The sequence below is a fragment of the Streptomyces sp. NPDC002958 genome, from assembly GCF_055563255.1.
On the sequence record NZ_JBVHDS010000003.1, the window covers coordinates 268,025 to 324,217 of the forward strand.

Annotated in this window: 54 protein-coding genes, 2 pseudogenes and 2 riboswitches (1 of these 58 running past the window's edge); of the genes and pseudogenes, 36 read left to right on the forward strand and 20 right to left on the reverse strand. The window is 69.8% G+C overall.

Annotated features, from left to right (window positions below):
• Window positions 1-298: 298 nt before the first annotated feature.
• Window positions 299-1,681: an aminotransferase class V-fold PLP-dependent enzyme gene (locus tag ACZ3IC_RS07560; protein WP_467413572.1), complete on the reverse strand. Its 1,383-nt coding sequence runs from the start codon at window positions 1,679-1,681 to the stop codon at window positions 299-301.
• 471 nt (window positions 1,682-2,152) lie between these two features.
• On the opposite strand from ACZ3IC_RS07560, the gene ctaC reads away from it, so the two are divergent.
• From ctaC to ACZ3IC_RS07580, 4 genes are all read left to right on the forward strand, one after another.
• A complete protein-coding gene (gene ctaC, locus ACZ3IC_RS07565) occupies window positions 2,153-3,115 on the forward strand; it encodes an aa3-type cytochrome oxidase subunit II (RefSeq protein ID WP_467413574.1) in 963 nt (320 codons plus the stop codon).
• On the forward strand, window positions 3,112-4,848 hold the full coding sequence (gene ctaD, locus ACZ3IC_RS07570) for an aa3-type cytochrome oxidase subunit I (RefSeq protein ID WP_467413575.1): 1,737 nt from the start codon (window positions 3,112-3,114) through the stop codon (window positions 4,846-4,848). Before ctaC ends, ctaD begins: the two co-directional genes overlap by 4 nt.
• On the forward strand, window positions 4,845-5,243 hold the full coding sequence (locus ACZ3IC_RS07575; protein WP_467413577.1) for a cytochrome c oxidase subunit 4: 399 nt from the start codon (window positions 4,845-4,847) through the stop codon (window positions 5,241-5,243). Before ctaD ends, ACZ3IC_RS07575 begins: the two co-directional genes overlap by 4 nt.
• A 119-nt stretch (window positions 5,244-5,362) precedes the next feature.
• Window positions 5,363-6,625, forward strand: a complete 1,263-nt coding sequence (locus ACZ3IC_RS07580; RefSeq protein ID WP_467413579.1) for a L,D-transpeptidase — start codon at window positions 5,363-5,365, stop codon at window positions 6,623-6,625.
• 69 nt (window positions 6,626-6,694) lie between these two features.
• On the opposite strand, the gene ACZ3IC_RS07585 is transcribed toward ACZ3IC_RS07580, so the two are convergent.
• The gene (locus ACZ3IC_RS07585; protein WP_467413581.1) at window positions 6,695-7,096 is read right to left on the reverse strand and encodes a hypothetical protein; all 402 of its coding nucleotides are present in this window, start codon (window positions 7,094-7,096) and stop codon (window positions 6,695-6,697) included.
• 187 nt (window positions 7,097-7,283) lie between these two features.
• Between ACZ3IC_RS07585 and ctaE the strand changes: the two genes are divergently transcribed.
• From ctaE to ACZ3IC_RS07615, 6 genes are all read left to right on the forward strand, one after another.
• Window positions 7,284-7,904 carry an aa3-type cytochrome oxidase subunit III gene (gene ctaE / locus ACZ3IC_RS07590; protein ID WP_467413583.1) on the forward strand — a complete coding sequence of 207 codons (621 nt, stop codon included), beginning with the start codon at window positions 7,284-7,286 and terminating at the stop codon, window positions 7,902-7,904.
• A gap of 62 nt (window positions 7,905-7,966) precedes the next feature.
• Entirely contained in the window at window positions 7,967-8,776 is an 810-nt protein-coding gene (qcrC, locus tag ACZ3IC_RS07595; protein ID WP_467413585.1) for a cytochrome bc1 complex diheme cytochrome c subunit, read from the forward strand.
• Complete coding sequence (gene qcrA, locus ACZ3IC_RS07600) at window positions 8,773-9,825, forward strand: cytochrome bc1 complex Rieske iron-sulfur subunit (protein WP_467413587.1); 1,053 nt, start codon at window positions 8,773-8,775, stop codon at window positions 9,823-9,825. The genes qcrC and qcrA overlap by 4 nt, the downstream gene beginning before the upstream one ends.
• Window positions 9,822-11,471, forward strand: coding sequence for a cytochrome bc1 complex cytochrome b subunit (gene qcrB, locus ACZ3IC_RS07605; protein ID WP_467413589.1), 1,650 nt, complete (start codon window positions 9,822-9,824; stop codon window positions 11,469-11,471). The genes qcrA and qcrB overlap by 4 nt, the downstream gene beginning before the upstream one ends.
• A gap of 124 nt (window positions 11,472-11,595) precedes the next feature.
• On the forward strand, window positions 11,596-12,660 hold the full coding sequence (gene trpD / locus ACZ3IC_RS07610; RefSeq protein WP_467413591.1) for an anthranilate phosphoribosyltransferase: 1,065 nt from the start codon (window positions 11,596-11,598) through the stop codon (window positions 12,658-12,660).
• 83 nt (window positions 12,661-12,743) lie between these two features.
• Window positions 12,744-12,861, forward strand: a riboswitch (SAM riboswitch).
• Between the two features lie 174 nt (window positions 12,862-13,035).
• On the forward strand, window positions 13,036-14,466 hold the full coding sequence (locus tag ACZ3IC_RS07615) for an aminotransferase class V-fold PLP-dependent enzyme (protein ID WP_467413593.1): 1,431 nt from the start codon (window positions 13,036-13,038) through the stop codon (window positions 14,464-14,466).
• 99 nt (window positions 14,467-14,565) lie between these two features.
• On the opposite strand, the gene ACZ3IC_RS07620 is transcribed toward ACZ3IC_RS07615, so the two are convergent.
• On the reverse strand, window positions 14,566-14,847 hold the full coding sequence (locus ACZ3IC_RS07620; RefSeq protein WP_467413594.1) for an Lrp/AsnC family transcriptional regulator: 282 nt from the start codon (window positions 14,845-14,847) through the stop codon (window positions 14,566-14,568).
• Complete coding sequence (locus ACZ3IC_RS07625; protein WP_467413597.1) at window positions 14,844-15,599, reverse strand: rhomboid family intramembrane serine protease; 756 nt, start codon at window positions 15,597-15,599, stop codon at window positions 14,844-14,846. The genes ACZ3IC_RS07620 and ACZ3IC_RS07625 overlap by 4 nt, the downstream gene beginning before the upstream one ends.
• A gap of 162 nt (window positions 15,600-15,761) precedes the next feature.
• On the opposite strand from ACZ3IC_RS07625, the gene ACZ3IC_RS07630 reads away from it, so the two are divergent.
• The 5 genes from ACZ3IC_RS07630 to ACZ3IC_RS07650 all read left to right on the forward strand — a co-directional run bounded on the left by ACZ3IC_RS07630 (window position 15,762) and on the right by ACZ3IC_RS07650 (window position 21,351).
• Complete coding sequence (locus ACZ3IC_RS07630) at window positions 15,762-16,004, forward strand: hypothetical protein (protein ID WP_327366941.1); 243 nt, start codon at window positions 15,762-15,764, stop codon at window positions 16,002-16,004.
• 37 nt (window positions 16,005-16,041) lie between these two features.
• A complete protein-coding gene (locus ACZ3IC_RS07635; RefSeq protein ID WP_467414027.1) occupies window positions 16,042-17,403 on the forward strand; it encodes an NYN domain-containing protein in 1,362 nt (453 codons plus the stop codon).
• Window positions 17,404-17,688: 285 nt separating this feature from the next.
• Window positions 17,689-18,717 (forward strand): C40 family peptidase, encoded by a 1,029-nt coding sequence (locus ACZ3IC_RS07640; protein WP_467413599.1) that lies wholly within the window; start codon window positions 17,689-17,691, stop codon window positions 18,715-18,717.
• A 237-nt stretch (window positions 18,718-18,954) separates the two neighbouring features.
• On the forward strand, window positions 18,955-19,986 hold the full coding sequence (locus ACZ3IC_RS07645) for a C40 family peptidase (RefSeq protein ID WP_467413602.1): 1,032 nt from the start codon (window positions 18,955-18,957) through the stop codon (window positions 19,984-19,986).
• A 108-nt stretch (window positions 19,987-20,094) separates the two neighbouring features.
• Window positions 20,095-21,351, forward strand: coding sequence for a hypothetical protein (locus tag ACZ3IC_RS07650; protein ID WP_467414030.1), 1,257 nt, complete (start codon window positions 20,095-20,097; stop codon window positions 21,349-21,351).
• Window positions 21,352-21,370: 19 nt separating this feature from the next.
• Here ACZ3IC_RS07650 and ACZ3IC_RS07655 read toward each other — a convergent pair whose 3' ends face one another.
• Entirely contained in the window at window positions 21,371-22,621 is a 1,251-nt protein-coding gene (locus ACZ3IC_RS07655) for a glycosyltransferase 87 family protein (RefSeq protein WP_467413603.1), read from the reverse strand.
• A gap of 114 nt (window positions 22,622-22,735) precedes the next feature.
• Here ACZ3IC_RS07655 and ACZ3IC_RS07660 point away from each other — a divergent pair, with 114 nt between their 5' ends.
• Window positions 22,736-23,878 carry a glycosyltransferase family 4 protein gene (locus ACZ3IC_RS07660; RefSeq protein WP_467413605.1) on the forward strand — a complete coding sequence of 381 codons (1,143 nt, stop codon included), beginning with the start codon at window positions 22,736-22,738 and terminating at the stop codon, window positions 23,876-23,878.
• Window positions 23,879-23,942: 64 nt separating this feature from the next.
• Here the strand turns inward: ACZ3IC_RS07660 and ACZ3IC_RS07665 are convergent, their stop codons facing one another.
• On the reverse strand, window positions 23,943-25,739 hold the full coding sequence (locus tag ACZ3IC_RS07665; RefSeq protein WP_467413606.1) for an AMP-dependent synthetase/ligase: 1,797 nt from the start codon (window positions 25,737-25,739) through the stop codon (window positions 23,943-23,945).
• A 280-nt stretch (window positions 25,740-26,019) separates the two neighbouring features.
• Here ACZ3IC_RS07665 and ACZ3IC_RS07670 point away from each other — a divergent pair, with 280 nt between their 5' ends.
• The 6 genes from ACZ3IC_RS07670 to ACZ3IC_RS07695 all read left to right on the forward strand — a co-directional run bounded on the left by ACZ3IC_RS07670 (window position 26,020) and on the right by ACZ3IC_RS07695 (window position 31,107).
• Window positions 26,020-26,826, forward strand: a complete 807-nt coding sequence (locus tag ACZ3IC_RS07670; RefSeq protein WP_467413608.1) for a metallophosphoesterase family protein — start codon at window positions 26,020-26,022, stop codon at window positions 26,824-26,826.
• A gap of 106 nt (window positions 26,827-26,932) precedes the next feature.
• Complete coding sequence (locus ACZ3IC_RS07675) at window positions 26,933-27,382, forward strand: SRPBCC family protein (protein WP_363021337.1); 450 nt, start codon at window positions 26,933-26,935, stop codon at window positions 27,380-27,382.
• A 4-nt stretch (window positions 27,383-27,386) separates the two neighbouring features.
• Window positions 27,387-28,712, forward strand: a complete 1,326-nt coding sequence (locus tag ACZ3IC_RS07680; RefSeq protein ID WP_467413611.1) for an ArsA family ATPase — start codon at window positions 27,387-27,389, stop codon at window positions 28,710-28,712.
• 83 nt (window positions 28,713-28,795) lie between these two features.
• Complete coding sequence (locus ACZ3IC_RS07685) at window positions 28,796-29,254, forward strand: DUF5304 domain-containing protein (RefSeq protein WP_467413612.1); 459 nt, start codon at window positions 28,796-28,798, stop codon at window positions 29,252-29,254.
• A gap of 74 nt (window positions 29,255-29,328) precedes the next feature.
• Window positions 29,329-30,270 (forward strand): ROK family glucokinase, encoded by a 942-nt coding sequence (locus ACZ3IC_RS07690; protein WP_467413614.1) that lies wholly within the window; start codon window positions 29,329-29,331, stop codon window positions 30,268-30,270.
• A 78-nt stretch (window positions 30,271-30,348) separates the two neighbouring features.
• Window positions 30,349-31,107, forward strand: a complete 759-nt coding sequence (locus ACZ3IC_RS07695; protein WP_467413616.1) for an endonuclease/exonuclease/phosphatase family protein — start codon at window positions 30,349-30,351, stop codon at window positions 31,105-31,107.
• A 62-nt stretch (window positions 31,108-31,169) separates the two neighbouring features.
• Here the strand turns inward: ACZ3IC_RS07695 and ACZ3IC_RS07700 are convergent, their stop codons facing one another.
• On the reverse strand, window positions 31,170-31,892 hold the full coding sequence (locus ACZ3IC_RS07700; protein WP_467413618.1) for a hypothetical protein: 723 nt from the start codon (window positions 31,890-31,892) through the stop codon (window positions 31,170-31,172).
• Window positions 31,885-32,664, reverse strand: a complete 780-nt coding sequence (locus ACZ3IC_RS07705) for an alpha/beta hydrolase (RefSeq protein WP_467413620.1) — start codon at window positions 32,662-32,664, stop codon at window positions 31,885-31,887. Before ACZ3IC_RS07705 ends, ACZ3IC_RS07700 begins: the two co-directional genes overlap by 8 nt.
• A 193-nt stretch (window positions 32,665-32,857) precedes the next feature.
• On the opposite strand from ACZ3IC_RS07705, the gene ACZ3IC_RS07710 reads away from it, so the two are divergent.
• The 5 genes and pseudogenes from ACZ3IC_RS07710 to ACZ3IC_RS07730 all read left to right on the forward strand — a co-directional run.
• Entirely contained in the window at window positions 32,858-33,601 is a 744-nt protein-coding gene (locus ACZ3IC_RS07710) for a lysophospholipid acyltransferase family protein (RefSeq protein ID WP_467413621.1), read from the forward strand.
• 50 nt (window positions 33,602-33,651) lie between these two features.
• Window positions 33,652-34,884 (forward strand): MacS family sensor histidine kinase, encoded by a 1,233-nt coding sequence (gene macS / locus ACZ3IC_RS07715; protein ID WP_467413624.1) that lies wholly within the window; start codon window positions 33,652-33,654, stop codon window positions 34,882-34,884.
• The gene (locus ACZ3IC_RS07720) at window positions 34,881-35,573 is read left to right on the forward strand and encodes a response regulator (RefSeq protein ID WP_467413626.1); all 693 of its coding nucleotides are present in this window, start codon (window positions 34,881-34,883) and stop codon (window positions 35,571-35,573) included. The genes macS and ACZ3IC_RS07720 overlap by 4 nt, the downstream gene beginning before the upstream one ends.
• A gap of 125 nt (window positions 35,574-35,698) precedes the next feature.
• A complete protein-coding gene (locus ACZ3IC_RS07725) occupies window positions 35,699-36,727 on the forward strand; it encodes a 6-phosphofructokinase (RefSeq protein WP_467413628.1) in 1,029 nt (342 codons plus the stop codon).
• A gap of 77 nt (window positions 36,728-36,804) precedes the next feature.
• A pseudogene (locus ACZ3IC_RS07730) lies at window positions 36,805-36,932 on the forward strand (2-hydroxyacid dehydrogenase); the annotation flags it as partial.
• Window positions 36,933-37,077: 145 nt separating this feature from the next.
• Here the strand turns inward: ACZ3IC_RS07730 and ACZ3IC_RS07735 are convergent.
• The gene (locus tag ACZ3IC_RS07735; RefSeq protein WP_467413629.1) at window positions 37,078-38,970 is read right to left on the reverse strand and encodes an anthranilate synthase family protein; all 1,893 of its coding nucleotides are present in this window, start codon (window positions 38,968-38,970) and stop codon (window positions 37,078-37,080) included.
• Window positions 38,971-39,064: 94 nt separating this feature from the next.
• On the reverse strand, window positions 39,065-39,151 hold the full coding sequence (locus tag ACZ3IC_RS07740) for a trp operon leader peptide (RefSeq protein ID WP_467414033.1): 87 nt from the start codon (window positions 39,149-39,151) through the stop codon (window positions 39,065-39,067).
• A gap of 73 nt (window positions 39,152-39,224) precedes the next feature.
• Here ACZ3IC_RS07740 and ACZ3IC_RS07745 point away from each other — a divergent pair, with 73 nt between their 5' ends.
• Together ACZ3IC_RS07745 and ACZ3IC_RS07750 are read left to right on the forward strand one after the other, a co-directional pair.
• The gene (locus ACZ3IC_RS07745) at window positions 39,225-40,571 is read left to right on the forward strand and encodes a class II 3-deoxy-7-phosphoheptulonate synthase (RefSeq protein WP_467414035.1); all 1,347 of its coding nucleotides are present in this window, start codon (window positions 39,225-39,227) and stop codon (window positions 40,569-40,571) included.
• A 170-nt stretch (window positions 40,572-40,741) separates the two neighbouring features.
• Complete coding sequence (locus ACZ3IC_RS07750; protein WP_467413632.1) at window positions 40,742-41,050, forward strand: (2Fe-2S)-binding protein; 309 nt, start codon at window positions 40,742-40,744, stop codon at window positions 41,048-41,050.
• Between the two features lie 14 nt (window positions 41,051-41,064).
• Here ACZ3IC_RS07750 and bfr read toward each other — a convergent pair whose 3' ends face one another.
• Complete coding sequence (gene bfr / locus ACZ3IC_RS07755) at window positions 41,065-41,544, reverse strand: bacterioferritin (RefSeq protein WP_404167778.1); 480 nt, start codon at window positions 41,542-41,544, stop codon at window positions 41,065-41,067.
• Window positions 41,545-41,698: 154 nt separating this feature from the next.
• Between bfr and ACZ3IC_RS07760 the strand changes: the two genes are divergently transcribed.
• Window positions 41,699-42,331, forward strand: coding sequence for a sulfite oxidase-like oxidoreductase (locus ACZ3IC_RS07760; protein WP_467413634.1), 633 nt, complete (start codon window positions 41,699-41,701; stop codon window positions 42,329-42,331).
• 112 nt (window positions 42,332-42,443) lie between these two features.
• Here the strand turns inward: ACZ3IC_RS07760 and ACZ3IC_RS07765 are convergent, their stop codons facing one another.
• From ACZ3IC_RS07765 to thiO, 5 genes are all read right to left on the reverse strand, one after another.
• Window positions 42,444-43,301, reverse strand: a complete 858-nt coding sequence (locus ACZ3IC_RS07765; RefSeq protein ID WP_467413635.1) for a deoxyribonuclease IV — start codon at window positions 43,299-43,301, stop codon at window positions 42,444-42,446.
• Window positions 43,302-43,307: 6 nt separating this feature from the next.
• Window positions 43,308-45,224 (reverse strand): Stk1 family PASTA domain-containing Ser/Thr kinase, encoded by a 1,917-nt coding sequence (gene pknB / locus ACZ3IC_RS07770; protein ID WP_467413636.1) that lies wholly within the window; start codon window positions 45,222-45,224, stop codon window positions 43,308-43,310.
• A 121-nt stretch (window positions 45,225-45,345) separates the two neighbouring features.
• A complete protein-coding gene (locus ACZ3IC_RS07775) occupies window positions 45,346-46,140 on the reverse strand; it encodes a thiazole synthase (RefSeq protein WP_467413638.1) in 795 nt (264 codons plus the stop codon).
• 2 nt (window positions 46,141-46,142) lie between these two features.
• Window positions 46,143-46,361, reverse strand: coding sequence for a sulfur carrier protein ThiS (thiS, locus tag ACZ3IC_RS07780; protein WP_467413639.1), 219 nt, complete (start codon window positions 46,359-46,361; stop codon window positions 46,143-46,145).
• Complete coding sequence (gene thiO / locus ACZ3IC_RS07785) at window positions 46,358-47,542, reverse strand: glycine oxidase ThiO (protein WP_467413641.1); 1,185 nt, start codon at window positions 47,540-47,542, stop codon at window positions 46,358-46,360. Before thiO ends, thiS begins: the two co-directional genes overlap by 4 nt.
• A riboswitch (TPP riboswitch) is annotated at window positions 47,540-47,652 on the reverse strand. Its footprint overlaps the gene before it by 3 nt.
• Before the next feature lie 50 nt (window positions 47,653-47,702).
• On the opposite strand from thiO, the pseudogene ACZ3IC_RS07790 reads away from it, so the two are divergent.
• From ACZ3IC_RS07790 to ACZ3IC_RS07815, 6 genes and pseudogenes are all read left to right on the forward strand, one after another.
• A pseudogene (locus ACZ3IC_RS07790) lies at window positions 47,703-48,074 on the forward strand (avidin-fold protein).
• Window positions 48,075-48,083: 9 nt separating this feature from the next.
• Complete coding sequence (locus tag ACZ3IC_RS07795) at window positions 48,084-49,355, forward strand: NAD(P)/FAD-dependent oxidoreductase (protein WP_467413643.1); 1,272 nt, start codon at window positions 48,084-48,086, stop codon at window positions 49,353-49,355.
• 71 nt (window positions 49,356-49,426) lie between these two features.
• Complete coding sequence (locus ACZ3IC_RS07800) at window positions 49,427-49,792, forward strand: Rv2175c family DNA-binding protein (RefSeq protein WP_114244089.1); 366 nt, start codon at window positions 49,427-49,429, stop codon at window positions 49,790-49,792.
• Window positions 49,793-49,899: 107 nt separating this feature from the next.
• Complete coding sequence (gene thiE / locus ACZ3IC_RS07805; RefSeq protein WP_467413644.1) at window positions 49,900-50,553, forward strand: thiamine phosphate synthase; 654 nt, start codon at window positions 49,900-49,902, stop codon at window positions 50,551-50,553.
• Between the two features lie 99 nt (window positions 50,554-50,652).
• Complete coding sequence (gene metF, locus ACZ3IC_RS07810; protein WP_467413646.1) at window positions 50,653-51,570, forward strand: methylenetetrahydrofolate reductase [NAD(P)H]; 918 nt, start codon at window positions 50,653-50,655, stop codon at window positions 51,568-51,570.
• Between the two features lie 47 nt (window positions 51,571-51,617).
• Window positions 51,618-52,544 (forward strand): hypothetical protein, encoded by a 927-nt coding sequence (locus ACZ3IC_RS07815; RefSeq protein ID WP_467413648.1) that lies wholly within the window; start codon window positions 51,618-51,620, stop codon window positions 52,542-52,544.
• Window positions 52,545-52,648: 104 nt separating this feature from the next.
• Here the strand turns inward: ACZ3IC_RS07815 and ACZ3IC_RS07820 are convergent, their stop codons facing one another.
• From ACZ3IC_RS07820 to ACZ3IC_RS07835, 4 genes are all read right to left on the reverse strand, one after another.
• Window positions 52,649-54,160, reverse strand: a complete 1,512-nt coding sequence (locus ACZ3IC_RS07820) for a phytoene desaturase family protein (protein ID WP_467413650.1) — start codon at window positions 54,158-54,160, stop codon at window positions 52,649-52,651.
• A gap of 30 nt (window positions 54,161-54,190) precedes the next feature.
• On the reverse strand, window positions 54,191-54,808 hold the full coding sequence (locus ACZ3IC_RS07825) for a DUF4126 domain-containing protein (protein ID WP_467413651.1): 618 nt from the start codon (window positions 54,806-54,808) through the stop codon (window positions 54,191-54,193).
• A 363-nt stretch (window positions 54,809-55,171) separates the two neighbouring features.
• Window positions 55,172-55,783 carry a TetR/AcrR family transcriptional regulator gene (locus ACZ3IC_RS07830; protein ID WP_467413652.1) on the reverse strand — a complete coding sequence of 204 codons (612 nt, stop codon included), beginning with the start codon at window positions 55,781-55,783 and terminating at the stop codon, window positions 55,172-55,174.
• A 29-nt stretch (window positions 55,784-55,812) separates the two neighbouring features.
• A protein-coding gene (locus ACZ3IC_RS07835) for a YhgE/Pip family protein (protein ID WP_467413655.1) crosses the window boundary here: on the reverse strand, window positions 55,813-56,193 show its 3' end. 1,707 nt of this gene lie beyond the right edge of the window; 381 of the gene's 2,088 nt are visible here — the last part of the coding sequence; the start codon falls outside the window, past its right edge; the stop codon is at window positions 55,813-55,815.

Sequence of the window (56,193 nt, forward strand, 5' to 3'; positions counted from 1 at the left end):
GCCGCCGCCGAGGTCCGTACGCATCTGGGCTGATCCCCGGGAGCGGCCGCAGTCGGGTCAGTCGGCGGACCACGTAGGCCGAGCCGAGGTCCGCCGGCTCCCCGCGCACGTGCGTACGGCCACGCCGCCGCCGAGGTCCGTACGCATCTGGGCTGATCCCCGGGAGCGGCCGCAGTCGGGTCAGTCGGCGGACCACGTAGGCCGAGCCGAGGTCCGCCGGTTCCCCGCGCACGTGCGTACGGCCACGCCGCCGCCGAGGTCCGTACGCATCTGGGCTGATCCCCGGGAGCGGCCGCAGTCAGGTCAGTCGGCGGACCACATAGGCCGAGCCGAGGTCCGCCGGCTCCTCGCCCACATACTCCTGCTCGCGCATCGCGCACCAGGCCGGGATGTCCAGGCGTGCCGCCTCGTCGTCGGAGAGGACGGTCACGGTTCCGCCCGGCGGGACCTCCCCGATCACCTTTGCGAGCTCGATCACCGGGATCGGGCACCGCTTCCCGAGGGCGTCGACCACCAGGGACGTGGTCGCGGCGGGGGAGGGGGCCGCCGAAACGGGCGCACCCAGCCTCTCCCGTACCTCTGCCACCACTCTCGGCAGCACGTCCAGGAATCGGTCGACGTCCCCGTCCGCGGTGCCGGTCGGCAGTGACACCCGTACGTTCCCCTCCGACAGCACCCCCATCGCCCTGAGCACATGGCTCGGTGTCAGCGTGCTGCTTGTGCAGGACGAACCAGATGATACGGAGAATCCGGCCCGGTCCAGTTCATGGAGCAATGTCTCGCCGTCGACATAGAGACAGGAGAAGGTCACCAGATGCGGCAGCCGCCGCGCCGGATCACCGACCACCTCCACATCGGGCACCAGCTGTGGCACCCGGGCCCTGATGCGGTCCACCAGGGCCCGCAGTCGTACGGACTCGGCGGCCGCCTCCGCCCGCACCGCCCGCAGCGAAGCCGCCGCGGCCACGATCGCCGGAAGGTTCTCGAACCCCGCGGCCCGCCCCGACTCCCGTTCGTCGGCCGGTCCCTGAGCCGCGAACCGCACCCCCTTGCGTATCGCCAGCAGCCCGACCCCCGAGGGGCCGCCCCACTTGTGCGCGCTGGCCACCAGCAGCGACCAGCCGTCCGGCACCGGCGCCCAGCCCAGCGACTGCGCGGCGTCCACCAGCAGCGGCACCTCCGCCGCCCGGCAGACCTCCGCGACCTCGGCCACCGGCTGTTCGGTGCCGACCTCGTGATTGGCAGACTGCAGACAGGCCAGCGCGGTGTCCTCGCGCAGCACCTGCGCGTACGCCGCCGCACTCACCGCCCCCGAACGGTCCACCGCGACCTCGGAGACCGACCCGCCCTCCGTCTCATGGGCGGCGGCCGAGTGCAGCACCGACGAGTGTTCGACCGCGGAGACGACCAGATGGCGGCCGACACGCCGACGCCCCGCGAGAGCCCCGGAAATTCCGGAGTGCACCGCCCGCGTCCCCGAAGGAGTGAAGATGAGCTCGTCCGGACGGCACCCGACGGCCTCCGCGGTGGCCTCCCGGGCCGCGTCCAGTAGCATCCGGGCCCGCCGACCCTCGCGGTAGAGCCTGGCCGGGTCGGCCCATCCCTCGTCCAGCGCGGCAAGCAGCGCCTGGCGGGCGACGGGGTGCAGGGGGGCGGAGGATGCGGCGTCGAAGTAGGGCACATGTCCACGCTAGTGCCCCTCCCGGCAGGCTTCGCCCCGTCGCGCCGCCCAGCACGCACGCTCCGGGCGTCGGCCAAAGGCCCTGGTAGCTCCTTCCCCCAGCTCTCAACTTCGTTCGAGCAGGGGAGAGCCCCCATCCAAGGACTTCCGGCCGCCCTGCGATCGCCCGCCTGGACGACGCTCCTTCCGGGCAAACACTGCCGGTCACGGGACTGGCCGCGCAGGGCCGCGTCCGGGGACGGGCCGCCCGCACAGCCAGGAGAGGGGGCGTCAGATGGTGGTCGGAGGCGCGAATTCCACCCCTTCGGGGAGTCGGACGGCGCGTTGGGCACCCTCCCCGCGCGACCCCAAATAGCGTCCAGTAGGGTTTGGTCCGCATAAACATCCAAACCCCTGCCCGCGTCAGGGCGGCGACCGACCAGAAAGACGGCCGCGCCGACCGCGCGGGCGAGACTCTCGGGAAGGCGCTACGTGAGTCCCAACGGCTCCGACCGCTCGTCGCGGCGCCCGATGCGGCGGAAGCTGCCGCAGGTGCTGACTGCGGGCCTGATCCTGCTGACCGCCACCGGTTGCACATACGAGGACTTCCCCCGCCTTGGTATGCCCACGCCGGTAACGGAAGAGGCACCACGGATCCTTTCCCTCTGGCAGGGCTCGTGGGCGGCAGCGCTCGCCACGGGCGTGCTGGTCTGGGGCCTGATCCTGTGGAGCGTCATCTTCCACCGGCGCAGCCGCACCAAGGTCGAGGTTCCTCCGCAGACCAGGTACAACATGCCCATCGAGGCGCTGTACACCGTGGTCCCTCTGATCATCGTCTCGGTGTTCTTCTACTTCACCGCGCGCGATGAATCGAAGCTCCTTTCGCTCTCCCCGGAGCCCGCCCACACCATCAACGTGGTCGGCTACCAGTGGAGCTGGGGCTTCAACTACATCGAGAACGTGGACGGCTCGACCGCCACGGGCAACGAGATCCCCAAGGAACTCGACGCCATCCCGGACAAGTACCGGAAGGACTTCCCCAAGGGTGCGGAGGGCGTCTACGACGTCGGCGTTCCGGGCACCCGGAACCCGCAGAACGGCAACCCGGGTCCGACCCTGTGGCTGCCGAAGGGTGAGAAGGTCCGGTTCGTTCTGACTTCGCGTGACGTCATCCACTCCTTCTGGGTGGTGCCGTTCCTCATGAAGCAGGACGTCATTCCGGGCCACACCAACGCCTTTGAGGTGACTCCCAACCAGGAGGGCACCTTCATGGGCAAGTGCGCCGAGCTCTGCGGCGTCGACCACTCCCGGATGCTCTTCAACGTCAAGGTCGTCTCCCCGGAGCGCTACCAGGCGCACCTCGAGGAGCTGGCGGAGAAGGGCCAGACGGGCTACGTGCCGGCCGGTATCGAGCAGACTGACCCGGCCAGGAATGCGGAGACGAACAAACTGTGAGCATCCTCAACGAACCTCAGGGTGCCGCGGCAGCAGACGACTCGTACGAGGACGAGCTGCCGGTCCGGCGCAAGCAGCCGGGAAACGTCGTCGTCAAGTGGCTGACCACCACTGACCACAAGACGATTGGCACGCTCTACCTGGTCACGTCGTTCGCGTTCTTCTGCATCGGCGGTCTGATGGCGCTCTTCATGCGCGCCGAACTGGCCCGTCCCGGCACGCAGATCATGTCGAACGAGCAGTTCAACCAGGCGTTCACGATGCACGGCACGATCATGCTGCTGATGTTCGCGACGCCGCTGTTCGCCGGATTCGCGAACTGGATCATGCCGCTGCAGATCGGCGCGCCCGACGTGGCGTTCCCGCGGCTGAACATGTTCGCGTACTGGCTGTACCTCTTCGGCTCGCTCATCGCGGTGGCCGGCTTCCTCACCCCGCAGGGTGCGGCCGACTTCGGCTGGTTCGCCTACTCCCCGCTCTCGGACGCGGTCCGTTCACCGGGTATCGGCGCCGACATGTGGATCATGGGTCTGGCCTTCTCCGGATTCGGCACGATCCTCGGTTCGGTCAACTTCATCACCACGATCATCTGCATGCGCGCCCCTGGCATGACGATGTTCCGCATGCCGATCTTCGTGTGGAACGTGCTGCTGACCGGTGTGCTGGTCCTGCTGGCCTTCCCGGTCCTCGCCGCCGCGCTCTTCGCGCTGGAGGCGGACCGTAAATTCGGTGCACACATCTTCGACGCGGCCAATGGCGGCGCATTGCTCTGGCAGCACCTCTTCTGGTTCTTCGGCCATCCAGAGGTGTACATCATCGCTCTGCCATTCTTCGGAATCATTTCCGAAGTGATTCCGGTGTTCAGTCGCAAGCCGATGTTCGGCTACATCGGTCTGATCAGCGCCACGATCGCCATCGCAGGCCTCTCCGTGACCGTGTGGGCGCACCACATGTACGTCACCGGCGGTGTGCTGTTGCCATTCTTCTCGTTCATGACCTTCCTCATCGCGGTGCCAACCGGTGTGAAGTTCTTCAACTGGATCGGCACGATGTGGAAGGGATCGTTGTCCTTCGAGACACCGATGCTCTGGGCCATCGGCTTCCTGATCACCTTCACCTTCGGTGGTCTGACCGGCGTGATCCTGGCATCGCCCCCGCTGGACTTCCACGTCTCGGACTCGTACTTCGTCGTCGCGCACTTCCACTACGTCATCTTCGGCACCGTGGTCTTCGCGATGTTCTCCGGATTCCACTTCTGGTGGCCGAAGTTCACCGGCAAGATGCTGGACGAGCGGCTCGGCAAGATCACCTTCTGGACGCTGTTCGTGGGCTTCCACGGCACGTTCCTGGTGCAGCACTGGCTGGGTGCCGAGGGCATGCCGCGTCGTTACGCGGACTACCTCGCCGCAGACGGGTTCACCGCGCTGAACACGATCTCGACGATCTCCTCGTTCCTGCTCGGCCTGTCGATGCTGCCGTTCTTCTACAACGTGTGGAAGACCGCCAAGTACGGCAAGAAGATCGAGGTCGACGACCCGTGGGGCTACGGCCGTTCGCTGGAGTGGGCGACCTCCTGCCCGCCGCCGCGGCACAACTTCCTCACCCTGCCGCGGATCCGTTCCGAATCCCCGGCGTTCGACCTGCATCACCCGGAGATCGCGGCGCTCGAGCAGCTGGAGCACCACTCCGAGGACGACAAGGCCCTCGCTGGTGGTAAGGAGGCCGGCAAGTGAAGATCCAGGGCAAGATGTTCCTCTGGCTGAGCGTCTTCATGCTCGCCATGGCCGTCACGTACGGCGTGTGGTCGAAGGAGCCGGTCGGTACCACCGCGCTCGTCCTGGCCTTCGGTCTGACCGTCATGATCGGCTTCTACCTGGCCTTCACGGCGCAGCGGGTCGACGCCATGGCTCAGGACAACAAGGAAGCCGATGTGGCGGACGAGGCCGGCGAGGTGGGGTTCTTCTCCCCGCACAGCTGGCAGCCGCTCTCGCTGGCCATCGGTGGTGCCCTTGCCTTCATGGGCGTCATCTTCGGCTGGTGGCTGCTCTACTTCTCGATCCCGGTGATCCTGATCGGCCTGTTCGGCTGGGTCTTCGAGTACTACCGCGGTGAGAACCGCACCCAGTGACACCGAGTCACCGCTCCACCTGACGGGGGGCCCGTACTTCTTCCACCAAAAGAAGTACGGGTCCCCCGTTTGCAGTCACAATGCGCGCTTAAAGGGATGAATCTCCATAGCGTGTGTTCATGAACCAGACGCCGCGCATCCGCCCCGAAGTGAGCTGCACTCTGCTGGTCGTGACCCTGGTCGCAGGTGTGACCGCCTGTGGCGGGTCCGACGGCCACCCGCTCGCGGCGAAACCGTACGACGCGGTGGACGAGATCTCCGTCAACGCCCCCGAGGGCGACGAGAAGGCCGACCCCGACAAGCCCCTCGAAGTCACCGTCAAGGGTGACGACGGCCGGATCACGGACGTGACGGCCGTGGACACGACCGAACGCCATCTGGCGGGCGAGCTGGACGCCGACGGGAAGCGCTGGCACTCCACCTCCCCGCTGGCCGCCGGCACCCGCTACACGGTCCGGGTCAGCATGGAGGACGACGACGGCGCCCCGGGCAGTCGCACGCTCTCCTTCGAGACCGCGTCCGCCAGAACCAAGAAGCTCCTGAATGTCACCTTCGGCCCCCAGGCGGGCACCTACGGTGTCGGACAGCCCGTCACGGCGGAACTCAGTGCTCCGGTCAAGGACAAGGCGTCCAGGGCCATCGTGGAGCGCGCCCTGCGGGTCCGTTCCGCGCCCGCCGTGACCGGCTCCTGGTACTGGGTCGACGACAAGATCCTGCACTACCGCCCCAAGGACTACTGGCCCGCCAACGCCACCATCGACGTCACCAGCGGCCTGGCCGGCATCAAGGTGACCGACACCATGTCCGGAGCCCCCACGAAGGCGCTGAAACTCACCACGGGCGACCGTATCGAGGCCATCACCGACGCCGCCGCGCACACTCTGACGGTCAAGCGCAACGGGAAAGTGATCAACACCATTCCGGTGACCACCGGCAAGCCCGGCTTCGCCACCCGAAACGGCATCAAGGTCGTGCTGAGCAAGGAGCGCTCCGTGCGCATGCGCGGTGAGACGATCGGCATCTCGGAGGACTCGTCCGACTCGTACGACATGCTGGTCTACTACGCGGCCCGCGTCACCTGGAGCGGTGAGTACGTGCACGCGGCTCCCTGGTCCACCGGCTCGCAGGGGCTCGCGAACGTCAGCCACGGCTGTACGGGCATGGCCACCAGCATGGCCGAGTGGTTCTACAACACCGTGCGCACGGGAGACATCGTCGAGGTCGTCGGCAGCGAGGGCGAGATGATGACGCCGTTCGACAACGGCTACGGCGACTGGAACCTGTCCTGGGACAAATGGCAGGAGGGCAGCGCCCTGCAGAAGAACGACACGCCGGAGCGCACGGACACGATCCAGGCGGCACGACTGCGCCCCGAGGTCTGACCGGCCCGGACAGTGCGCTGCCCCTCAGCTGGACCGCAGACGGAGCTGCGGCAGGCCTCCGAGAGGCTCTCAGGCGTCCAAGCAGAGCCTGCTGCGCAGCAGGGCGGCCAGGGCGTCCGCGAACTCGACCGGCTCGACCGGCAGGGTCACCGCGGCGTCCGCACGGCTCCAGGTGGCCAGCCAGGCGTCCTGCGGGCGCCCGATCAGCAGCAGTACGGGCGGGCAGTGGAAGATCTCGTCCTTGATCTGCCGGCAGACGCCCATGCCGCCCGCGGGTGCCGTTTCGCCGTCCAGCACACAGACGTCGATGCCGCCCTTGTCCAGCGCCTCCAGGACGGCGGGCAGGGTGGCGCACTCCAGGAACTCCACCGGTGGAACATCGGCCGCGGGCCTGCGCCCGGCTGCCAGCCTCACCTGCTCACGGGTGTTGGCGTCGTCGCTGTAGACCAGGACCGTGGCGGTCGGCTGCATTGTTCCTCCGTGACGTCTGTGTCTTCGGGGCTTTCCGGGCATGAACCGATGCGCGGATCGTACTCCGCCCGATGGCCTGTCAGCACCGCTTGGGACAGCGGATTCATGGGCCGTTCGGGGAAGGCACACCCTGTTGACACACCGAACGGCACCCCCCGGAGTGAGGGCGGGATAAGGGACCGACATAATGTCGGTCGTGGCGACAGCAACGACAGTAGAAACCGGGCACGCGCACCCGTCGGTCAATCGACCGAACCTCACCAGCGTCGGAACCATCATCTGGTTGAGTTCCGAGCTGATGTTCTTCGCGGCCCTCTTCGCGATGTACTTCACCCTGCGATCGGTGATGGGGCCGGAACACTGGGAGGAAATGGCTTCGGCCCTGAACTTCCCGTTCTCGGCGACGAACACCACGATCCTGGTGCTCTCCTCACTCACCTGCCAGCTCGGCGTCTTCGCCGCGGAGCGGGGCGACGTGAAGAAGCTCCGTACCTGGTTCGTGATCACTTTCGTGATGGGTGCGATCTTCATCGGAGGCCAGATCTTCGAGTACACCGAGCTGGTGAAGGAGGAGGGCCTCTCGCTTTCCTCCGACCCGTACGGCTCGGTGTTCTACCTGACGACCGGCTTCCACGGGCTGCACGTGACAGGCGGTCTCATCGCCTTCCTGCTCGTTCTGGGCAGGACATACGCAGCCAAGAGGTTCACCCACGAACAGGCGACCGCCGCCATCGTCGTGTCCTATTACTGGCACTTCGTCGATGTCGTGTGGATCGGCCTCTTCGCCACGATCTACATGATCAAGTAACCGGGCTCGAACCCGAACCACATCCAGCATCGACGCAGAAGATCCTGACACCGGGGTAATCCGTGAAAAAGCTCTCCGCACGACGACGCCATCCGTTGGCGGCGGTCGTCGTCCTACTCCTCGCGCTGGCGGCCACTGGGGGGCTGTACGCCGCGTTTGCGCCCGCGAGTAAGGCGCAGGCCGACGAAACCGCCCAGTCCCTCGCCATCGATGAGGGCAAGAAGCTGTACTCCGTCGGTTGCGCCAGCTGCCACGGAACCGGCGGTCAGGGCACCACCGACGGGCCGAGCCTGGTCGGCGTGGGCTCCGCCGCCGTGGACTTCCAGGTCGGTACGGGCCGTATGCCGGCGCAACAGCCGGGTGCCCAGGTACCGAAGAAGAAGGTCATCTACAGCCAGGCCGAGATCGACCAGCTGGCGGCGTACATCGCGTCGCTCGGCGCGGGCCCGATCGTTCCGACCGAGAACCAGGTCAGCCCTGAGGGTGCGGACATCGCCAAGGGTGGCGATCTGTTCCGTACCAACTGCGCGCAGTGCCACAACTTCACCGGTGAGGGTGGTGCGCTGTCGAACGGCAAGTACGCGCCCGGCCTCAAGGACGTGGACCCGAAGCACATCTACGAGGCCATGCAGACCGGCCCGCAGAGCATGCCGTCCTTCCCGGACACGACGATGCCCGAGCAGGAGAAGCGGGACATCATCGCGTACATCCAGACCGTGAACGGTGCCCAGACGGAGAACCCGGGTGGTCTCAAGCTGGGTGGCCTGGGGCCGGTCAGTGAGGGCTTGTTCGCCTGGGTCTTCGGGCTCGGCGCACTGATCGCACTCGCCATTTGGGTCGCGGCCCACACCGCTAAGGCCAAGAAGTCATGAGTAGCCAAGAGATTCCAGACGAGAACCTGCCCGCTGAGCAGGACACCGCGCACGGCGCGGTAAAGGTCGCGGACGACCCGTTCGCCGACCCAGGGCTGCCGGCCCACAAGCCGCGCATCCAGGACATCGACGAACGGGCCGCGAAGCGCTCCGAGCGCACCGTCGCGCTCATGTTCACGGTGTCCATGCTGGCGACGATCGGCTTCATCGCCTCGTACGTCATCTTCCCGGTCGACAAGATCGTGTACATCTGGCCCTTCGGCCATGTGAGCGCGCTCAACTTCTCCCTGGGTCTGACCCTGGGCGTGGCCCTCTTCGCGATCGGCGCCGGTGCCGTCCACTGGGCGCGCACGCTGATGTCCGATGTGGAGGTCGCCGACGAGCGGCACGCCATCGAGGCCGAGCCCGAGGTCAAGGCGAAGGTTCTCGAGGATTTCGCGGCAGGTGCCCAGGAGTCCGCGCTCGGCCGGCGCAAGCTGATTCGCAACACCATGTTCGGCGCGCTGGCCCTGGTGCCGCTCTCCGGTGTGATGCTGCTGCGTGACCTCGGTCCGCTGCCGGAGAAGAAGCTCCGCAGCACCCTGTGGGCCAAGGGCAAGCAGCTCATCAACATGAACACCATGGAGCCGCTGCGTCCCGAGGACATCTCCGTCGGTTCGCTGACCTTCGCCATGCCCGAGGGCCTGGAGGAGGACGCGCACGACTTCCAGAACCAGATCGCCAAGGCCGCGCTGATGATCATCCGCATCGAGCCGGACGACATCAAGGACAAGCGCGAGCGCGAGTGGGCGCACGAGGGAATCGTCGCCTTCTCCAAGATCTGCACCCACGTCGGCTGCCCGATCAGCCTGTACGAGCAGCAGACCCATCACGTGCTCTGCCCGTGCCACCAGTCCACCTTCGACCTCTCCGACGGCGCCCGCGTCATCTTCGGTCCGGCCGGTCACGCCCTTCCGCAGCTGCGGATCGGTGTGAACGCCGAGGGCAACCTCGAAGCGCTCGGTGACTTCGCAGAGCCCGTCGGTCCTGCTTTCTGGGAGCGCGGATGAGTACTGCGACCACGAACACATCTGGTGCTGCCGCACCGGGCAATCGCAAGGCGCCCGCCGGTGAGCGGGTGGCCGACTGGGCGGACGGTCGGCTCGGGATCTACTCCCTGGCCAAGGCCAACATGCGCAAGATCTTCCCGGACCACTGGTCCTTCATGCTCGGTGAGATCGCCCTCTACAGCTTCATCATCATCATCCTCACGGGTGTGTATCTGACGCTGTTCTTCCAGCCGAGCATGAGCGAAGTCGTGTACCACGGCTCGTACGAGCCGATGCAGGGCGTCCGGATGTCCGAGGCCTACGCCTCGACACTGGACATCAGCTTCGACGTCCGCGGTGGTCTGCTGGTCCGCCAGATCCACCACTGGGCCGCGCTGATCTTCCTGGCCGCCATGTTCGTGCACATGATGCGCGTCTTCTTCACGGGTGCGTTCCGCAAGCCGCGTGAGATCAACTGGCTGTTCGGCTTCCTGCTGTTCGTGCTGGGTATGTTCACCGGCTTCACCGGCTACTCGCTCCCGGACGACCTGCTCTCCGGTACGGGTGTCCGCTTCACCCAGGGCGCGATCCTGTCGATGCCGATCGTCGGCACGTACCTCTCGATGTTCCTGTTCGGCGGAGAGTTCCCCGGCCACGACTTCGTCGCCCGGTTCTACTCGATCCACATCCTGCTGCTGCCGGGCATCATGCTCGGTCTCGTGGTGGCGCACTTGATCCTGGTCTTCTACCACAAGCACACGCAGTTCGCCGGTCCGGGCCGCACCAACAAGAACGTCGTCGGCATGCCGCTGATGCCGGTCTACATGGCGAAGGCCGGTGGCTTCTTCTTCCTGGTCTTCGGCATCATCACCATCATCGCGGCCATCGCCACGATCAACCCGATCTGGAACATCGGCCCGTACCGCCCGGATCAGGTGTCCACCGGCGCCCAGCCCGACTGGTACATGGGCTTCGCCGAGGGTCTGATCCGAGTGATGCCTGGCTGGGAGATCAACCTCTGGGGCCACACGCTGGTCCTCGGGGTGTTCATTCCGCTGATGGCCTTCGGACTGGTACTCGCGATCATCGCGGTCTACCCGTTCATCGAGTCCTGGATCACCGGGGACAAGCGCGAGCACCACATCCTGGACCGCCCGCGCAACGCTCCGACCCGGACGGCCTTCGGCGTCGCCTGGATCACCGAGTACGTCGTCGTCTTCATCGGTGGTGCCAACGACCTGTGGGCCACGCACTTCCACCTGTCGCTGAACGCCATCTCCTGGTTCGTCCGGATCTTCATCTTCGTGGGCCCGGTCATCGCGTTCATCGTCACCCGGCGGATCTGTCTCGGCCTCCAGCGCCGCGACAAGGAGAAGGTGCTGCACGGGCGCGAGTCCGGCCTGATCAAGCGCCTGCCGCACGGTGAGTTCGTCGAGGTCCACGAGCCGCTCGGCCCCGAGCAGCTGCACACGCTCACCGCGCACGAGCAGTACAAGCCGGTCGAGATCGGCCCGACGGTCGACGAGAACGGTGTCGAGCGCAAGGTGCCCGCACTGCAGAAGCTGCGGGCCAGGCTCAGCAAGGGCTACTACGGCGAGAACAACCAGATCGCCAAGCCCACCGCCGAGGAGTACAAGGAGATCACCAGCGGCCACGGTCACCACTGATCGCTTGAACTGATCGCCACAGCAGGAGCCCCGTCCGATCCGATGGACGGGGCTCTTCGCTGTCCCCTGCGCTCGATAGGGTGGGGGTGAATCCCTTATCGGCTGTGGACCCCAGGAGCGGACCATGAACGTTGTGACCCCGGTCGGCGGCGACAGCGTGGCGGACCGTTCCTGGCCCGGCGTGCTGAACCCCCTGCTGCGCGGCGAGGACCTGACCGCGGACGACACCGCGTGGGCGATGGACCGCATCATGAGCGGTGAGGCGACCGATGTGCAGATCGCCGGTTTCGCGGTGGCCCTGCGCGCCAAGGGCGAGACGGTCGACGAGGTGTCCGGCCTGGTGCGCGCGATGTACGAGCACGCCAACACCATCCACGTACCCGGTCGTACGGTCGACATCGTCGGCACCGGCGGCGACCTCGCCAAGACGGTCAACATCTCCACGATGTCGGCGATCGTCATCGCGGGCACCGGCGCCAGGGTCGTCAAGCACGGCAATCGGGCCTCCTCGTCGGCGAGCGGTTCCTCCGATGTGCTGGAGAAGCTCGGCGTCAATCTGGAGCTCAGCGCGCAGCGGGTCGTCGAGGTCGCCGAGGAGGCGGGCATCACCTTCTGCTTCGCGGTGAAGTTCCACCCCGCGCTGCGGTACGCGGCCAGGGCCCGCAAGGAGCTCGGCGCCCAGACCACGTTCAACATCCTCGGGCCGCTCACCAACCCGGCCAAGGTGCGCTCCCAGGCCATAGGCGTCGCCGACCTGAAGATGGCGCCCATCGTCGCCGGTGTCCTTGCCGAGCGCGGCAATTCGGCGCTGGTCTTCCGCGGCGACGACGGCCTGGACGAGCTGACGACGACCGCGACCTCGCGGGTCTGGGTGGTCCGGGACGGATCGGTGCGCGAGGAGGCGTTCGACCCGCGCGACGTCGGTCTGGAGCTGGCGCCGCCACAGGCGTTGCGCGGCGCCGACGCCTCGTACAACGCGGATGTGGCCCGCCGGGTGCTGGCCGGCGAGCGGGGGCCCGTGCGGGAGGCCGTGCTGCTCAACTCGGCGGCGGCCCTGGTCGCGCTGGACCCGACGGACGGCACGCTGAACGAGCAGCTCGCCGCCGGGATCGCGAAGGCCGCCGAGTCCATCGACTCGGGGGCGGCCCGTCAGGCGCTGGAGCGCTGGGTGGCGGTCAGCAACGCCTGACCGGACGGAATGTGACGCAGGGCGCGGTCCGGATCTTGGACTGCGCCTTGCGCGTTTTCGTACGTATGGCAAGATGCTGGGCAGGTCATGAGTGACAGCGACTACGGCCCCGGCCCGCTGTCCGGCAACCCTCCGTCCGTGGCGGGGTGCCCCGGGTGAAGACCAGGCCGCAGGCAGCGAGGTCTGCGGCAAGCGCGGGCCCCTCGGCATCTGTGAATGCCAACCCCCGGGGTCCTGGTCCCCAGGGAGTCTCTTGTGAGCACGCGAATGCGATAGGGCTTCTCAGCCCTCCTCCGCACACCCTTTTTCTCTCCGCTGCGCTGCCGCGCCATCCGTCGGCGCATGCAATTCGCCTGCCTGTTACGGGAGTTCGCCATGTCTGTCCTCACCGCTGCCGCCGACCAGTCGCTTTGTGCCCCTCTGCCCGTTCTGGGAACGGATGTAACGGTTCCCCTGGTCACGGGTGGTGAGGTCACGTACGCCGCTCTCGACTACGCCGCCAGCGCCCCGGCCCTCCAGCGCGTCTGGGACGACGTCGCCGCCTACGCCCCGTACTACGGCAGCGTCCACCGCGGTGCCGGGTACCTGTCGCAGCTCTCCACGGACCTCTTCGAGAGCAGCCGCGCGACCGTCGCGAAGTTCCTCGGCTGCCGCCTTGAAGGGGGTCCGGGCGAAGCCCGGTCGGGCAAGGGCGGTGGTGGGCGACGGGAGGGCGACCAGGTGATCTTCACCCGCTCGACCACCGACTCCCTCAACCTGCTGGCCGCCGTCGTTCCCGCCGACTGCCAGGTCTTCGTCTACGAGACCGAGCACCACGCCTCGCTGCTGCCGTGGCGCGACGCCCAGGTGACCTATCTGAACGCCCCGCGCACCCCGGCCCAGGCCGTCGAGACGCTGGAGCGGGCACTTGCGGACCGTGACCCCCACGGCCCCGCGCTGGTCTGCGTCACCGGCGCCTCCAACGTCACCGGCGAACTGTGGCCGGTGAAGGAGCTGGCCGCCACCGCACACGCGCACGGTGCCCGGATCGTGCTGGACGCCGCGCAGCTCGCCCCGCACCACCCCATCGACATCGCCGAGCTGGACGTCGACTGGGTCGCCTTCTCCGGGCACAAGCTGTACGCGCCGTTCGGCTCGGGCGTCCTCGCGGGCCGGGCCGACTGGCTCCAGGGCGCCGAGCCGTACCTGGCCGGCGGCGGCGCCTCGCGCAAGGTCGCCCGTCGCGCCGACGGCGGCGTGGACGTCGAGTGGCATTCCACCGCCGCCCGCCACGAGGCCGGTTCCCCCAACGTCATCGGTGTGTACTCCATCGCCTCCGCCTGCAAGGCGCTCACCGAGGCGGGTTTCGACAACCTGGTGGCCCGGGAGCAGCACCTCGTCACCGCGGTCCGGGCCGGTCTCGCCGACGTCCCCGAGGTCAAGGTGCTCTCGTTGTTCGGCGACGACGCCCCGCGGGTCGGCGTCATCTCCTTCGTGGTGGAAGGCTGGAACAGCTCGCACTTCGCCGCCGCGCTCTCCGCCGAGTACGGCATCGGGGTCCGCGACGGACTGTTCTGCGCCCACCCGCTGGTCCGCACCCTGCTGGGCGGCGACCCACAGGCAATCGGCGAGTGCGGCGCGCCGGAGGTCGAGCCGGGCGAACGCTCGCTCAACGCGATCCGGGTGAGCTTCGGCGCCGGTACGCCGGATGAGCACATCGAGCGCTTCGTCCGCGCGGTCAAGGAACTGGTGGGCAGGGGCGCCCGGTGGAAGTACCGTACCGAGGACGGCCGCTGCGTCCCGGACCGGGGTGCGGCGCAGCTGTGACGGCCACATAACGCTTCGGCGGGGGACCGGCAGCCGAGCCCGTCCCCCGCCGAAGTGCTACGCCGTAATAGAAGTGCTACGCCGTAACAAGGGGCGTACCTACGCGTCGAGACCGATGGCGAAGGCGGCCTCCAGATCATGCTGCGAGTACGTACGGAAGGCCACATGCGTGTCGGTGGCCTCCACGCCGGGGATCCTGCTGATCCGGCCGGGGATGACATCCGCCAGATCGTCGTGCTTGGCCACCCGGACCATGGCGATCAGGTCGTACGTACCGGTGACCGAGAAGACCTCGCTGACGCTGTCCAGCGCCGCGATGGCCTCGGCGATCTCGGGAATCCGGTCCACGCTGGTTTTGATGAGCACGATCGCGGTGATCACGGCTGGCTTTCTCCCTCGGTGGCCGTGGCTGGTGTCTTCACTCTATCCGTACGCCGGTAACGCCCCCATGCGTAGAGGAAGCCGAGGACAAAGCCCACCACATGGGCCAGATAGGCGACGCCCGGCCCTCCGCTGCCCGCACCCTGGACGGCCAGCCACTGCAGGACGAACCAGAAGATCAGCACGATCCAGGCGGGAAGGCGCAGCGGCAGGAAGAAGAGGAACGGGAACAGGCTGGTGACCCGGGCTCTGGGGAACAGGTACAGGAACGCCCCCAGCACCGCCGAGATCGCCCCCGACGCCCCGACGAGCGTCTGGTCGGACGCGGTGTGCGCCGCCGCGTAGGCGACCAGGGCGAGATAGCCGCAGCCGAGGTAGAAGAAGGTGAACTCGGCATGGCCCATGCGCTCCTCGGCCATCGCGCCGAACACGTACAGGAAGAGCATGTTGCCGAGCAGATGCAGCCAGTTGCCGTGGACGAAGAGGGCGGTGAGCGGGGTGAGCAGGGCCGGTGCGGAGCCGTCCCACAGCTCGCTCGGGATCACCCCCCAGCGTTCGAAGTACCCGGCCTGGGCGGCGAGCAGGGCGTCGGCGGTGCCGCTGTACGACGGATTGAAGCCGGAGAGCGGGCTGATCAGGAAGATCAGACAGCACACGGCGATCAGGGCATGGGTCACCACTGGTCTGCCCGAGGTGACCGTCCGTAGGGGTCCGCTGGTCAGTCTGCCGGCCGCAGCCCGCCGATCGATCATGAACAGAGCATGACGCAAGCGGAGGGAACGGGACAGACCGCCTCGCCGTGTCGGGGGGACAGGGTGAGGCCGTAGGGTTACGACAGGGCATCCGCAGTTCGACGGCGCACCGCGAGATCCTTGAAGCAGGCAGCACGAGGCTCGACGAAAGAGGACGCAACGATGACGACGGTTCCCCAGCCGACCGACGGGACCCGCTGGCGCTGCACGCTCTGCGGGAATCTGACGCGATTCGACGTGACGCGCTCCTCCAAGGTCGTCGAATATGTCCATCTCGACCTGGCCGGGGAGTCCACCGTCGAGGAGCGCGAGGTGGTCAGTGAGACCATCGAGTCGGTGCGCTGCCGTTGGTGCAACGCGGTGGATCAGATCGAATTGGTGGACAGGCCGGGTGCCGACTCCTGACGGGGCCGTGCGGACAGACGATTTGGGGTGACGGATGGTGGAGCAGCCCGCTAGCGGCGCCGAATCGGCCGAGTCGGCCGACGACGCTGTCGAGGCGCTCGACCGCCCGCTGCCCGAAGGCGTACGGCGACGGGTCGTCGCGCTGGTCGCGGACGCGTTCGGTGGCCTGACGGTCACCGAACTCCCGGCCCAGCTGAGGCAGTACGCCCGCTTCACCCCGAACCGGCGCGCCAAGTTCGCCGGGAACGCCATGGCGGCCGCCCTGGAGGGCGACGAGTTGTTCCGGCAGCGCATCGGTGAACGGCTCAAGGAGGCGCAGCCGGAGCTGGCCGCCGCGCTGGAGGCCGGTTCGCCGCCTGCCGCCGCCGACCCCGTCGATGTGGCCGCCTCCGCCTATGTGCTGCGCCCGGCGGGCTGGGTGAAGCTGGTCGCCGCCGCCGGCGAGGAGGCCCAGCGCGCCGACGCCGAGCGCGTCGACGAGGAGAGCCGCCGCGAGCTGGAACGGCTGCGCGAGGAACTCGCCCGGGCCCGTTCCCATACGAAGAGCGAGACCGAACGGCTCCGCGGCGAGCTGGACGCGGCCCGCAAGGAGGCCGAATCCCTTCAGCGCAAGCTGCGCAGCGCCGTCAACGAGGTGAAGCGCGGCGAGGCCGCGTTGCGCCGCAGTCGGGCCGAGACCGAGGTCGTACGGTCCGAGGCGGCCGCCCAGGTCTCCGCGGCCGAGAGTGAGAGCCGTCGGCTCAAGGCGCGGCTCTCGGAGGCCGAGGCGTCTGTGGAAGCGGGCCGCCGGGCCGCCAGGGAGGGTCGCTCGGTCGAGGACATGCGCCTGCGGCTGCTGCTGGACACGGTGCTCGACGCGGCGAGCGGTCTCCGCCGCGAACTGGCCCTGCCGCCCTCCTCGATCCGTCCTGCCGACAGTGTCGACGCGGTCGAGCCGGGCAGGATGTCGCCCAAGGACATTGCCGCCAGGGCCCTTTCGGAGACCGATCCGGCCCTGCTCGACCAGCTGCTCGCGCTGCCGCAGGCGCATCTGATCGTCGACGGCTACAACGTCACCAAGACCGGCTATCCGCAACTGCCGCTGGAGAAGCAGCGGCTGAGGCTGCTGGGCGGCCTCGCGGTGCTTGCGGCACAGACCGGCGCCGAGATGACCTGTGTCTTCGACGGGGCCGAGCTGGCGGCCCCGGTGCTGCTCGCGCCGCCGCGCGGGGTCCGGGTGCTGTTCAGCAAGCCCGGTGTGACCGCCGACGAGCTCATCCGTCAGCTGGCGCGCGCCGAACCTCCGGGCAGGCCCGTCGTGGTGGTCTCCACCGACCGTGAAGTCGCCGACGGAGTAGCGAAGGCGGGCGCCAGGCCCGTTGCGTCCGTCTTGCTCCTGAAGCGCCTTTCACGCGTCTAGTGACGCTTGCCGGGACTCGGCGGATATCAGGGAACGGACCGTCAATTACCCGCTACAGCCTGTGTGATGCGGGTAAAGAAGTGCCTCCTGTGACGAGATTTTTCCTGTGAGGATTTGAACTGATCACAAGTTGGTCACTAGGGTCAGGCCTCGAACCTTCGCACGGTTGATCACCCATCCGGGGTGACAGCGGAGGAACCGCCGAGTCCGTGACATGCACGGAGCCGGGGATTCGAATCCCCCCACAGCCCGGTAGGCGGCTCGAGGAAGAAGGAGCTCGCCTTCGTGGCGTCCCACCGTCGTCCCAAGCAGCCGAGCCGCGCCCGTGTGACCGTGCTCACCGCGACCGCCGCCGCGGCCGTGGCCCTGACCTCCCAGGCGGCCCACGCCGACCCGAAGCCCTCCAAGAGCGAGGTCAAGGCGAAGGTCGAGAAGCTCAGCCATGACGCGGGCGAGGCCAACGAGGAGTACTACGGCGCCAAGGAGAAGCAGCAGAAGCTGGAGAAGGAAGTCAGCGCGCTGCAGGACAAGGTGGCCCGCGGTCAGCAGGAGCTCAACACGCTCCGCAACGGCCTCGGTTCGCTCGCCGCGGCGCAGTACCGCTCCGGTGGCATCGACCCGTCGGTGCAGCTTTTCCTCTCGTCCGACCCGGACAGCTTCCTCGATGAGGCTTCGGCCCTCGACCAGTTGACGGCCAAGCAGACCGAGACCCTGGGGAAGATCCAGGAGAAGCAGCGGGTCCTCGCGCAGGAACGCAAGGAGGCCCAGGACAAGCTCGGTGACCTCGCGGACGTGCGCAAGACGCTCGGCGAGAAGAAGAAGGAGCTCCAGAGCAAGCTGGGCGAGGCGCAGCGCCTGCTCAACTCGATGACCGCCGCCGAGCGCGCGAAGATACGCGAGGAGCAGCAGCGTGCCAGCCGCTCCGCGGGCGACCGGGTCGAGCTGGGCAACGAGGTCCCCGCCTCCGCCTGGGGTGCCGCCGCCCTGAACGCCGCCAAGACCCAGGTGGGCAAGCCGTACCAATCGGGCGGCACCGGCCCCAGCGCCTTCGACTGCTCCGGGCTGACCCAATGGGCCTACGCCCAGGCCAACGTCCAGATCTCCCGGGTCACGTACACCCAGGTCAACGACGGTGTCCACATCGGGCGCAGCGCGCTGAAGCCGGGCGACCTGGTCTTCTTCAACAACACCTCGCACGTGGCGCTCTACGCGGGCAACAACACCGTCCTGCACGCCCCTTACCCGGGCACGGTCGTCCGCTTCGAGTCGATGGACACCATCGGCAGCTTCCAGTTCGGCGTGCGCGTCGGCTGACGACGCCCGAACGGGCGAATTCCCGCGCCCGCGCAGACAGTCCGCCCCGCCGGAGACCACAGGTCACCGGCGGGGCGTCGCCGTTTCTGCCGCTCTGCCGCCCGGCGCGGCCTTTGGACGCTCCGTAATCACCCGACTACTGTCTGCCTGCCGTGCAGCTCCCGGTCGTCGGTCCGCCCGCCCCGGGCGGCAGGGGCTGCGCACATCTGCGTACAGCGGAAGGGAGTGCGGCGTCCAGTGGTGTCCCATCGCCGTTCCACACAGCCCGGCCTCAACCGGGGCGCCCGGGTCACTGTTCTGTCGGCCGCGGCGGCGACCGCGGCCGCCACGCTCGGGGCGGCCACCGCGAACGCCGAGCCGCAGGACACGCCCCGGACCGCCAAGGCCCGGGTCGACCGGCTGTACAGCGAGGCGGAGCGGGCCACCGAGCAGTACAACAAGGCCGGTGAGAACGCCGACCGGTTGCGCGGTGAGCTGAAGCGGACCCAGGACCGGGCGGCCCGCGACCAGGAACGCCTCAACCGGATGCGTACGGCGCTCGGTTCGGTGGCGAGCGCGCAGTACCGCTCGGGCGGCCTCGATCCCTCGCTCGCTCTGCTGCTCTCCTCCGATCCGGACACCTACCTCGACCGGGCGGCCACGCTGGACCGCCTGACGGAGCATCAGGCCACCGAGCTGCGGCAGCTTCAGCAGGTTCAGCGCTCTCTCGCACAGACCCGCGCGGAGGCCGCCCGGGCGCTGGCCGATCTGGAGCGCAACAGGGTGGCCGCCACCCGCCACAAACGGACCGTCGAGCGCAAGCTCGACCGGGCCAAGCAGCTGCTGGACATGCTGTCCGGCGCCGACCGGGCGGAGTTCGAGCGGGGCTCGCGCTCCGGCCGCGACGACGTGTTCCCGGCCATGGCCGATCTGCCGGCCGGCTCCGCACGGGCCGCCGTCGCCGTCATGGCGGTCCGGCAGGCACTGGGCCGCCCGTACGTCTGGGGGGCCAACGGACCTGCAGGATTCGACTGTTCCGGGCTGATGCAGTGGGCGTACGCCCAGGCCGGGGTCAGCCTGCCGCGCACCTCGCAGGCCCAGCGGTACGCGGGACACATGGTGCCGCTCTCCGAGGCCCGCCCCGGCGACCTGGTCGCCTACCGCGCGGACGCCGGCCACATCGGCATGTACGTCGGCAACGGCCAGGTGATCCACGCCCCGTACCCGGGCGCCCCGGTGCGCTACGACCCCGTCGGCATGATGCCCGTCTCCTCGGTCACCCGCGTCTGAGACCGACCGGCAAATGGGGGGTGGGAGAAGGAGCGGTGCTGGGTGCGTGCCCAGCACCGCGACGCCGCCTCCCATTTGTCGGTCGGTCTGACCCGTACCCTCGACCGGGTGGCTGAGAGACGGCGGACCGCACGGCGGGGACATGACGCGGGACGGCGCACGGCGGGAGTGCTGCTCGCGGGGCTGCTGTTCGCCTCCGCCTGCGCGGCCCCCGACGACGGCGCCGCCCCGGAATCCACCGCCCGCGGCATCCGCGCCACCCTGGACCGTCGCGCGGCCGCCGTGCTGGACCACGACACGGACGCCTATCTGGCCACCATGGACCCGCGGGCCACCGAGTTGCGCACGGCCCAGCGCAGGGAACTGGACAACCTCGCGGACGTACCGCTGAGCACATGGACGTACCGGCTGACGGACGTGACCGGACAGGGCGCCGACCGGGCCACCGCGGACGTCGAGCTGCGCTACCGGATCAAGGGCTACGACACCGCCCCGGTCTCCGTGAACCGGGTGCTCGACCTGAGACGGGACAGCGCGGACGGCCGCTGGTACATCGTCGGCGACCGGGCGGGCGAGGACGGTGCCCAGCAGCTCTGGCAGCAGGGCGAGGTCCAGGTGGTACACGGAAAGCACAGCCTCGTCCTCGGGGTCGGCCGCACGGAGCAGGAGCTGCGCCGGATCGCCGGGACTGCGGACCGCGCGGTGCCCGCCGTCTTTGACGCCTGGCCGGAGCGCTGGGCCGGCCGCGTGATGGTGCTCGTACCGCGCACAGTTGAGGACATGGCGGGGCTGTTGGGGTCACCGGTGGCGAACTACCGGGGCATCGCGGCCGTCACCACCGGGCAGACCGGCGGTCCGGACCGGGCGCCCGCGGACCGGGTGATCGTCAACCCGCAGGCGTACGGCGTGCTCAACGCCTTCGGGCAGCGGCTCGTCCTCACCCACGAGACCGCCCATGTCGCCACCCGCGGCCGCACCTCCGCCGCCACCCCGACCTGGCTCTCCGAAGGCTTCGCCGACTGGGCGGCCTACCGCGCCGAGGACCGTACCGCCGCACAGGCCGCACCCGAACTGGCCGACGCCGTCCTGCGCGGCGATCTGCCCGCCGAACTCCCCACGGACGAGGACTTCGGCTTCGCGGGCGACTCCGCGCGTCTGGCGAAGGCGTACGAGGGCGGCTGGCTGGCCTGCGAGCTGATCGCCGACCGCTGGGGCGAGAAGAAGCTGTCCACCTTCTACCGGGCCGTCGGAGGGCACTCGGGGCGGGACGGGGCGGTGGAGCAGGCCATGCAGGAGGTGCTCTCCACGACCCCGCAGGACTTCACGGCACTCTGGCAGGAGTATCTGCGCTCCCGGCTCGGCTGAGCTGAGCGCGGCGCACGGCTCAGGAGCCGACCGGCTCCGCCTCCCGGCCCGAGCCGGACCGGGAGGCCGGCCGCCGGCCTCCGGCGCCCGGCGCCCCGGACACGGTCTGCCGCCACAACTGCCGGCAGGCGATCAGCGTCGCCGCGACCAGCAGGCCGTTGCGCAGGAACATCAGCGTCACGCCCGTCGCGTCACTGGTCACCACATGGACGAACCCGAACGGGAACTCCAGCTGGGTGACGCCCGTGGCGAGCAGCACCAGACCGGCCGGCAGCGCCATCCGGCTGTCGCGGAAGACCAGGCAGACCGCCGCCAGGCCGACCAGCCACAGCATGTACTGGGGGCTGATCACCCGGCTCGTGGTCGTGAACAGCAGCACCGCGGTGAACGCCGCGTCGGCCGGGGTGCTCACCCCGAAGTCGCGGGCCCGCAGCCGCCACACCAGCAGCCAGCCGAAGGCGACGACGGACAGACCGAGGGCGATCGTGCTCACCAGCGGCACATACGGGCCCAGGAACTCCAGCGAGCCGTAGTGCAGCTCCACCCGGCCCTGCCAGCCGAACTGCCGCCACACATGGAAGACCAGCGCCCCCAGCGACTCGACCTCGGTGCCCCGGTCGCGCTGGAAGCCGAGAAAGGCCAGCGCACCGGGCATCGCCGCGGTGCACACCAGCAGCAGCCCGGCCGCCGTCACCGCCGCGGTCGTCCATGCCCGGCGCGTCTTCGACCCACGCGCGGTACCGGCCAGGATCAGCGCCGGCCACACTTTCAGCAGCGCACCGACGGCGGCCAGCGCCCCCAGCACCCGCGGATGCCGCACCCCCGCCAGCAGCGCCGCCACCGCCACCGTCGTCACCATCACGTCGTAACGGGCGTACGCGGTCGTACCGAGCAGCGGCACCCCCGCCACCCACACCCAGGCACCCGCCGTCCGCCGGCCGGTCCGGCGGCCCGCGTACAGCAGCAGGCCCAGAACCAGCCCGTCGCACAGGAACGCGAGAACGAAGAAGGCCGAGGCGTAGTCCAGGAACGGCAGCAGGGCGGGGGAGAGGATGGCGAGCGCGGCGAGGGGCGGGTACTGCCAGGTGACGTCGGACTGCGGGTACGTACCGGTCTTCAGGACCTCGGACCAGCCGTGGTAGATCACCGAGACATCACTGGTCACGTCCGGTCCGGGCAGCGTGATCACCTTCGTCACGCAGAGCAGCAGCGCGACCCTGGTGAGGGCCCACACCGCGAGAGCGAGCCGTGCGCCGGTCGAACCTGTCATGGCCGCCTCATCCGTTGTCCGTGGGTACCCGGTGGGTAGTCGCAGGGTATGGGGAGCCATGATGCCCGCCCGGCTGTGCGAGAGCCATTCCGGCGGCCGGTACTGTCGGCCTGGATGGACAAGACCCTGATCGTGACCAACGATTTCCCGCCCCGCCCCGGCGGTATCCAGGCGTTTCTGCACAACATGGCGCTGCGCCTGGACCCCGGGAAGATTGTCGTATACGCCTCTACCTGGAAACGCAGCCCCGAAGGCATGGCGGCCACCGCCGCCTTCGACGCCGAGCAGCCGTTCACCGTCGTCCGCGACCGTACGACGATGCTGCTGCCGACCCCACGGGTCACCCGGCGCGCGGTGCAGCTGCTGCGCGCGCACGGCTGCACGTCCGTCTGGTTCGGCGCGGCGGCCCCGCTCGGGCTGATGGCACCGGCGCTGCGCAGGGCCGGTGCCCGCCGCCTGGTCGCCACCACGCACGGGCACGAGGCGGCCTGGGCCCAGCTGCCCGCGGCCCGGCAACTGCTGGGACGGATCGGCGCAGGCACGGACACGATCACCTACCTGGGGGAGTACACCCGCTCCCGGATCGCCACCGCACTCACCCCTGAGGCAGCCGGCCGCATGGTCCAACTGCCGCCCGGCGTCGACGAGAAGACCTTCCACCCGGACTCCGGCGGGGACCGGATCAGAGCCCGGCTCGGACTCTCGGACCGGCCCGTCGTCGTCTGCGTGTCACGGCTCGTGCCCCGCAAGGGCCAGGACACGCTGATCCTCGCGATGCCCGCGATCCTGGCGCAGGTACCGGACACGGTGCTGCTGATCGTCGGAGGCGGACCGTACGCCAAGGAGCTCGAGCGGCTGGCCGAGGAGACGGGGGTCAGCGACTCGGTGCGCTTCACCGGGGCGGTGCCGTGGGAGGAGCTGCCCGCCCACTACGGCGCGGGTGACGTCTTCGCCATGCCGTGCCGGACCCGTCGCGGCGGCCTCGACGTGGAGGGCCTCGGCATCGTCTTCCTGGAGGCGTCCGCGACCGGACTGCCGGTGGTGGCGGGCGATTCGGGCGGTGCGCCGGACGCCGTGCTCGACGGCGAGACCGGGTGGGTGGTGCGCGGCGGCTCCGTGGAGGAGTCGGCCGACCGGATCGTCACCCTGCTCCGCGACCCGGAGCTGCGGCAGCGGATGGGTGAGCGGGGGCGGGCCTGGGTCGAGCAGAAGTGGCGCTGGGACCTGCTGGCCGAGAGGCTCCGGGCGCTGCTCTGAGACCACGTGACGCGGTACGTGAGAGGGGGCACACGCCGTGCGGCGCCCTCTCACGTACTCCCGGTCAGCCCCGGTAGATCGACTCGATCTCGTCCGCGAAGTCCTTCGCCACCACATTCCGCTTCAACTTCAGCGACGGTGTGATGTGGCCCGCCTCCTCGGTGAACTGGGAGGACAGGATGCGGAACTTGCGCACCGACTCCGCCTTGGACACCGCGGCGTTCCCGTCGTCCACCGCCCGCTGCACCTCGGCCAGCAGCTCCGGGTCCTCGCGCAGCGACACGGCCGTCGAGCCGGCCGGTTTGCCGTGCTCCAAGGCCCAGCGGCCCAGGAACTCCTCGTCCAGGGTGACCAGCGCGCCCACGAACGGCCGTCCGTCGCCGACCACCATGCACTCGGCGACCAGGGCGTGCCCGCGGATACGGTCCTCGATCACCGCGGGAGCGACGTTCTTGCCGCCCGCCGTGACGAGGATCTCCTTCTTGCGGCCGGTGATCGAGAGATAGCCGTCCTCGTCGAGCGTGCCGATGTCGCCCGTGTGGAACCAGCCGTCGGCCAGCGCCTCGGCCGTCGCCGTCTCGTTGTTCCAGTAACCGACGAACAGGTGCTCGCCGTGCAGCAGCACCTCGCCGTCGTCGGCGATCCGGACGACCGAGCCGGGCAGCGGCTGACCGACCGTACCGATCTTCTGCCTGTCCCACGGATTGAAGGCGGTCGCCGCGCACGTCTCGGTGAGGCCGTAGCCCTCAAGGACGGTGAAGCCGATGCCGCGGTAGAAGTGGCCGAGCCGCTCGCCCAGCGGTGCACCGCCGGAGATCGCGTACTCGCCGCGGCCGCCGAGCACGGCCCGCAGCTTGCCGTACACCAGCCGGTCGAAGATCTTGTGCTTGAACTTCAGTCCCATGGACGGGCCCTGAGGGGTACTCAGCGCGAGGCTGTAGGCGATCGCCGTGTTCGCGGCCCTGTCGAAGATCTTTCCCTTGCCGTCGGCCTGCGCCTTGGCGCGCGCCGAGTTGTAGACCTTCTCGAAGACCCGCGGCACACCGAGGATCAACGTCGGCCGGAAGGAGGCCAGTTCATCGGTGAGGTTCTTGATGTCCGGTACGCAGCCGAGCTTGATCGGGGCCATCACCGAGGCCACCTCGACCAGCCGCCCGAAGACATGCGCGGCGGGCAGGAAGAGCAGCACCGAACACTCGCCGGCACGGAAGAGGGGCTTCAGCCGCTCCACCACATTGCCGCACTCCGCGAAGAAGCTGCGGTGCGTGAGCACACAGCCCTTGGGACGACCGGTGGTGCCCGAGGTGTAGACGATGGTGGCCGGGTCGTCCGCCCCGGCGCTCGCCATCCGCAGGTCCAGGGTCTCGTCCGAGACGTCCTCGCCGATCGCCGACAGCCGGCGGACCGCGTCGTCCTCGATCTGCCAGATGCCCTTCAGCGCCGGCAGGTCCGCCTGGACCGAGACCACGGAGGCCTGGTGGGCCTCGGACTCCACGACGCACAAGGTGGCGCCGGAGTCGCCGAGGATCCACTGGATCTGCTCGGGCGAGCTCGTCTCGTACACCGGGACGGTGACCGCGCCCGCGCTCCAGACCGCGAAGTCGAGCAGCACCCACTCGTAACGGGTGGGGGAGAGCAGGGCCACCCGGTCGCCCACTTCGACCCCCGCGGCGATCAGGCCCTTGGCGACGGCCCTGACCTCGGCCAAAAACTGCGTGGCGTCGACATCGGTCCACACGCCCGCGACCTTCCGGCTCATCACCGCGACATCGGGATGCTGAGCGGCATTGCGGCGGATGAGATCCGTCAGGTTGCCGTCCGAGGGGACCTCGTACAGGGCCGGAAGGCTGAACTCGCGCAAGACTGCTGCTCCTCATCGGGCTCCGGTGCCACGGCTCTGTGTGATGCACCGGCTGCGGTCCAAGACTGGCAGGTGCTCAGTGGGGTGAGCACAACTGGACTGCCCGGACGTTACCCACCGGTACTCGGTTCCCGATAGGGGGTTCCGGCCAGATGTCTTATGCGTCACACACAACGGTGATCCATGCGCGCACAGTAGTCCACTGCCGTCACCACCCAAAGGTCATCGCAGGTCCGGCGACCTCTACCCAGGCGGGCAGCAGAGTTCTAGGGTGATCGTCATGCCGGCCCGACCGAACAGCCGAGAAACCTCGACCGCGCGGCGCACGCGCATTCATGTGGTCAGTGACGTGCACGGCAACACCGAGGCCCTGGCCCGCGCCGGGGACGGCGCGGACGCGCTGATCTGCCTCGGTGACCTGGTGCTCTTCCTCGACTACGCCGACCACTCGCGCGGCATCTTCCCCGATCTCTTCGGCGTGGAGAACGCCGACCGAATCGTCGCGCTGCGCACCGCGCGCCGCTTCGAGGAGGCACGCGAGTTCGGCCGCGGCCTGTGGGCGGGCATGGACCGCAACGCCGCGATCGTCTCAGCGGTGCGCAAGCAGTACGCCGAGCTCTTCGCCGCCTTTCCCACCCCGACGTACGCCACCTACGGCAACGTCGACATCCCCGGCCTGTGGCCCGAGTACGCACGCCCGGGCACCACCGTCCTCGACGGGGACCGCGTCGCGATCGGCGGCCGCGTGCTCGGCTTCGTCGGCGGCGGCCTGAAGACCCCGATGAACACTCCGTACGAGATCAGCGACGAAGAGTACGCGGCCAAGATCGAGGCGATCGGCCCGGTCGACGTGCTCTGCACCCACATCCCGCCCGATGTGCCGGAGCTGACGTACGACACGGTGGCGCGCCGCTTCGAACGCGGCAGCCGGGCCCTGCTCGACGCCATCCGCAGGACCCGCCCCCGGTACGCGCTGTTCGGCCATGTCCACCAGCCCCTGGTCCGCCGGATGCGGATCGGTGCCACCGAATGTGTGAACGTCGGTCACTTCGCGTCCACCGGCAGGCCCTGGGCCCTGGAGTGGTGACCCACCGGCACCGAACCCTGGAACGAGGCGCTGCGGACACGCGATAGCCTTCTGACGGCAGGCTTCTGCCGACGCACCGGTACACCGCACTGGAGGAGCCACGGCGATGGCTGAACACACCAGCTCGAGCATCACGATCGAGGCGGCGCCGGCCGATGTCATGGGCGTGATCGCCGACTTCGACCGCTACCCGGAGTGGACCGGCGAGGTCAAGGAGGCCGAGGTCCTCGCCACCGACGACCGGGGCCGCGCCGAGAAGGTCCGTCTCGTCCTCGACGCCGGAGCGATCAAGGACGACCACACCCTCGCCTACACCTGGATCGGCGACTACGAAGTCAGCTGGACCCTCGTCAAGTCCCAGATGCTGCGCGCGATCGACGGCTCCTACGCCCTGGCCCCGCTCGGCGACGGCGACCGCACCGAGGTCACCTACCGGCTGACCGTCGATGTCAAGATCCCGATGCTCGGCATGATCAAGCGCAAGGCGGAGAAGGTCATCATCGACCGCGCTCTGGCCGGTCTGAAGAAGCGCGTCGAGTCCGTTCCGAAGGCCTGACCCGGTGCGTACGGTCCTCGTCACCGGCCCCGGCGGTGCCGGCCGTACCACCGTCGCGGCAGCGACCGCACTGGCCGCGGCCCGCCGGGGCCGCCGCACCCTGCTGCTCTCCGCCGACGCCATACCCGGCTTCCCCGACGGCACGGAACCCGCCGAGGTCACCGACGGCCTGTGGTCCGCCCGTATCGACTCCGGCGAGCGCTTCCGCAGCGAACTCCTCGCTCTCCAGGACCAGGCGTCCGGCGTACTCGACCTGCTCGGCGGGAACCGGCTGGACGGCGAGGAACTCACCGAACTCCCAGGCAGCTCCCAGCTCGCCCTCCTGCACGCCCTGCGCCGCGCGGCCGAGGGCGACTGGTCGAAGGGCGGCTACGAACTCCTCGTCGTCGACCTGCCGCCGCTGCGCGAAGCGCTCGCCGTACTCGCCCTGCCCGAACAGCTGCGCCGTTATCTGCGTCGGCTGCTGCCCCAGGAACGCCAGGCCGCCCGCGCCCTGCGCCCGATGCTCGCCCAGCTCGCCGGCGTACCCATGCCCGCCCAGTGGCTGTACGAGGCCGCAGCCCGCAGGGACGCCGAGCTGGCTGCCGTCCAGGCACTGATCGAGGGCCGCGACACCACGCTCAGGCTCGTCGCCGAACCGGGCCCCGCCGCCGAGGACGCCCTGCGCACCGCCCGCACCGGACTCGCCCTGCACGGGCTGCGTGTCGACACCCTCGCCGTGAACCGGGTACTGCCCAGGCACTCCGGCGACCCCTGGTTCGCGGCCCTCGCCGCGCAGCAGGAGAAGACCATCGACCACTGGTACGAGGAATGGGTGCCGGCGGCGGCCTTGTGCGAAGTGCCCCACCTCGGCCGCGACCCGAGGGGCCCGGACGACCTCACTCTCCTCGACACCGGAGCCGGCTGCACCGTCTTCGAGGAGGTGGGCACCGGCGGCGGCCTCTTCAAGGGCGACGGACTCGCCGCGGAACTGGACGGCCGGGGCCCCGGCCGGGCCGACGACCCCTGGTGGATCGAGGGTCCGAACGCTCCGGACGGCTTCGACGGGCTGCGGTCGCCGCTGCCCGGTGGCCGTGTCGTGACCGCCCCGCCGTCCGGCGACGGCGGCTCTGTCCTGGTCTGGTGCCTGCCCCTGCCCGGCGCTGTCAAGACGGAGCTCCAGCTGGTGCGCCGCGGCGACGAACTGCTCGTCACCGTGGGCCCGTTCCACCGGATCATCCCCCTGGAGTCCGGGCTTCGCCGCTGCACCGTCTCCGGCGCGGCCCTCACCGACGGGGTGCTGCGGGTCCGGTTCACGCCGGACCCCGATCTGTGGCCCCGGACGAGCTGAACGGCGCGCCACGGGTCGGGTAACGTCGTCAGTACGTGTCCCGTATGCGTAACCGCCGGCAAACCACGTCGCAGGAGTCCGCCATGAGCGAAGCCACCGATCGTCCCGTCGACGACGACGCGTGGGCGAAGGCCTGCGCCGAGGACCTCGAGGCGGAGAAGGCCCGCCGCCGCGCCCAGCACGGCCCGCAGCCCGGCTCCGCCGCCGAGGAGCTGCGCAAGCTGGTCGAAGCCGTCGCCGACAAGGTCTCGTCCCTCCAGCCGCCGCTGTTCGGGGCGGCGGCCCAGGGCACCGTGCAGCAGATCATCAAGCAGGCGAAGTCCGCTGTCGAGCCCGTCATCGAACGCAATCCGGACGTCTTCGATCACATCGCCGCGGCCGGCAGCGAACTCCTCGCCGCCTACCGCTCCGCCGTGGAAGGTCAGGAGCGCCGCTGGACCCAGGGCGCCGGGGACCCCGCAGGCACCGAAAAGAAGGCCGACGATCCCACCGACCCCCGCGACGAGGGCCCCGCCGCGGGCGAGCACATCGACCTGGACTGACCGGCACCGATGGGCCGGGTTCACGGCTCGGGTACGGTTGGCCACAGCGGGGCTCGACCGAAACTGAGGGATTCATGGGACTCACCATCGGCGTCGACATCGGCGGCACCAAGATCGCAGCTGGAGTGGTCGACGAAGAGGGCCGCATCCTCTCGATGTTCAAGGTGCCGACCCCGCCGACGGCTGAAGGCATTGTGGACGCGATCGCGGCGGCGGTGTCCGGCGCGAGCGAGGGTCACCAGATCGACGCCGTCGGCATCGGCGCTGCCGGATACGTCGACGACAAGCGTGCCACCGTGCTGTTCGCGCCGAACATCGACTGGCGGCACGAGCCGCTGAAGGACAAGGTCGAACAGCGCGTCGGCCTTCCGGTCGTCGTCGAGAACGACGCCAACGCCGCCGCCTGGGGCGAGTACCGCTTCGGCGCCGGACAGGGCCACGACGACGTCATCTGCATCACGCTCGGCACCGGTCTCGGCGGCGGCATCATCATCGGCAACAAGCTGCGCCGCGGACGCTTCGGTGTGGCCGCCGAGTTCGGCCACATTCGGGTCGTCCCGGACGGCCTGCTCTGCGGCTGCGGCAGCCAGGGCTGCTGGGAGCAGTACGCATCCGGGCGCGCCCTCGTCCGGTACGCGAAGCAGCGCGCCAATGCCACCCCGGAGAATGCCACGATCCTGCTGTCGCTCGGCGACGGCACGGTGGACGGCATCGAGGGCAAGCACATCAGCCAGGCCGCCCGGCAGGGCGACCTGGTGGCGATCGACTCGTTCCGCGAGCTGGCCCGCTGGGCCGGCGCCGGACTCGCCGACCTCGCCTCGCTCTTCGACCCGTCCGCGTTCATCGTCGGCGGCGGCGTTTCGGACGAGGGCGAGCTGGTCCTCGACCCGATCCGCAAGTCGTTCCGGCGCTGGCTGATCGGGGGCGAGTGGCGCCCGCACGCCCAGGTGCTCGCGGCCCAACTGGGCGGCAAGGCAGGCCTGGTGGGCGCGGCGGACTTGGCCCGCCAGGGCTGAACCATCCGGAACCGGACAGAGCCGGACGCCCGTCGCGCCCCGTGGGGAGCGGCGGGCGTCCGTCGTATCGTGAGACGCATGGTCCTGACGCCGCTGCCCGACTCCCGTACCGAGCCGGATGGTTCGGCCGTCATCAGAGTGCTCAGCTACAACGTCCGGTCGATGCGCGACGACTGCGAGGCGCTGGCCCGTGTCATCAGCGCCTGCGCCCCCGATCTTGTCCTCATCCAGGAAGCCCCGCGCTTCTTCCGCTGGCGCAAGCACGCCGCCTGGCTCGCGGCCCGCACCGACCTGGTCGTCCTCAGCGGTGGCGCCACGGCGGCCGGCCCGTTGCTGCTCTGCTCGCTGCGTGCCACCGTGGAACGAACGGAGGACGTCCTGCTGCCACGCACCCCCGGACTGCACCGCAGGGGCTTCGCCACGTCGGTGGTACGGATCGCGGGCACCCGGATCGGTCTGCTGAGCTTTCATCTGAGCCTGCAGCGCGACGAACGCCTGGCCCAGACGGAGCTGCTGCTGGAACGGCTGGACGCGATGGGCGTCGAGCACGCCATCGCGGCCGGCGACCTCAACGACGTACCGACGGGGACCGCGTTCCGCCGGCTGGCCGGGCGGCTCCAGGACTGCTGGGCGGTCCGGCCGTGGGGTCAGGAGAACACCTTCTCGCCGGACCGGCCCAGGCGGCGGATCGACGCGGTGTTCGCGACCGGCGGGATCGAGGTGCTCGGCTGCGGTGTCCCCTCGGGGCTGCCCGGCATCACCGACGCGGATCTGAGGGCGGCCACGGACCACCTGCCGGTGTTGGCGGGGCTGCGGGTGCCTGCGACCAGGCCCTGAGCCGGGCGGCAGCAGCTCAAGGCCACATCGACCGGCCCGGTCGGAGATCACCCGACAGGCTCTCAGACCACGGCTCCGCGCCCGGGGTCGTCGTCGTCCTCGTCGTCGTCCTCCATCCGCGCCACCAGCGTGACGAAGCCGCCCAGGAAGCCGCCGACGCAGACCGTCGTGAGCCACCAGGTCATGTCCCACCGCAGCAGCACCGCGACCAGCATCAGCACCGGACCGCCGACGACCGCGAGCCAGGCGAACTTCGCCGTGACATCGGCCTCGGGCAGCGGCGGCGGCTCCGGGGGGACGAAATGCCCCTCGTCGCTGTCGTCGATGTCGCCGTCCTTCGGCTCCACGAGCTCGTGGTCACGCGGACCGGTGACGCCGGGGGCGAAGACGACCGAGCTGCCGAGCGGCTTCTCCGGCGGTCTCGGGGGCTTCTTCCCGATCCCCTTGTCCGGATCCAGGACGCCCGACTGATCGTCCTCCAGCAGGGCGAGATCCTCGATCGACCTGAACGGCTTGGCACCCGGCGGGTCCGGCGGCTCCTCGCCGTATCCCGCGATGATCGCCTGCCACGCGGCGTCCTCGTCGATCGACCGGTCGGACCGGTCGCCGTCGGCAGCAGCATCCTGCGGCCCCGTACCGTCGTCGGCAACGGCCGCTCCGTCCGAGGGCAGGGCAGCTCCCTCCGCGGGAAGAGCCGTTCCTTCCGCGGGAAGGGCTGTTCCTTCCGCGGGAAGAGGCTCGCGCCCCTCCTCGCTGCCCGCGCGCTCCGCGTCGTGCTCAGCCACCTGACGTGCTCCCCTTCTTTCCGACGCTCGGAGCGAGGCGGCCGATGAACCGGTAGCTCTCGTCGAAGATCCGCTCCGCATCGTGGTCCAACGTCGCCACGTGGTAGCTCTGTTCCAGCAGGATCTCCTCGATATCCGTCGACGACACCCGGCTGAGGATCCGGGCCGAGTCGGCGGGCGGCACCACATGGTCCTGCGGGCTGTGCAGCAGCACGATCGGCTGGGTGACCTGGGGCAGTTCGGCGTCGACCAGGCGGAAGAACTTGCGCAGCGAATGCGCCGCGTGCAACGGAACCCGGTCATACCCCACCTCGGCGGAGCCCCCCAGGGCGATATCGCTCGCGAGCCCCTTCGTCGTCCGCACCAGATGGCGGGCGACCGGCAGCGCGTACGCCGACAGGCCGTGCACCTTGTTCGCCGGATTGACGAGCACCAGACCACTGATCGTGTCCCCGTGCTTCGCCGCCAGCCGCAGCGTCAGCGCGCCGCCCATGGACAGACCGAAGACGAAGACCTGGCTGCACCGCTCCAGCAGGGCGCGCAGCTCCCGGTCCACTTCCGCGTACCAGTCCTGCCAGCCGGTGACCTGCATGTCCTCCCAGCGGGTGCCGTGTCCGGGGAGCAGTGGCAGCGAAACGGTGAGCCCGCGCTCCGCCAGATAGTCGGCCCAGGGGCGCAGCGACTGCGGGGAACCGGTAAATCCGTGACAGAGAAGGACGCCGACCTCCCCGCCCTCGTGGCGGAACGGCTCGGCTCCAGGCAGGACCGGCACCGGGGTCTCCTGTTCGTGAGGCTCGAAGGGGAGCGAAAGGGGGAGTGCAGAAGGATTACTTCACCGTACGCGACCGGACTGACACCGACCAGGGGCGTCACCGCTCGGCCGCCGCATCGGCTCCGTGCCGGGCGGGAACGCGGACGGCCCCACAGGTTAAGGTCTGTCGGACAGCACACAGGAGGCACCCGAGTTGATCTACGGCGCAATGAAGTTCTCCATCGGCGGGGGGCTGAAGCTCGCCTTCAGGCCATGGGTGGAGGGCCTGGAGAACATCCCCGCGCAGGGACCGGCGATCCTCGCGAGCAACCATCTGTCCTTCTCCGACTCCTTCTTCCTGCCGGCCGTCCTGGACCGCAAGGTCACCTTCATCGCCAAGTCCGAGTACTTCACCGCTCCCGGGCTGAAGGGCAAACTGACCGCCGCCTTCTTCAAGGGCGTCGGCCAGCTCCCGGTGGACCGCTCGGGTGCCCGCGGTGCCGGTGAGGCGGCCATCAAGGCGGGCATCGAGGTCATCGAGAGCGGCAGGCTCTTCGGTATCTACCCGGAGGGCACCCGCTCGCCCGACGGCCGTCTGTACCGTGGCAAGCCCGGCGGGCTCGCCCGGGTGGCGCTGGCCACCGGAGCGCCCGTCATCCCCGTCGCGATGATCGACACGGAGAAGATCCAGCCGCCCGGCCAGGTGATCCCCAAGCTGATGCGCCCGGGGATCAGGATCGGCAAGCCGCTCGACTTCAGCCGCTACCACGGCATGGAGGGGGACCGCTTCATCCTGCGCTCGGTCACCGACGAAGTGATGTACGAGATCATGAAGCTCTCCGGCCAGGAGTACGTCGACATCTACGCGACCGCCGCCAAGCGGCAGATCGCGGACGAGGCGAAGCGCCGCGCCGAGGAGCAGAAGCACGCGGGCAGAGAGTCCGGAACGCAAGGCTGACGGAACGGTCCGGCGCGTAACCGCGTCGTTTCCGTCCGGGGGGTGGGGAAATGGCCAGGCGCGAGCGTGTCGTGCGCATGTCGGTCGAGCAGCCGCTGTGGCGTGCGCTGATGGCGTACCGCATTCTGACGATGCTCTACGCAATCCTGCTCGCCGTCTTCGGCCGGGACAAGTACGAGCGGCCCTGGGTGGCCGTCGCCTTCCTGGTGGTGATGGCGGCCTGGACGCTCGGCACCCTCCCGAAGGTCGCGGGCGCCGTCGCCTGCACCAAGCGTTTCCTCGGCGCCGACCTGACCCTTGCCCTCGCCGGCATTCTTCTCACCCCGCTCGCCGACTTCGACGCCCAGCACATCGACGGTCCGACGCTGTCGTCCATCTGGACCGCGGGCTCCGTGCTGGCCTTCGCGATCAAGGGCGGCTGGCGCTGGGCCGCCTTCGCCTCCACCTTCGTCGCCGTCGCCAACATCATCGAGCGCGGCGAGCCCAGCCGGGACACCTTCCACAACGTCCTGCTGGTCTGGGTCGCCTCGATCGCCATCGGTTACGTCGTCGAGGTGGCCCGGGCCAGTGAGCGCACCCTCGCCCGCGCCCTGGAGATCGAGGCAGCCACCCGTGAACGGGAGCGGCTGGCCCGGGACATCCACGACAGCGTGCTCCAGGTCCTCGCGATGGTGCAGCGCCGCGGCACGGCACTGGGCGGCGAGGCCGCCGAGCTGGGCCGGATGGCCGGGGAACAGGAAGTCGCCCTGCGCACCCTGGTCTCCAGCGGTCTGGTGCCCACCACCCGGGTATCCGAGGACGCCTCCGAGGGCGCGGTGGTCCGCAGCGTCGAGGTCGACGAGGAGGAGGACGGGCCGTCCGAACAGGCCGAGCACGATCTGCGCTCCCTGCTCGCGCCGCACGCCGGCTCCCGGATCAGCTTCGCGGAGCCCGGCGCTCCGGTGCTGCTCGCCCCCGCGGCCGCGAAGGAACTGGCGGCCGCTGTCGGCGCCGCCCTGGACAATGTCAGGGTCCATGCGGGGGAGAATGCCCAGGCCTGGATCCTTGTGGAGGACTGGCCGGACGAGGTGATCGTGACGGTCAGGGACGACGGCCCCGGCATCCCGGACGGGCGGCTCGCCCAGGCCGAGGGGGAGGGGCGGATGGGGGTCGCCCTGTCGATCCGGGGAAGGCTGCGTGACCTGGGCGGCACAGCAGAGTTGATTTCGGTGCCCGGCCAGGGCACCGAGGTGGAGTTGAAGGTTCCGAAGGTTTCACGGGGGAAGGCAGGATCAGCCAGATGAGCACGGAGAACACCCAGGGTGCCGAGGAGCGGGCCATCAGGGTGATGGTGGTCGACGACCACCCGATGTGGCGCGACGCCGTCGCCCGCGACCTTTCCGAGTCCGGTTTCGAGGTGGTGGCGACCGCCGGTGACGGACCGCAGGCCGTCCGCAGGGCGAAGGCCGCCACCCCTGACGTCCTCGTGCTCGACCTCAATCTGCCCGGCATGCCCGGCGTTCAGGTCTGCAAGGAGCTCGTCGGCTCCCACCCCGGACTGCGGGTGCTGGTGCTCTCCGCGAGCGGTGAGCACGCCGACGTACTGGAAGCGGTCAAGTCCGGCGCCACCGGCTATCTGCTCAAGTCGGCCAGTACACAGGAGCTGACCGAGGCCGTGCGGTCCACTGCCGTCGGTGACCCCGTCTTCACCCCGGGCCTGGCCGGACTGGTCCTCGGTGAATACCGCAGGCTCGCCTCCGACCCCACACCCGTCGCCTCCGACGAACCCAAGGCCCCACAGCTCACCGAGCGTGAGACCGAAGTGCTGCGGCTGGTCGCCAAGGGGCTCTCGTACAAGCAGATCGCCGAGCGTCTGGTCATCTCGCACCGCACCGTCCAGAACCACGTCCAGAACACCCTGGGCAAGCTCCAACTGCACAACCGGGTGGAGCTCGTGCGGTATGCGATCGAGCGCGGACTCGACGACGCCTGAGCACAACGGACCCGGCGGCCAACAGCTGTCCATTGCACGGAATTGACCCTCCGACCTGTACCTGAGTGACTGGATCACCATTAGCGTGGTCTTGGGGGAGCTCACCTCGGCGAAGGGAAGCTTCCATGCGGGTCGGAGTACTGACCGGGGGCGGCGACTGCCCCGGGCTCAACGCGGTCATCCGCGCCATCGTCCGCAAGGGCGTACAGGAGTACGGCTACGACTTCATCGGATTCCGGGACGGCTGGCGCGGCCCGCTGGAGGGCGAGACGGTGCCCCTCTCCGTCCCGGTGGTGCGCGGCATCCTGCCGCGCGGCGGCACCATCCTCGGCTCCTCGCGCACCAATCCGCTCGGCACGGAGCACGGTATTCGCCGGATCAGGGACAACCTCGCCCAGTACGAGGTCGATTCGCTCATCACCATCGGCGGCGAGGACACCCTCGGCGTGGCGGCGGCCCTGTCCGACGAGCACGGCATCAAGTGCGTCGGCGTTCCCAAGACCATCGACAACGACCTCTCCGCCACCGACTACACCTTCGGATTCGACACGGCCGTCGGCATCGCGACCGAGGCCATCGACCGGCTCCACACCACGGCCGAGTCCCATATGCGGGTCCTCGTCGTCGAGGTGATGGGCCGCCATGCGGGCTGGATCGCGCTCCACTCCGGGCTGGCCGGCGGCGCGAACGTCATCCTCATCCCGGAACAGCGCTTCGACGTCGACCAGGTCTGCGCCTGGGTGATTTCCCGGTTCAGGGCGAGCTACGCACCGATCGTGGTGGTCGCCGAAGGAGCCGCGCCCGCCCGGGGCGAGATGATTCTCAAGGACGGATCGCACGACTCCTTCGGTCATGTCCGGCTCTCCGGCGTCGGCGAATGGCTGGCCGGACAGATCGAGAGCCGCACCGGCAAGGAGGCCAGAACGTCCGTCCTCGGCCATGTCCAGCGCGGCGGCACCCCCAGCGCCTTCGACCGCTGGCTGGCCACCCGCTTCGGCCTGCACGCCATCGACGCCGTGCGGGACGGCGACTTCGGCACGATGGTCGCCCTGAAGGGCACCGACATCGTGCGGGTGCCGATCGCGGAGGCGACCGCCCGGCTCAAGACCGTCGACCCGGCCCTCTACGCGGAGGTCGGTGTCTTCTTCGGCTGAGCGGCGCCGGGGACATGGGCCGTATATGCGCGATGACCGGCCCATGTCCCCTGATGTGCGCGAGGACGGGAGGATTCATGGAAATCCTGGCATTCGGTGTGCGGTCCGACGAGAAGCCGCTGATCGAGAAGACCTTCGACAGCACGAGGTCCGTGGCCCGGACGTCTTTTTGACCAAGGACACCGCGCCCATCGCGGCGGGCTACGCAGGACGCCGTGGCCCAGATCATCGACGCCACCGTCCAGAACGTCGCCGACTATCTGGGCCGCCGCCGCAGTGACAACGTCCTCGTCCCGGCGCTCCCGGTGAACTGGGACCCCGGAGCCCCTCCGGGGTCCCGTCCGCCCCCTTCAGCCGGCGACCGGCAGCCCCGCCAGCAGCTCGGCCACGATCGTCGCGCCGCGCAGCGTCAGCACCGACTCCGGGTGGAACTGCACCGAGGCGAAGCCCGGCCCGCGCAGTGCGTGCAGCTCCCCGGTCGCCTCGTCCAGGCTCACCTCGACACCGTGTGCCGCCAGCTCGGTGACCACGCCGTCGTCGCAGCGCGCGGTGAAGCTGTTGTAGAAGCCGACCGTCTCCGGCCGCCCGAACAGATCGATCCGGGTCTGCGCGCCCTGGTACGGCACGGTCTTGCGGACGATCTCCAGGCCCAGCTCCGCCGCGATCAGCTCATGGCCGAGACAGACCCCCAGCAGCCCGTGCCGGTGATCACGGACCAGCTCCGCGGCGAATCCCCGCAGCAGCCGCATCTTCGGATCGGTGGTGTCACCCGGATTCCCGGGCCCGGGGCCCAGCACGACCGGGCCCTCGTGCGCCCGTACGCGCTCCCGCAACCCCGGCTCGTCGTAGCGGCGCACCGAGACCTCCAGACCCGAGGAACGCAGCAGATGTGCCAGCATCGCGGTGAAGGTGTCCTCCCCGTCGATCACCAGCGCATGGCCGGACAGCTCGTGCGTACGCTCCTGCATCCGCAGCCAGAACGGCGCGAGACCGTCCCGCCGGGCGTCCAGCGCCGTCTGCACCCGAGGGTCGCCCGCCAGCTGCGGTCGCGCCGCCTCGGCCCGCGGCCGGCCCGGCCGCACCCCCAGCGCGGTCAGCACCCCGGCCGCCTTCGCATGGGTCTCGGCGACCTCGCTGTCCGGATCGGAATGGCGTACGAGCGTCGCCCCGACCGGCACCCGCAACTGTCCGCCGGCCGAGATGTCGGCGGTACGGATCAGGATCGGCGAGTCCAGGGTCTGCGCCCCGCCCGGCTCCTGCCGCAGCAGCGCCAGCGCGCCCCCGTAGTACCCGCGCCCACCGGGCTCGTACCGCTCGATGACCCGGCAGGCGTTCTGCACGGGCGAGCCGGTGACCGTCGCCGCGAACATGGTCTCCTTCAGCACCTCCCGCACATCCAGCGAGGAGCGCCCGCGCAGCTCGTACTCCGTGTGCGCGAGATGGGCCATTTCCTTGAGCCGCGGCCCGACCACCACCCCGCCCATGTCGCCGACGGTGCACATCATCTTGAGTTCCTCGTCGACCACCATGGAGAGCTCGTCCCGCTCCTTGCGGTCGGCGAGGAAGGCCAGCAGATTCTCGGCGGTCGGGCCCTCGGCGGGGTAGCGGTACGTCCCGCTGATCGGGTTCATCACGACCGTCCCGCCGGACATCCGCACATGCACCTCGGGGCTGGCACCGACGAGCGTCCTCTCCCCGGTGTGCACGGCGTACGTCCAGTACGCGCCCCGCTCACCGGCCAGCAGCCGCCGGAAGAGGGCCAGCGCGTCGGCCCGGCCGAAGCCGGGGATCTCGCCCCGGAAGGTCCGCCGGACGACGAAGTTCGCGCCCTCGCCCTGCCCGATCTCGTCCTCGACGATTCGCCGCACGATCCCGGCGTACTCCTTGTCGGGGACGTCGAAGGCGCCGCCCTCGACCCGTACGTCATGGACCGGCAGGTGGTCCAGCACTTCGGCGAGCGGCAGTTCGTACGTCTCGTCCGCGACCAGCACGGTCAGCGGCGTCCCGTCGTCGCGCACATCGAAGCCGCGCTCGGCGATCTGCCGGAACGGCACCAGGGCGAGCGAGGGCAGTGCACCGACCGGGAGGTCGGCGAGCCGGTCCGCTTCCCGCACCCGGCCGATCAGCACCTCGACGGTGTCCTGGTCGTGACCGGGTGTGCGCCTGCGCAGCAGCGCGAACGGCGGGCAGTCGTCACCCAGGAGCCTGTCGATGACGAGCTCGGTGGGGTGAGGCTGAGACATTGGGGGTGTTCCTTCCAGATGGAGGAACGGCTCCCGAAACGCAGAGAAGGCCGCCCCTCGGGCGGCCTTCGCGTGGTCTGTTGCGCGCGATCGATCAGTGGGCCGCCGGATGAGCGGTCCACCACCAGTTCTGGGTTGTCTGCGCGAACATGTTCCGAACCCTAACGGATGCCCGAGTCATCCGAGCGCGCGTCTCAACTATTGAGCGTACGACTGGACGCACCGCCAAACCCCGTAATGTTGTCCGTGTGACCGTGAACGCCAATACCTCCGTCGCCGGTGGCCACACCTGGCGAGATCTTCCCGCGGCGCAGCAGCCCGAGTACCCCGATGCCGAGGCCCTGCGCGATGTACTCGCGGACCTCGCGTCGTATCCGCCGCTCGTCTTCGCGGGCGAGTGCGACCAGCTGCGCGCCCGCATGGGAGCCGTCGCCAAGGGCGAGGCGTTCCTGCTGCAGGGCGGCGACTGCGCCGAGGCCTTCGACGCCGTGTCCGCCGACCACATCCGGGCCAAGCTGAAGACGCTGCTCCAGATGAGCGCCGTCCTCACCTACGCCGCCTCCGTGCCCGTCGTCAAGGTGGGCCGGATCGCCGGCCAGTACTCCAAGCCGCGCTCCAAGTCGACCGAGACCCGCGACGGCGTCACCCTGCCGACCTACCGCGGTGACTCCGTCAACGGCTTCGCCTTCACCGAGGAAGCCCGGGTCCCGGACCCGGACCGGCTGAAGCAGATGTACCACGCATCCGCTTCCACGCTGAACCTCGTCCGCGCCTTCACCACGGGCGGTTACGCCGACCTGCGCCAGGTGCACGCCTGGAACCAGGACTTCGTGAAGTCGTCCCCGTCCGGGCAGCGCTACGAGGCGCTGGCCCGCGAGATCGACAACGCGCTGAACTTCATGAAGGCGTGCGGTACGGACCCGGCGGAGTTCAAGGCGGTCGAGTTCTACTCGTCGCACGAAGGGCTGCTGCTGGACTACGAGTCGGCGCTGACCCGCACCGACTCGCGCACCGGCCGGCTGTACGACACCTCCGGCCACATGGTCTGGATCGGTGAGCGCACCCGCCAGATGGACGGCGCGCACATCGAGTTCGCCTCGAAGATCCGTAACCCCATCGGGATCAAGCTCGGTCCGACAACCACCGTCGACGAGGCGCTCGGCTACATCGAACGCCTCGACCCCGAGCGCGAGCCCGGCCGGCTGACCTTCATCGTCCGCATGGGCGCCGACAAGGTCCGCGACAAGCTCCCCGACCTGGTCGAGAAGGTCACCGCCTCCGGCGCCATCGTGGCGTGGGTGACCGACCCGATGCACGGCAACACCTTCGAGGCCGCCTCCGGCCACAAGACCCGTCGCTTCGACGACGTCCTGGACGAGGTGAAGGGCTTCTTCGAGGTGCACAAGGGCCTCGGCACGCACCCGGGCGGCATCCACGTCGAGCTCACCGGTGACGATGTCACCGAGTGCGTCGGCGGCGGCCACGAGATCTTCGTGGACGACCTGCACCAGCGCTACGAGACGGCCTGCGACCCGCGGCTCAACCGCAGCCAGTCCCTCGACCTGGCGTTCCTGGTCGCCGAGATGTACCGGGACCACTAGGCAGCACGGCAGGCAGCGCACGTACGACTGTGGGGCACGGATCCATGTGATCCGTGCCCCACAGGGCGTTCGGAGGCTACCAAGGGGTTTAAGAGCCAGGTAAGGTTAGGTTGGCCTCACCGATTAACGGGGTGGCAGCAAACGACCGATCCCGCCGGGAGGTGAACCGCATGTATGTCTGCTCGTGCTTCGGCATTACGGAGAAGCAGGTCAAGGAACATGCGGAAGCCGGCGCCTGCACCCCCCGGCAGATAGCCTCCGCCTGCAAGGCGGGCACGGACTGCGGCGGCTGCGTCCGCGCCATCCAGGCCGTGCTCGGCCGAGGCGCCTGCCCGCGCCGCGAACTGCTCGACCGGAAGCGGACGCCCGGCACCGCCGGTGACGCCACCGCGGACGCCGCCCCCGAGGCCGACCCGGGTATCGCTCCCGGCATCGCCCCGGGCGTGGCCCGGAGCGTCCGGCTCCCCGACGCGGCCTGACCCTCACAGCGGCTCTAGCTGTCCGGCTGCTCGATCAGCTGGGCGATGTAGAGCGGCTCCCCGAGCTTCTCGACCAGTTCCAACTGAGTGTCGAGGTAGTCGATGTGGTGCTCCTCGTCGGCCAGGATCGACTCAAAGATGTTTGCGGACGTGATGTCACCCTTGCCGCGCATCAGCTCGATCCCGCGCTTGAGGCGGTCGATCGCCTCCACCTCGACCTGACGGTCGGCCTGGAACATCTCGGTGACGGTCTGGCCCACCCGTACGTGGAACAGCCGCTGGTAGTTGGGCAGTCCATCGAGGAAGAGGATGCGGTCGGTGAGAACCTCGGCGTGCTTCATCTCGTCGAAGGACTCGGAGCGGGTGTACTTCGCGAGCTTTGTCCAGCCGAAGTTGTCCTGCATCTTTGCATGCAGGAAATATTGATTGATGGCGGTCAACTCGGCGGTCAGCTGCTCGTTCAGGAACTCAAGGACCTCGGGGTCGCCCTGCATCGCAGAGGCTCCTTCCAACCGGTGAACTGGTCAAGTTGGCCGCATCCTCGCACCGCACCCGGTAATCGTCCAGTAAGTGCATGCTTAGTATGGCTTGCCCGAATTGTCCCTGACTTGGTCGGGACCATCGCTGCCTGTCTGTCACCATGGAGTCATGGGTCAGCCGGAAAGCCGGGAAAACCGCGCGTCAGAGCAGTCCGAGCTTCCGCCGGGCCAGCGACTCCAGCGCGGTTGGCCGGTTACCCACTACGGGCCCGTGCCGAAGTTCAAGCCCGACCGCTGGGATTTCCGGGTCTTCGGCGCCACGGCGGACGGCGAGAAGCACTGCTGGAGCCATCAGGAGTTCTCGGTGCTGCCGTTCACCTCGGTCGTCGCCGACCTGCACTGCGTCACAAAATTCAGCATGCTCGGCGCCGAATGGGGGGGCGTGCTCGCCCGTACGGTCCTGGAACTCGCGCCACCCGCACCGAACGTCACCCATGTGATGGTCTGGGCCGAGTACGGATTCAGCTCCAATCTGAGGCTCTCCGACTTCGCCTCGGACCGAACACTTTTCGCCACCCACAAGGGCGGTGAGCTGCTCACCGCCGAGCACGGCTTCCCGCTTCGGCTCGTCGTGCCGCACCTCTATGCCTGGAAGGGGCCCAAGTGGGTCCGGGGCGTCGAGTACATGACGGCCGACCGCCGCGGCTTCTGGGAGGAGCGCGGCTATCACAACATCGGTGACCCCTGGCGCGAGCAGCGGTACTCCTACCAGGAAGAGCCCGGCGACGGCCCCGAGCTCTGACCTGACGGCTCTCGGGGCGACCCGGCTGTTGTCAGTGGTGGCATCGGTGCGCCGCCGCGCAGAAGCATGCCCCCGTGGGGTACTCCAGGAAATCTCTGCGCATGCGAGGTGCTCAGCCCCGGTCGCGCAGCCCCTTCAGCCGTGCCACGTCCGCCGCATGGCCTTCCCTGCCGCCCGGCGTCTCGATGATCAGGGGCACGCCGACGGTCGCCGGATGCGCGAACAGCTCCCGGAACGGTTCCTCGCCGATGTGCCCGGCGCCGATGTTCTCGTGACGGTCCTTGCGTGCTCCCACCACGTCTTTGGAGTCATTGGCGTGGATCAGTTTCAGCCGGCCCTCGCCCACCGTCTCCACCAGCAGGTCCAGGGTCTGGCGCATGCCCGCCGGGCCCGTCAGATCGTGCCCCGCCGCGTAGATGTGGCAGGTGTCGAGGCAGATGCCGAGCTTGGGGTGGGCATCGAGTGCGTCGAAGTACGGGCCGAAGTCCCAGGTCCGCGAGCAGAGCGAGAATCCCTGTCCGGCGGTCGACTCCAGCAGCAGATACGGGTCGTCGTCGTGCGTCAGTTCGTCCAGGAGCGGTCGCATGTGCGTCCGTACCTGCGCGAGGGCCTGTTCGCGCGGTCGGCCGCCCGTCGCCGATCCGGTGTGCACCACGACGCCCAGGGCGCCGATCTCGCGGGCCCGACGCAGTGAGTGGCGCAGCGATTCCACGGACTTCTCGACGGTGGCCTCGGTGTGCGAACCGAAGTTGATCAGATACGGGGCATGGACGTACGCCGGTATGGAATCGGCGGCGCACTCGGCGCGGAACTGTTCGTCCTGGGCCGGACTGCCCGCGGGCGTCGCCCAGCCGCGCGGGTTGGCGACGAAGACCTGGATGGCCTCCGCCCTCATCTCACGGGCGTAGGGGAGGCCGACCTTGGCGAGGCCGCCGGCCACGGGAACATGGCCGCCGACTGGATTGCGCATATGGATCTAGAGTCCCTTGGTCCTGATGGTGATGGTGCTGCCCTCGGGGGCCTGCTCGCCGCCGTCGACGGACTGGCTGTCGATGGTGTCGCCGAAGGAGAGGAACGGGCGGTCGACCTTGACCTCGAAGCCCGCGTCCTCCAGCTCGCTCCTGGCGTCGTCGACGTCCTTCCCGATGACGTCCGGGACGTCGATCATCCGCGGTCCCTTGGAGACCGTGAGCGTGATGGTGTCGCCCTCGGCGGCCTCGGTGCCCTCGCCCGGCGACTGACGGGCGATGTCGCCCGCGACCTCGGGGGAATTGACCCGGTCGGGCAGGACCTCGGCCTTCAGCCCCTCCTCGTCCAGCGCGGCGGTGGCGTCCTCGACGGACAGCCCGGTGACATCGGGGACGTCGACCGGAGCCCCCTTGCTGACGACGAAAGCGATCGCGGAGTCCGCGTGGCGCTCGGCGCCGGCCGCGGGGTCCGTACGGATCACGTCGCCCCGTACCGTCTCCTCGCTGAACTCCTTGGTGACCATGCCGGGCACCAGGCCGACCTTCTTCAGCGCACGGCTGGCATCGGCGACCGAGAGACCCTGCAGATCGGGCACCTTCACGATCTCGGGGCCGCGCGAGACGACGAGTGTCACCGCGTCGTTCCCCCGGATGCGGGCACCGGACTCGGGGTCGCTGCTGATGACCTCGCCGCGCTCGACGGTGTCGCTGTAGGCCCGCTCGACGCTCTTGAGCTCCAAGCCGGCGTCCGAGAGCCGTTCCTCGGCGGTCTTCTCGGTCTGGCCGAGCACCGAGGGGACCCGGGTGAACTGGCCGGAGTTGATGTACCAGACACCGGTGCCGATACCCAGTGCCAGCAGCACGGCGACGACCGCGGCGATGACGGGTCGCCGTGGAGCGCGGAGGCGCAGGCCGTGCGGCGCGGGCCGCGGCGGCATCGGCGGGGGCATTTCCAGTCGGCTGGTGTGATGGGCGACGCCCTGGTCGGCCGGGAGCAGCCGCGGGATCACGCTCGTGCGGTCCTCGGCGGCGTCGTGGACCTCGGAGAGGGCCTGCGGCGGTACGGCGTCCAGCTGGGCGTCGGTGAGGCCGGAGCGGGCCTCCCGGGTCTCGGCGAGCAGCGCCACGGCGTCGACCGGGCGGACCTCGGGGTTACGGGCGGTGGCGCTCGCCACCAGGTCGTCGAGTCCGACGGGGAGTCCCGGGACGACGGCCGACGGGGCCGGGACGGCCTCGTTGAGGTGCTGGTAGATGACCTGGGCGGGGGTGTCGCCGGTGTGCGGCTTGGACCCGGTCAGCATTTCGTACAGGACGACGCCGCAGGCGTACACATCGGCGCGGGTGTCCGCCGTGCCGCGCTCGATCTGCTCGGGGGCGAGATAGGAGACGGTGCCCAAGACGGACCCGGTGGTGTTGGTGACGGCGCCCACCGCCCGTACGAGACCGAAGTCGGCGACCTTGACCCGGCCGTCGTCCCCTATCAGGACGTTCTCCGGCTTCATGTCGCGGTGCACGAAGCCCGCCCGGTGCGCGGCACCGAGGGCGGCGAGGACCGGCTCCAGGATGTCCAGGGCGGCGCGCGGCTGCAGGGCGCCGCGCTCGCGCAGTACGTCGCGCAGGGTGCAGCCCGCGACGTACTCCATCGCGAGGTAGACGTACTGCCCCTGGGCACCCTGGTCGAAGACCGCTACGACATTGGGGTGCGCGAGCCGGGCCACGGACTTGGCCTCGCGGATGAAGCGCTCGACGAACGAGGCGTCGGTGGCGAGTGCCGGGTGCATCACCTTGAGGGCGAGCACCCGGTCGAGCCGGGTGTCCATGGCCCGGTAGACCGTGGCCATGCCGCCCACGGCGATGCGGGCATCGACGCGGTAGCGGCCGTCGAGCAGCTGCCCGACAAGCGGGTCCTGGAGGGTCGTATCCACGCATGCGAGTCTACGAGCCGCCGCGGACATGGCTCGCGGGCCGGGGCAGTCCCGGGGCCGTACTGCAGCCGAGCCGTGACAGGGACATGCGCGCCGCAGCCGTCGGCGGCGGTCCGGCGGGTCAGAACGCCGGGCGCTCCGGGTCCAGCATCGCCCGCCCCTCCACCGGCGACGAGGCCTCGGCGAAGTGCCGGCGCGGGATGCGGCCGGCGCGGTACGCCAGCCGCCCGCCCTCCACCGCATGCCGCATCGCCGCGGCCATCAGCTCGGGCTCCTGGGCCCGGGTCACCGCGGACGCCAGCATCACCGCCGCGCATCCCAGTTCCATCGCGAGCGCCGCGTCCGAGGCCGTCCCGGCGCCCGCGTCGAGAATCACCGGCACCCGGGCCTGCTCGATGATCAGCTGGAAGTTGTGCGGATTGCGGATGCCGAGGCCGGAGCCGATGGGGGAGCCGAGCGGCATGATCGCCGCGCACCCCACGTCCTGGAGCCTGCGGGCCAGCACCGGGTCGTCATTGGTGTACGGCAGCACGGTGAAACCGTCGTCCACCAGGGTCTCGGCGGCGTCCAGCAGCTCGATCGGGTCGGGCAGCAGGGTCCGCTCGTCGGCCACCACCTCCAGCTTGATCCAGTCGGTGCCGAGCGCCTCGCGGGCCAGCCGGGCGGTCAGTACGGCCTCGCCCGCGGTGAAGCAGCCCGCCGTGTTCGGCAGGACGCGGACGGAGAGCCGCTGGAGGACGGAGAGCACCGAGCCCTGCACGGTCGGATCGAGGCGGCGCATCGCGACGGTGGTCAGCTCGGTGCCGGAGGCGGTCAGGGAGCGTTCCAGCACATCGAGGCTGGGTGCTCCACCCGTCCCCATGATTAGCCGGGAGCCGAAGGTGGTGTCGCCGAGGGCGAACGGGTCGTCGGACATGGTCAGCCTCCCTGGACCGCGGTCAGGACCTCGACGCGGTCACCGTCACCGAGTGCGGCGGTGGACCACTGACCGCGCGGCACGACGGTCTCGTTGACGGCGGCCGCGACGCCGGAGTGTCCGGCGGTCAGGGTGGCTACCAGGACGTCCAGGGTGGTGCCCGCGGCGAGGAGGCGGACCTCGCCGTTCACGGACACGCAGAGCGGTGCGGGCTCGGTCATGCGGGCTGCTCCTGACGTACGGAGACGGCGGGGGACGAGAAACGGTGCGGGCTGAAGGGGCGGGCCACCTCGGGCAGCTCCCCGCCGGTGAGGAGCTCCGCCATGACGTCACCGGTGACGGGGGTGAGCAGCACCCCGTTGCGGTGGTGGCCGGTGGCGAGGTGGAGGCCGGGCAGGGCGGTGGGGCCGAGCAGCGGGGCGTTGTCGGGAGAGGCGGGGCGCAGGCCGGCCCGGGTCTCGGTGAGCGGGAGTTCCGTGATGCCGGGCATCAGCTCGTGGGCGTCGCGCAGCAGCTCGTAGACGCCGCCCGCGGTGACGGTGGTGTCCCAGCCCATCTCCTCGCTGGTGGCGCCGACGACCAGTTCGCCGTTCTCACGGGGTACGAGATAGACATGGCTCCCCCGGACCACGGCCCGGACCGTCCGGGTGAGGAACGGTGCGTACGCGGCGGGCACGGTCAGCCGCAGCACCTGCCCCTTCACCGGCCGGACCGGCGGCACGGCCTCGTCGGGCAGGCCCGGGAGCCGACCGCTGAGGCTGCCCGCGGCGAGCACGACCTGGTCGGCGGCGAGCTCCGTACCCCCGGCGAGCACGGCTCCGGCGGCCCGGTCGCGTACCACCGTCAGGCGCTCCACCCAGCCGCGGTGGAAGACCACCCCGGCCCGTTCGCAGGCGGTCAGCAGTGCGGCGGCCAGCCGACGGGGGTCGATCTGGTGGTCGCCGTCGACCCGCAGACCGCCGCGGACGCCCGGCGCGAGCATCGGCTCCAGGCGGCGGCACTCGCGGCCGGTGAGCCACTCCGACTCCAGGCCCGAGCGCTGCTGAAGGGCGTGCAGTTCCCGCAAATGGGCCCGGTCGTCGGAGTCCAGTGCGACGGCCAGGGTGCCGCAGGCGCGGAAGCCGGTCTCCTGTCCGCTCGCCGCCTCCAGCTCGGCCGCGAAGGCCGGATAGCGGGCGGCCGAGGCGACATTGAGGCCCAGCAGCATCTGTTCGCCGTAGTGGAGTTCGGTGACCGCGGCCAGCATGCCGGCCGCCACCCGGGCGGCCCCGCTGCCCGGTTCGGGGTCCGCGACCGCGGTGCGCAGTCCGCGTTGCGCGGCCCGCCAGGCGGTGACCAGTCCGATGATCCCGCCCCCGATGACGAGGACATCGGATCCGTTTCCGTTCCGAGAAGAACGCATGGGCGTCCAGCCCCTCCCTTCGCCGGCATGACCCGGATCAGGTTCGTACGGTCGGAGGCCGCCCAGCCTCCCTCTCAGCCCGATGCGTCCGGGCTCCCGCGAGTGTCTTACGTTGGCCACCCTAAACCCCGTGCCCCGGCCCCAGTAAGGGAGCGTCCCCGTGGCCCGCTCGCTCGACGGACTCGTCCTCTCGCCGGGTACCGATCAGGCCCCGGGCCAGGTCGGTGCCCGTACCCGCTTCACGTACCACGAGGAGACCGGGCCGTATCCGGGCCGTATCCGGGCCGAGTACGCGGGCGGCGACGTGGCCCGAGGCCCTCTCGTCCATGGCCTCAAAGACATGGGAGGTGCCCCCTCCGTCCAGCTGAAGTAGGACGGAACGACATCCTCCGGTCACTGTGTCTCCACCGGCGTCGACCTCGCGGACGGCCGGGTCCGGCTGGGCGAGCGGTGGGAATGGGAATCGCAGGAGGGCAGAGGTGCGAGCGCGGTGGAAGAACTCCCCTTTCCTGATGGTGCGTCAGATGTTTAAGGTGTACGGGTGAGCGAGCAGCAGCAGTCAGAGCGGCCGGACCGGCGGGCAGGGCGCCGCGTCGTCATCGTCGGCGCGGGCATGGCCGGCGTCCAGACGGCGGTGGCCCTGAGGGAACAGGGCTTCACCGGCCCCGTGGTCCTGATCGGCGCCGAACCGCACCAGCCCTACGACCGGCCCCCGCTGTCCAAGGCGGTGTTGCTCGGCGAGGCCGAGGACTCCGCCTTCGACGTCGACTTCGAGGCGCTGGACATCGATCTGCAACTGGGCCGCGAAGTCACCGGTGTGCGGCCCGGGGCGCATGAGCTGGACACCCCGTCAGGACCCGTTCCCTATGACGTCCTGGTGATCGCGACCGGCGCCGAACCGGTCGTCCTGCCCGGCGCCGAGGGCGTTCCCGGTGTCCACCTGCTGCGTACTCTCGACGACGCGGCGCGGCTGCGGCCCGTCCTCGACGAGCGGCACGGCGTCGTGGTCGTCGGCGCGGGCTGGATCGGCGCCGAGTTCGCCACCGCGGCCCGCGCCGCGGGCTGTGCGGTCACCGTCGTCGAGGCCGCCGACCGGCCCCTCCCGGGTGCGGTGCCCGCCGAGGTCGCCGCCCCGATGGCCGCCTGGTACGCCGAGAGCGGCGCCGAACTCCTCACCGGAGCCCAGGTCGACCGCATCGAACCCGGCAGGGTGATCCTCGCGGACGGCCGTGTGATCCCTGCCGGAGCGGTCGTCGTCGGAATCGGCGCACGGCCCGCCACCGGCTGGCTGGCCGGCTCCGGCATCGCGCTCGGCCCCGACGGATCGGTGACCGCCGACGGGGCACTGCGCACCTCGCAGCCCGATGTGTACGCGGTCGGTGACTGCGCCTCGTTCCCGTCCGCCAGGTACGGCGAACGCCTTCTCGTCCACCACTGGGACAACGCCCTCCAGGGTCCGCGGACCGCCGCTGCCAACATCATCGGGGCAGGGGCAGGGGCAGGGGCAGGGGCAGGGGCAGGCCCGGCGCCGCAGACGTACGACCCCGTGCCGTACTTCTGGTCCGAGCAGTTCGACCGGTTCGTGCAGTACGCGGGCCACCACTCGGCCGCCGACACCCTGCTGTGGCGCGGTGATCCCACCGGCCCCTCCTGGTCGGTGTGCTGGCTGCGGGACGGTGTCCTGGTCGCTGTCCTCGCCGTCGGCCGGCCGCGCGATCTGGCACAGGGACGCAAACTCATCGAGGCAGGGGCGCGGCTCGATCCGGTACGGACCGCCGACCCCTCCGTACCGCTGAAGTCGGCGACCCTCTGACGGCGTACCCCGCACCCCCGTACGGTCGGCCCGGCTACCGACTGTCGGTCCGGGATGGCACGCTTGTCCTTGTGACCGAGATTGACGCAAAGATCGATGCTCTCGTCCCCGCCTGGCTCCACCTTCCCGACATCGCCGAAATGCTCGATGTCGAGGTGACGCGCGTGCGGCAGCTGGTCAAGGAGGGCCAGCTCATCGCCGTACGACGTGGTGAGAACCGGACGCTCCAGGTGCCTGCCGCCTTCATCGACGGCGACAAGGTGGTCAAGGGCCTCTCCGGCACCCTGACGCTCCTGAGGGACGACGGCTACACCGACGAAGAGATGCTGGAATGGCTCTTCACCCCCGACCCGACCCTGCCGGGCACCCCTGCCCAGGCGCTGAGCGAGAATCGCGGCACGGAGGTGAAGCGCCGCGCCCAGGCGCTCGCCGTCTGACCGGCGACCTTGTGTGAGGGGCAGGCCGCGCAGCACTCGCTGCGCGGCCCGCGCCCCCGCGCCGTTCCGGAAAACGATCCGCAATGCTCTCCAGGGGGAACCGCATCATGCCCACGCCTCACGCGCAGCTGTCCGACGCCCGGCTCTATCTGTGCACGGACGCCCGCAGGCGCCAGGGTGACCTTCCCGAGTTCCTCGACGCCGTCCTCGCCGGTGGGGTGGACATCGTCCAACTGCGCGACAAGGGCATGGAAGCGGCCGAGGAGCTCGAACACCTGGCCTTCTTCGCCGAGGCCTGCAGGCGCCACGGCAAGCTCCTCGCCGTGAACGACCGGGCGGATGTCGCCCACGCCATCGACTCCGATGTGCTGCACCTCGGTCAGGGGGACCTGCCGGTCCCCGCCGCCCGCGCCATCATCGGCGAGGGCGTGGTGATCGGCCGCTCCACCCACGCCGAGGCCGAGGTCGACGCGGCCGTCGCCGAGCCCGGTGTGGGCTACTTCTGCACCGGCCCCTGCTGGCCCACCCCGACCAAGCCCGGCCGGCACGCCCCGGGCCTGGACCTCGTGCGGTACGCCGCCTCGCTCGGTACGCAGCGCCCGTGGTTCGCCATCGGCGGGATCGACGCCGGCAATCTCGACGAGGTGCTGGACGCCGGAGCGCGCCGGGTGGTCGTCGTACGGGCGATCACCGAGGCCATCGATCCGGCCGCAGCCGCCGCCGAGCTGGCCAAGAGGATTCGGGCGCGCGCCGGAGCATGATCCGGCCAGATGTCCGAAGGGTGGACAAACAACCGGTCAATTCGGGCAATTACCGCTGGTCTGGTCCTTCGGTCGTCGCGCTCTGGTTAACCTGCCCGTATGGCCCTTGGCACACCTTCTACCAGGACAGATCACGCGCACACGGTGCGTGAGTTCCTCGCGACCGGCAAGACTTCGTATTCGTTCGAGTTCTGGGCGCCCAAGACCGAGAAGGGTGAGCGGAACCTCTGGAATGCGCTGCGCCGCGTCGAGGCGGTGGGGCCGAGCTTCGTCTCCGTGACCTACGGGGCCGGTGGCTCCACCCGCGCCGGGACGGTCAAGGCCACCCAGCAGATCGCCGCCGACTCCACTCTCACCCCGGTCGCACATCTCACGGCGGTCAACCACTCCGTCGCCGAGCTGCGCAACATGATCGGGCAGTACGCCGACGCCGGAATCCGGAACATCCTCGCCGTGCGCGGAGACCCGCCCGGCGACCCGATGGGCGAGTGGGTCGAGCACCCGCAGGGCGTGCGGTACGCGGCCGATCTCGTCCGGCTCATCAAGGAATCCGGCGATTTCTGTGTCGGCGTCGCGGCATTTCCCGAGATGCACCCGCGCTCGACCGACTGGGACACCGACATCCGCCATTTCGTGGACAAGTGCCGCGCCGGTGCCGACTATGCGATCACCCAGATGTTCTTCAATCCGGAGGACTATTTGCGGATGCGTGACCGCGTGGTCGCTGCGGGTTGCGAAACCCCGATCATTCCCGAGGTCATGCCGCTGACCAACGTCAAGCAGTTGGACCGGTTTGCCCAGCTCAGCAACGCGTCTTTCCCTTCCTCTCTGAAAGAACGCATCCTCGACGCCAAGGATGATCCCGCCGCTGTACGCTCGATTGGGATCGACTTCGCAACACAGTTCTGCGCGAGGCTGCGATCCGAGGGTGTGCCCGGACTGCACTTCATTACGCTCAACAACTCGACGGCGACGCTCGAAATCTACGAAAATCTCGGACTGCACAAGCAGTCGTGACCGGCCGTATCCGCCACGCGGGGCGGTGGCCGTAGGAGGGGGCGAGCATGGGCTGGACGGTCCTCTACATCGCGTTCGGAATTGTCGCGCTGTGGCTGCTCGGCGAGGTGCTCCTGCAGTACAAGGCGCGCCTTCGCTGGCGTCTGCTCGCCTTCGCAGGCTTCGGCTGTGTGGTCGTCGGCGTACTGATGCCGTCCGTGTTCGTCATCGCCGTCGGTACGATCGCGTTCGCGACCGGTCAGACATACGTCACGCTGTCCTTCCGTCGCGGCTTCTCGACCGGCTGGGCGATAGGGGGCAGCCCCGGCGCGAGCCGTCGCCGCCGGGGCGGGGGCGTCCGGGAGAGCCGCGAGCCCACGCTCGAGGTGTCGGACCTGGAGATGGCGTACGAGGAGCAGACCCCGCAGCGGACGGACGCCCCGGCACCGGGACCCGCGGTCTACGAGCCGGAGCCGCTGCCGGACGACACGGGGCAGTACGGCGTCTACGGCGGTCACCAGCAGTCGCAGCAGGGGCAGAACCAGGACCGGCAGCCTGAGCAGCAGCCCCAGCACGCCGCGTATGACCCCTACGCCGGCCATTCCACGTACGCCGCGCCGGGCCAGGACCCGTACGCCGACAACTCCTTCGGCGGGCAGGACTCCTTTGCCGGGCAGTACGACTACGGCACCGGCCAGCAGCAGTACGCCGCATACTCCGACCCGTACATCGGGACCGGCACCACCGGCGGCTCCACGCAGTACACCTCGTACGACAGCCACGGCAACGGCTACGACAGCTACGAGGGCCGACACCAGTACGCCGCCGACCAGTACGCCCAGCAGTACGCCGCCGAGACCCCGCCCGGCGGTGTCTGGGTGCCTCAGCAGCGCGAGGGCGAGCAGTACCCGTCCCCGCCTCCGGAGCAGCCCGCCCCGTACCAGAACGGCTTCGCCAACGGCGACGGCTACGACGAACAGCAGTACCGCCACTGACGGCGGCCCGGCGGGGGCAGGGGGCCGCGGGGGAGACCCGGGGCAGAGCGGCGAGCGGGCGCGCCCGGCACTCCGGTGGCGCCGACGGCCGACGGCCTATTGCCTCATTGGGAGCCCCGGAACCCGTCCCCTTCCACGATCAGCCCGGCAACCAGCGCCCCCGACATCCCCGCGTGGGCGAGCCCACCGCCCGGATGCGACCAGCCGCCCGCGGCGTAGAGCCCGGGCAGCCGGGTGCGATTGCCCGGATGCAGATACGCGCCCCCTGCCCCGGCCAGCGCGGGCGCGGGCACCGCCCCGCCCTCGGCGCCGGTGTCGGCCGCCGTCTCGGCCGGGGTCCGCACCTCGGCGTGGAGCAGCCGCTCCCGTATGCCGGGCACGGCCGTGCCGGCCGCCTCGATCAATGCGTCGGCACACCGCTCGCGCAACGCCGTGTCCGTCCAGTCCACCGCACCGTGCGGGGCGACCGTCGCTGTCAGCGTCACGGCCTCGTGCGCGTCGTCGGGGCGGGTCGAGGGGTCATCCGGGCGCAGCACCGTCACCGTCGGACGGTCGGCGAGCCGTCCGCCGAACACCGCCTCGCGCTCCGCCCCGCCGTCCGCCGGGTGCACCACGGTCCGGTGCACGGCATCCGCGGGCCGGGCACCGCGCAGCGACAGCAGAACCACGAACCGGCCCGGCACGACCCCCCGCCCCGGCTGCACCGCCACATCGCCGTCCTGCCGCAGCTCCTGACCGGGCACCAGGCCCGGATGCGGACGGGCTCCCAGCACCACATGGCCGGCCTCGGTGACCGTCCCGTCCATGAGCTCGACGCCCGCCGCCCGGCCGTCCTTCTCGACGACCCGGGCCACCTCGCCGCCGAAGACGAACTCCACCTTCCGGGCCAGACACCGCTCGTACACCGCCTGCGCCAGGGCCCGGATCCCACCGGAGACGTACCAGCTGCCGAAGGTCTCCTCCATGTACGGCAGCAGGGCGGCCGCTGCCGGTGTGCGCAGGGGATCGAGCCCGTACGACAGGGCGTATCCGTCGAGGAGGGCGGCCAGCCGGGGGTCCGGCAGTTCCCACGCGCCGACCTCCGTCACCGTGCCTGCCTGACGGGCGGGGCGCAGCAGACGGCGCTGCCGGAGCGCCGGATACGGATCACGGCCGAGCACCTGCCAGTCGGAGCGCAACGGCTCCTCCAGCAGCGGACGCCGGGACCGGTCCCAGGCGTCGCGCGCCCGGTCGAGGAACTCGCCCCAGGCCGCGCCCGCGCCGCCGCCGAGCACGGTGTCCAGGGCGGCGACCACCCCGGCCCGTGAGGCATTCGGCAGCGAGACCGCCGTGCCGTCCGCGAAGATGTGGCGGCTCGCCGGATCGACCTGGGTCATGGTGACGCATCGCTCCAGCGGCTCCTTGCCCGTCTTCACGAACAGATCGCGGTAGACCGCGGGCAGATGGAGCAGCGTGGGACCGGTGTCGAAGGCGAAGCCCTCATGGGCATACCGGCCGACCGAGCCGCCGAAGGTCTCCGACCGCTCGTACACCGTCACCCGGTGGCCTGCCACGGCTAGCCGGGCGGCCGCCGCCATCGCGCCCATCCCGGCGCCGATCACCGCAATACGTGCCATGTCAGTGACCTTAACGGCCACCTGTGACACTCAGTCCAGTGGCCAGTGCGAACCGGTCCCGGCCAGGCGCTTCTCCTCGCGGCGCTGGGCCCTGCGGCGCAGGAACCGACGGATCCTGGAGGCCAGGAAGACCAGTATCACCATGCCGAGGAGCAGTAGTGCCGCGGCGATGATCGCGGCCGCCAGCGGATGGAATATCGCGAACGTGACGATCCCCGCGACGCCCAGGTCCTCGGCTGTGCTCACCGCGATATTGCTGAACGGCTCAGGGGAGGTGTTGACCGCCATCCTGGTGCCGGCCTTCACCAGATGGCTCATCAGCGCGGTGGAACCACCGACGGCACCGGCCGTGAGCTCCGGCAGCGAACCGCTCTCGCCGGCCAGCAGCGCCGCCACCACGGCACCGGCCACCGGCCTGATGACGGTGTGCACCGAGTCCCAGACCGAGTCCACGTAGGGGATCTTGTCCGCCACCACCTCGCACAGGAAGAGCACACCGGCAACGACGAGGACATCGGTGCGCTGCAGCGACGCGGGCACCTCGTCGGTGATACCGGTCGCGCCGAAGACACCGAGGAGCAGGACCACCGCATAGGAGTTGATCCCGCTCGCCCAGCCGCTTGTGAACACCAGAGGGAGTACGGACACGGACGCGATCGTAACCAGGCGGCGTACGGCCCGGAGTGGGGTTCGGTGCGCAGCCGTGAGTATCCGTACTCAGGGCGCGAGATGAGTAGGTGCGCGGATGGGCTCCCACCTGCGTGGACGGGAGAGTGGAGCACACGGAGAGGGGCGCGGCACCGCACCGCCGACACGGGGCGGCGGAACGGGCGCGGCACTCCTTCCGGGACGGGGGAGCACGACGGGGAGCCCGAGGACCACGGGGGAAGACGGGGGTCGCGGGGGAAGGCTCTCCGACTGCACGGAAGACGCCGGTCCGGCGCAGGCTCGGAGGATCGAGCCTCGCCCGACCGGCGTCTTCGTGCGTCCGTGCGCCCCGCCGCCGACGGGTCAACGCCCGCTGACCCGCCCGTGCAGCAGCAGCGACAGCGCCGAGTGCACATCCTCGATCGACCGCTCCGGCTGAAACGCCTGCCAGTCCAGGGCCGCCACCAGCACCATGCCGACCAGGGCGGCGGCCGTCAGCGCGATGTCGATGTCCTCGCTGAGCTCACCGTTCTTCACGCCCTCGCGCAGCACCTCCTCGACCGCCGCGACGGCCTCCTGACGCACCACCAGGAGGGTCGATTGCCAGGCCCGGTTGGTGCGCCACAGCTCCGCGACGTACAGCTGGGTGAAGGACGGATAGCGGTCGATGAAGACCAGGCCGGCCCTGATCATCGCGTCCAGGGCCTCGACCCGGGTGCCGCCACGCCCCTCGGTTTCCTCCGCCGCCGAGCGCAGCGACGCCGTGAGCAGCCCGACGCCGTGGCGCAGCAGCTCCTCGAAGAGTTCGGTCTTGCTCTTGAAGTTGTAGTAGACCGTGCCCTTGGCGACCCCGGCGCGCTCGGCGATCTCGTCCACTGTGGTCGCCGAGAAGCCCTTCTCGGCGATGAGAGTCACGGCCGCCTCGTAGAGCTTCTGCCGGGTGGCCTGGCGGCGCGTGGTGCTACTGCTGTCCATACCCCTGATTCTCACAGGTTTGGGTGCGCTCACAGGCTCAGCTCCGGGTGGAGCCGGTCCAGGGTCCACACCTGCTTACGGCGCGCCGAGACGGCGGTCAGGGCGAGCGCCCCCGCCGTGAAGGCCAGCAGCACCGCGCAGCCCAGCCAGACCGGGCCGAGTCCGCCGCCCGTGATCAGCCGGCGCAGCCCCTCGACGATGTAAGTCATCGGCAGGTAGGGGTGGATCGCGTTGAAGAATCCGGGGCTGGTCTCGACGGGATACGTACCCCCGGCCGAGGTCAGCTGGAGCATCAGGACCGCCAGTACGAGAATCCGTCCGGCAGCCCCGAACCGGGCGTTGAGCCACTGGATGATCGCTGCGAAGCAGCAGGTCGCCAGTGCCAGGAAGCCGATTGTCCCGGCGGCACG

Bases quoted from the DNA above. Each gene is read 5' to 3' on its own strand.
- thiO (WP_467413641.1), bottom strand. From the start codon at position 47,542: ATGCGTTCTTCTCGGAACGGAAACGGATCCGATGTCCTCGTCATCGGG.
- ACZ3IC_RS07625 (WP_467413597.1), bottom strand. From the start codon at position 15,599: ATGATCGATCGGCGGGCTGCGGCCGGCAGACTGACCAGCGGACCCCTA.
- ACZ3IC_RS07720 (WP_467413626.1), top strand. From the start codon at position 34,881: ATGAGCACGGAGAACACCCAGGGTGCCGAGGAGCGGGCCATCAGGGTG.
- ACZ3IC_RS07765 (WP_467413635.1), bottom strand. From the start codon at position 43,301: ATGCGCAATCCAGTCGGCGGCCATGTTCCCGTGGCCGGCGGCCTCGCC.
- ACZ3IC_RS07760 (WP_467413634.1), top strand. From the start codon at position 41,699: ATGGGTCAGCCGGAAAGCCGGGAAAACCGCGCGTCAGAGCAGTCCGAG.
- ACZ3IC_RS07630 (WP_327366941.1), top strand. From the start codon at position 15,762: ATGACGACGGTTCCCCAGCCGACCGACGGGACCCGCTGGCGCTGCACG.
- thiE (WP_467413644.1), top strand. From the start codon at position 49,900: ATGCCCACGCCTCACGCGCAGCTGTCCGACGCCCGGCTCTATCTGTGC.
- ACZ3IC_RS07580 (WP_467413579.1), top strand. From the start codon at position 5,363: ATGAACCAGACGCCGCGCATCCGCCCCGAAGTGAGCTGCACTCTGCTG.
- thiS (WP_467413639.1), bottom strand. From the start codon at position 46,361: ATGACCGAGCCCGCACCGCTCTGCGTGTCCGTGAACGGCGAGGTCCGC.
- ACZ3IC_RS07830 (WP_467413652.1), bottom strand. From the start codon at position 55,783: ATGGACAGCAGTAGCACCACGCGCCGCCAGGCCACCCGGCAGAAGCTC.
- macS (WP_467413624.1), top strand. From the start codon at position 33,652: ATGGCCAGGCGCGAGCGTGTCGTGCGCATGTCGGTCGAGCAGCCGCTG.
- ACZ3IC_RS07585 (WP_467413581.1), bottom strand. From the start codon at position 7,096: ATGCAGCCGACCGCCACGGTCCTGGTCTACAGCGACGACGCCAACACC.
- metF (WP_467413646.1), top strand. From the start codon at position 50,653: ATGGCCCTTGGCACACCTTCTACCAGGACAGATCACGCGCACACGGTG.
- bfr (WP_404167778.1), bottom strand. From the start codon at position 41,544: ATGCAGGGCGACCCCGAGGTCCTTGAGTTCCTGAACGAGCAGCTGACC.
- ctaE (WP_467413583.1), top strand. From the start codon at position 7,284: ATGTCGGTCGTGGCGACAGCAACGACAGTAGAAACCGGGCACGCGCAC.
- ACZ3IC_RS07820 (WP_467413650.1), bottom strand. From the start codon at position 54,160: ATGGCACGTATTGCGGTGATCGGCGCCGGGATGGGCGCGATGGCGGCG.
- ACZ3IC_RS07685 (WP_467413612.1), top strand. From the start codon at position 28,796: ATGAGCGAAGCCACCGATCGTCCCGTCGACGACGACGCGTGGGCGAAG.
- qcrB (WP_467413589.1), top strand. From the start codon at position 9,822: ATGAGTACTGCGACCACGAACACATCTGGTGCTGCCGCACCGGGCAAT.
- ACZ3IC_RS07725 (WP_467413628.1), top strand. From the start codon at position 35,699: ATGCGGGTCGGAGTACTGACCGGGGGCGGCGACTGCCCCGGGCTCAAC.
- ACZ3IC_RS07695 (WP_467413616.1), top strand. From the start codon at position 30,349: ATGGTCCTGACGCCGCTGCCCGACTCCCGTACCGAGCCGGATGGTTCG.
- ACZ3IC_RS07775 (WP_467413638.1), bottom strand. From the start codon at position 46,140: ATGTCCGACGACCCGTTCGCCCTCGGCGACACCACCTTCGGCTCCCGG.
- ACZ3IC_RS07660 (WP_467413605.1), top strand. From the start codon at position 22,736: ATGGACAAGACCCTGATCGTGACCAACGATTTCCCGCCCCGCCCCGGC.
- ACZ3IC_RS07750 (WP_467413632.1), top strand. From the start codon at position 40,742: ATGTATGTCTGCTCGTGCTTCGGCATTACGGAGAAGCAGGTCAAGGAA.
- ACZ3IC_RS07690 (WP_467413614.1), top strand. From the start codon at position 29,329: ATGGGACTCACCATCGGCGTCGACATCGGCGGCACCAAGATCGCAGCT.
- ACZ3IC_RS07675 (WP_363021337.1), top strand. From the start codon at position 26,933: ATGGCTGAACACACCAGCTCGAGCATCACGATCGAGGCGGCGCCGGCC.
- ACZ3IC_RS07670 (WP_467413608.1), top strand. From the start codon at position 26,020: ATGCCGGCCCGACCGAACAGCCGAGAAACCTCGACCGCGCGGCGCACG.
- ACZ3IC_RS07735 (WP_467413629.1), bottom strand. From the start codon at position 38,970: ATGTCTCAGCCTCACCCCACCGAGCTCGTCATCGACAGGCTCCTGGGT.
- ACZ3IC_RS07740 (WP_467414033.1), bottom strand. From the start codon at position 39,151: ATGACTCGGGCATCCGTTAGGGTTCGGAACATGTTCGCGCAGACAACC.
- ACZ3IC_RS07655 (WP_467413603.1), bottom strand. From the start codon at position 22,621: ATGACAGGTTCGACCGGCGCACGGCTCGCTCTCGCGGTGTGGGCCCTC.
- trpD (WP_467413591.1), top strand. From the start codon at position 11,596: ATGAACGTTGTGACCCCGGTCGGCGGCGACAGCGTGGCGGACCGTTCC.
- qcrA (WP_467413587.1), top strand. From the start codon at position 8,773: ATGAGTAGCCAAGAGATTCCAGACGAGAACCTGCCCGCTGAGCAGGAC.
- ACZ3IC_RS07615 (WP_467413593.1), top strand. From the start codon at position 13,036: ATGTCTGTCCTCACCGCTGCCGCCGACCAGTCGCTTTGTGCCCCTCTG.
- ACZ3IC_RS07815 (WP_467413648.1), top strand. From the start codon at position 51,618: ATGGGCTGGACGGTCCTCTACATCGCGTTCGGAATTGTCGCGCTGTGG.